This is a genomic window from Streptomyces cellostaticus (assembly GCF_023630175.1).
GTDB classification, from domain to species: Bacteria; Actinomycetota; Actinomycetes; order Streptomycetales; family Streptomycetaceae; genus Streptomyces; species Streptomyces cellostaticus_A.
The window spans coordinates 1-57,671 of the sequence record NZ_JALLIN010000006.1 but is presented as its reverse complement, the minus strand read 5'-3'; the positions used below and the strand labels follow the sequence as shown (position 1 = coordinate 57,671).

General features: G+C 71.2%; 49 protein-coding genes and 2 pseudogenes (1 of these 51 running past the window's edge). 34 read left to right on the top strand and 17 right to left on the bottom strand.

Annotation, left to right across the window (positions count from 1 at the left end; genetic code table 11):
* From MXD57_RS05400 to MXD57_RS05375, 6 genes are all read right to left on the bottom strand, one after another.
* Positions 1 to 547: the beginning of a flavin monoamine oxidase family protein gene (locus MXD57_RS05400; RefSeq protein WP_250400125.1), read on the bottom strand. The gene continues 767 nt to the left of window position 1, outside the view; 547 of the gene's 1,314 nt are visible here — the first part of the coding sequence; it begins with the start codon at positions 545 to 547; its stop codon lies off the left edge, out of view.
* Between the two features lie 52 nt (positions 548 to 599).
* Positions 600 to 1,670, bottom strand: a complete 1,071-nt coding sequence (locus MXD57_RS05395; RefSeq protein ID WP_250400124.1) for an ABC transporter ATP-binding protein — start codon at positions 1,668 to 1,670, stop codon at positions 600 to 602.
* Between the two features lie 4 nt (positions 1,671 to 1,674).
* Entirely contained in the window at positions 1,675 to 2,565 is an 891-nt protein-coding gene (locus tag MXD57_RS05390) for an ABC transporter permease (RefSeq protein WP_250400123.1), read from the bottom strand.
* Complete coding sequence (locus MXD57_RS05385) at positions 2,562 to 3,470, bottom strand: ABC transporter permease (RefSeq protein WP_250400122.1); 909 nt, start codon at positions 3,468 to 3,470, stop codon at positions 2,562 to 2,564. The genes MXD57_RS05390 and MXD57_RS05385 overlap by 4 nt, the downstream gene beginning before the upstream one ends.
* 1 nt (position 3,471) lies before the next feature.
* Positions 3,472 to 4,596 carry a polyamine ABC transporter substrate-binding protein gene (locus MXD57_RS05380; RefSeq protein WP_250400121.1) on the bottom strand — a complete coding sequence of 375 codons (1,125 nt, stop codon included), beginning with the start codon at positions 4,594 to 4,596 and terminating at the stop codon, positions 3,472 to 3,474.
* Positions 4,597 to 4,797: 201 nt separating this feature from the next.
* A complete protein-coding gene (locus MXD57_RS05375; RefSeq protein ID WP_250400120.1) occupies positions 4,798 to 5,997 on the bottom strand; it encodes an aromatic ring-hydroxylating oxygenase subunit alpha in 1,200 nt (399 codons plus the stop codon).
* Positions 5,998 to 6,372: 375 nt separating this feature from the next.
* Between MXD57_RS05375 and MXD57_RS05370 the strand changes: the two genes are divergently transcribed.
* The 8 genes from MXD57_RS05370 (at position 6,373) to MXD57_RS05335 (ending at position 14,410) form a co-directional block, all read left to right on the top strand.
* Entirely contained in the window at positions 6,373 to 6,777 is a 405-nt protein-coding gene (locus MXD57_RS05370; protein WP_250400119.1) for a hypothetical protein, read from the top strand.
* Positions 6,774 to 8,009, top strand: a complete 1,236-nt coding sequence (locus MXD57_RS05365; protein WP_250400118.1) for an NADH-ubiquinone oxidoreductase-F iron-sulfur binding region domain-containing protein — start codon at positions 6,774 to 6,776, stop codon at positions 8,007 to 8,009. Before MXD57_RS05370 ends, MXD57_RS05365 begins: the two co-directional genes overlap by 4 nt.
* 61 nt (positions 8,010 to 8,070) lie before the next feature.
* Positions 8,071 to 8,262: a ferredoxin gene (locus MXD57_RS05360; RefSeq protein ID WP_250400117.1), complete on the top strand. Its 192-nt coding sequence runs from the start codon at positions 8,071 to 8,073 to the stop codon at positions 8,260 to 8,262.
* Position 8,263: 1 nt separating this feature from the next.
* Positions 8,264 to 10,324 carry an acetate--CoA ligase family protein gene (locus MXD57_RS05355; protein WP_250400116.1) on the top strand — a complete coding sequence of 687 codons (2,061 nt, stop codon included), beginning with the start codon at positions 8,264 to 8,266 and terminating at the stop codon, positions 10,322 to 10,324.
* Between the two features lie 54 nt (positions 10,325 to 10,378).
* Positions 10,379 to 11,551 (top strand): acyl-CoA dehydrogenase family protein, encoded by a 1,173-nt coding sequence (locus tag MXD57_RS05350; RefSeq protein ID WP_250400115.1) that lies wholly within the window; start codon positions 10,379 to 10,381, stop codon positions 11,549 to 11,551.
* Between the two features lie 42 nt (positions 11,552 to 11,593).
* Positions 11,594 to 12,766, top strand: coding sequence for an acyl-CoA dehydrogenase family protein (locus tag MXD57_RS05345; protein ID WP_250400114.1), 1,173 nt, complete (start codon positions 11,594 to 11,596; stop codon positions 12,764 to 12,766).
* 81 nt (positions 12,767 to 12,847) lie between these two features.
* A complete protein-coding gene (locus MXD57_RS05340) occupies positions 12,848 to 13,750 on the top strand; it encodes a 3-hydroxybutyryl-CoA dehydrogenase (protein WP_250400113.1) in 903 nt (300 codons plus the stop codon).
* Between the two features lie 48 nt (positions 13,751 to 13,798).
* Positions 13,799 to 14,410 (top strand): TetR/AcrR family transcriptional regulator, encoded by a 612-nt coding sequence (locus MXD57_RS05335; protein ID WP_250400112.1) that lies wholly within the window; start codon positions 13,799 to 13,801, stop codon positions 14,408 to 14,410.
* Between the two features lie 333 nt (positions 14,411 to 14,743).
* On the opposite strand, the gene MXD57_RS05330 is transcribed toward MXD57_RS05335, so the two are convergent.
* Together MXD57_RS05330 and MXD57_RS31745 are read right to left on the bottom strand one after the other, a co-directional pair.
* A complete protein-coding gene (locus tag MXD57_RS05330) occupies positions 14,744 to 16,294 on the bottom strand; it encodes a hypothetical protein (RefSeq protein WP_250400111.1) in 1,551 nt (516 codons plus the stop codon).
* A 641-nt stretch (positions 16,295 to 16,935) separates the two neighbouring features.
* A complete protein-coding gene (locus MXD57_RS31745; protein ID WP_250400110.1) occupies positions 16,936 to 18,531 on the bottom strand; it encodes a ricin-type beta-trefoil lectin domain protein in 1,596 nt (531 codons plus the stop codon).
* A 722-nt stretch (positions 18,532 to 19,253) separates the two neighbouring features.
* Between MXD57_RS31745 and MXD57_RS05320 the strand changes: the two genes are divergently transcribed.
* The 7 genes from MXD57_RS05320 (at position 19,254) to MXD57_RS05290 (ending at position 29,828) form a co-directional block, all read left to right on the top strand.
* Positions 19,254 to 20,360 (top strand): sugar ABC transporter substrate-binding protein, encoded by a 1,107-nt coding sequence (locus MXD57_RS05320; protein ID WP_250400109.1) that lies wholly within the window; start codon positions 19,254 to 19,256, stop codon positions 20,358 to 20,360.
* 650 nt (positions 20,361 to 21,010) lie between these two features.
* A complete protein-coding gene (locus MXD57_RS05315; RefSeq protein ID WP_250400108.1) occupies positions 21,011 to 22,003 on the top strand; it encodes a LacI family DNA-binding transcriptional regulator in 993 nt (330 codons plus the stop codon).
* A gap of 299 nt (positions 22,004 to 22,302) precedes the next feature.
* A complete protein-coding gene (locus MXD57_RS05310) occupies positions 22,303 to 23,676 on the top strand; it encodes an ABC transporter substrate-binding protein (RefSeq protein ID WP_250400107.1) in 1,374 nt (457 codons plus the stop codon).
* Between the two features lie 77 nt (positions 23,677 to 23,753).
* Entirely contained in the window at positions 23,754 to 24,668 is a 915-nt protein-coding gene (locus MXD57_RS05305; protein WP_250400106.1) for a carbohydrate ABC transporter permease, read from the top strand.
* Positions 24,665 to 25,561, top strand: coding sequence for a carbohydrate ABC transporter permease (locus MXD57_RS05300; protein ID WP_250400105.1), 897 nt, complete (start codon positions 24,665 to 24,667; stop codon positions 25,559 to 25,561). Before MXD57_RS05305 ends, MXD57_RS05300 begins: the two co-directional genes overlap by 4 nt.
* Entirely contained in the window at positions 25,558 to 27,618 is a 2,061-nt protein-coding gene (locus MXD57_RS05295; protein WP_250400104.1) for a beta-galactosidase, read from the top strand. Before MXD57_RS05300 ends, MXD57_RS05295 begins: the two co-directional genes overlap by 4 nt.
* Before the next feature lie 59 nt (positions 27,619 to 27,677).
* Positions 27,678 to 29,828: an alpha-galactosidase gene (locus tag MXD57_RS05290; protein WP_250400103.1), complete on the top strand. Its 2,151-nt coding sequence runs from the start codon at positions 27,678 to 27,680 to the stop codon at positions 29,826 to 29,828.
* 73 nt (positions 29,829 to 29,901) lie between these two features.
* Here MXD57_RS05290 and MXD57_RS05285 read toward each other — a convergent pair whose 3' ends face one another.
* Both MXD57_RS05285 and MXD57_RS05280 read right to left on the bottom strand, forming a co-directional pair.
* Positions 29,902 to 30,768 (bottom strand): alpha/beta fold hydrolase, encoded by an 867-nt coding sequence (locus MXD57_RS05285; protein WP_250400102.1) that lies wholly within the window; start codon positions 30,766 to 30,768, stop codon positions 29,902 to 29,904.
* Between the two features lie 393 nt (positions 30,769 to 31,161).
* Entirely contained in the window at positions 31,162 to 32,610 is a 1,449-nt protein-coding gene (locus MXD57_RS05280) for a pyridoxal phosphate-dependent decarboxylase family protein (protein WP_250400101.1), read from the bottom strand.
* 572 nt (positions 32,611 to 33,182) lie between these two features.
* Between MXD57_RS05280 and MXD57_RS05275 the strand changes: the two genes are divergently transcribed.
* The 3 genes from MXD57_RS05275 to MXD57_RS05265 all read left to right on the top strand — a co-directional run bounded on the left by MXD57_RS05275 (position 33,183) and on the right by MXD57_RS05265 (position 36,297).
* A complete protein-coding gene (locus MXD57_RS05275; RefSeq protein WP_250400100.1) occupies positions 33,183 to 33,824 on the top strand; it encodes a cyclase in 642 nt (213 codons plus the stop codon).
* A 729-nt stretch (positions 33,825 to 34,553) separates the two neighbouring features.
* Entirely contained in the window at positions 34,554 to 35,582 is a 1,029-nt protein-coding gene (locus tag MXD57_RS05270; RefSeq protein WP_250400099.1) for a hypothetical protein, read from the top strand.
* Positions 35,583 to 35,961: 379 nt separating this feature from the next.
* Positions 35,962 to 36,297, top strand: a complete 336-nt coding sequence (locus tag MXD57_RS05265; protein WP_250400098.1) for a hypothetical protein — start codon at positions 35,962 to 35,964, stop codon at positions 36,295 to 36,297.
* Positions 36,298 to 36,597: 300 nt separating this feature from the next.
* Here MXD57_RS05265 and MXD57_RS05260 read toward each other — a convergent pair whose 3' ends face one another.
* From MXD57_RS05260 to MXD57_RS05250, 3 genes are all read right to left on the bottom strand, one after another.
* Positions 36,598 to 38,169 carry an oleate hydratase gene (locus MXD57_RS05260; RefSeq protein WP_250400097.1) on the bottom strand — a complete coding sequence of 524 codons (1,572 nt, stop codon included), beginning with the start codon at positions 38,167 to 38,169 and terminating at the stop codon, positions 36,598 to 36,600.
* A gap of 200 nt (positions 38,170 to 38,369) precedes the next feature.
* On the bottom strand, positions 38,370 to 38,792 hold the full coding sequence (locus MXD57_RS05255) for a hypothetical protein (RefSeq protein ID WP_250400096.1): 423 nt from the start codon (positions 38,790 to 38,792) through the stop codon (positions 38,370 to 38,372).
* 40 nt (positions 38,793 to 38,832) lie between these two features.
* The gene (locus MXD57_RS05250; RefSeq protein WP_250400095.1) at positions 38,833 to 40,047 is read right to left on the bottom strand and encodes a globin domain-containing protein; all 1,215 of its coding nucleotides are present in this window, start codon (positions 40,045 to 40,047) and stop codon (positions 38,833 to 38,835) included.
* Between the two features lie 344 nt (positions 40,048 to 40,391).
* On the opposite strand from MXD57_RS05250, the gene MXD57_RS05245 reads away from it, so the two are divergent.
* The 10 genes from MXD57_RS05245 to MXD57_RS05200 all read left to right on the top strand — a co-directional run bounded on the left by MXD57_RS05245 (position 40,392) and on the right by MXD57_RS05200 (position 48,290).
* Positions 40,392 to 41,303 carry a universal stress protein gene (locus MXD57_RS05245; RefSeq protein ID WP_250400094.1) on the top strand — a complete coding sequence of 304 codons (912 nt, stop codon included), beginning with the start codon at positions 40,392 to 40,394 and terminating at the stop codon, positions 41,301 to 41,303.
* Between the two features lie 27 nt (positions 41,304 to 41,330).
* Positions 41,331 to 42,251: a universal stress protein gene (locus tag MXD57_RS05240; RefSeq protein WP_250400093.1), complete on the top strand. Its 921-nt coding sequence runs from the start codon at positions 41,331 to 41,333 to the stop codon at positions 42,249 to 42,251.
* 73 nt (positions 42,252 to 42,324) lie between these two features.
* Positions 42,325 to 43,356 (top strand): tyrosine-type recombinase/integrase, encoded by a 1,032-nt coding sequence (locus MXD57_RS05235; protein WP_250400092.1) that lies wholly within the window; start codon positions 42,325 to 42,327, stop codon positions 43,354 to 43,356.
* Complete coding sequence (locus tag MXD57_RS05230; protein ID WP_250400091.1) at positions 43,353 to 43,679, top strand: helix-turn-helix domain-containing protein; 327 nt, start codon at positions 43,353 to 43,355, stop codon at positions 43,677 to 43,679. The genes MXD57_RS05235 and MXD57_RS05230 overlap by 4 nt, the downstream gene beginning before the upstream one ends.
* A complete protein-coding gene (locus MXD57_RS05225) occupies positions 43,676 to 44,554 on the top strand; it encodes a hypothetical protein (RefSeq protein ID WP_250400090.1) in 879 nt (292 codons plus the stop codon). The genes MXD57_RS05230 and MXD57_RS05225 overlap by 4 nt, the downstream gene beginning before the upstream one ends.
* An 84-nt stretch (positions 44,555 to 44,638) precedes the next feature.
* A complete protein-coding gene (locus tag MXD57_RS05220) occupies positions 44,639 to 45,613 on the top strand; it encodes a hypothetical protein (protein ID WP_250400089.1) in 975 nt (324 codons plus the stop codon).
* 41 nt (positions 45,614 to 45,654) lie between these two features.
* Positions 45,655 to 46,026, top strand: a complete 372-nt coding sequence (locus MXD57_RS05215; protein WP_250400088.1) for a hypothetical protein — start codon at positions 45,655 to 45,657, stop codon at positions 46,024 to 46,026.
* Complete coding sequence (locus tag MXD57_RS05210) at positions 46,023 to 46,730, top strand: hypothetical protein (RefSeq protein ID WP_250400087.1); 708 nt, start codon at positions 46,023 to 46,025, stop codon at positions 46,728 to 46,730. The genes MXD57_RS05215 and MXD57_RS05210 overlap by 4 nt, the downstream gene beginning before the upstream one ends.
* 58 nt (positions 46,731 to 46,788) lie before the next feature.
* Positions 46,789 to 47,664 carry a hypothetical protein gene (locus MXD57_RS05205; RefSeq protein ID WP_250400086.1) on the top strand — a complete coding sequence of 292 codons (876 nt, stop codon included), beginning with the start codon at positions 46,789 to 46,791 and terminating at the stop codon, positions 47,662 to 47,664.
* A gap of 128 nt (positions 47,665 to 47,792) precedes the next feature.
* A complete protein-coding gene (locus MXD57_RS05200; RefSeq protein ID WP_250400085.1) occupies positions 47,793 to 48,290 on the top strand; it encodes a hypothetical protein in 498 nt (165 codons plus the stop codon).
* A gap of 76 nt (positions 48,291 to 48,366) precedes the next feature.
* Here MXD57_RS05200 and MXD57_RS05195 read toward each other — a convergent pair whose 3' ends face one another.
* A complete protein-coding gene (locus MXD57_RS05195) occupies positions 48,367 to 48,588 on the bottom strand; it encodes a hypothetical protein (RefSeq protein WP_250400084.1) in 222 nt (73 codons plus the stop codon).
* An 8-nt stretch (positions 48,589 to 48,596) separates the two neighbouring features.
* On the opposite strand from MXD57_RS05195, the pseudogene MXD57_RS31965 reads away from it, so the two are divergent.
* From MXD57_RS31965 to MXD57_RS05175, 5 genes and pseudogenes are all read left to right on the top strand, one after another.
* Positions 48,597 to 48,743, top strand: a pseudogene (locus tag MXD57_RS31965) (hypothetical protein); the annotation flags it as partial.
* A 154-nt stretch (positions 48,744 to 48,897) separates the two neighbouring features.
* Positions 48,898 to 49,518: a DoxX family membrane protein gene (locus MXD57_RS05190; protein ID WP_250400083.1), complete on the top strand. Its 621-nt coding sequence runs from the start codon at positions 48,898 to 48,900 to the stop codon at positions 49,516 to 49,518.
* 234 nt (positions 49,519 to 49,752) lie between these two features.
* Positions 49,753 to 52,014, top strand: a complete 2,262-nt coding sequence (pflB, locus tag MXD57_RS05185; protein WP_250400082.1) for a formate C-acetyltransferase — start codon at positions 49,753 to 49,755, stop codon at positions 52,012 to 52,014.
* Positions 52,011 to 52,757 carry a pyruvate formate-lyase-activating protein gene (pflA, locus tag MXD57_RS05180; RefSeq protein ID WP_250400081.1) on the top strand — a complete coding sequence of 249 codons (747 nt, stop codon included), beginning with the start codon at positions 52,011 to 52,013 and terminating at the stop codon, positions 52,755 to 52,757. Before pflB ends, pflA begins: the two co-directional genes overlap by 4 nt.
* Before the next feature lie 273 nt (positions 52,758 to 53,030).
* Positions 53,031 to 53,225: pseudogene (locus MXD57_RS05175) on the top strand (transposase); the annotation flags it as partial.
* Between the two features lie 70 nt (positions 53,226 to 53,295).
* On the opposite strand, the gene MXD57_RS05170 reads toward MXD57_RS05175, so the two are convergent.
* The 3 genes from MXD57_RS05170 to MXD57_RS05160 form a co-directional block, all read right to left on the bottom strand.
* Complete coding sequence (locus MXD57_RS05170) at positions 53,296 to 54,168, bottom strand: class I SAM-dependent methyltransferase (RefSeq protein ID WP_250400080.1); 873 nt, start codon at positions 54,166 to 54,168, stop codon at positions 53,296 to 53,298.
* 177 nt (positions 54,169 to 54,345) lie between these two features.
* The gene (locus MXD57_RS05165; protein ID WP_250400079.1) at positions 54,346 to 54,642 is read right to left on the bottom strand and encodes a hypothetical protein; all 297 of its coding nucleotides are present in this window, start codon (positions 54,640 to 54,642) and stop codon (positions 54,346 to 54,348) included.
* 222 nt (positions 54,643 to 54,864) lie between these two features.
* A complete protein-coding gene (locus MXD57_RS05160; RefSeq protein WP_250400078.1) occupies positions 54,865 to 55,503 on the bottom strand; it encodes a hypothetical protein in 639 nt (212 codons plus the stop codon).
* A 401-nt stretch (positions 55,504 to 55,904) separates the two neighbouring features.
* On the opposite strand from MXD57_RS05160, the gene MXD57_RS05155 reads away from it, so the two are divergent.
* Positions 55,905 to 57,365: an IS1380 family transposase gene (locus MXD57_RS05155; RefSeq protein ID WP_250400077.1), complete on the top strand. Its 1,461-nt coding sequence runs from the start codon at positions 55,905 to 55,907 to the stop codon at positions 57,363 to 57,365.
* Positions 57,366 to 57,671 lie beyond the last annotated feature (306 nt).

The following is a 57,671-nucleotide window of genomic DNA, read 5'->3' as shown; positions in this document are numbered from 1 at the left end:
CCGCGAGCAGGGAGGTCCTCTCGTACGATCCGGAGGCCAGGCCGAGCTGCCCGATCTCCCACAGCCGGACGACCGCCGGCGACGCGTGCCGGGAGCGCAACCACGCGCCGACGGAGAGCCGGTCCAGGGTGTCCGCCTGGTGGTGGGACCAGGGATCGTCGGGGTCGACGGTCGCGGCCATCGCCACGAACTCGGCGGTGAGCCGCTCGTGGAGGGCCGGGTCGCCGGGGCCGAACCAGTGCGGGGTGTCGCCCGCGGAGTCGCCCTCCGGGGTGGAGCGGGTGATCCTGCCGGGCTCGGCCACATAACTGGGGACCAGGTCCAGCCCCAGTTCCCCGGCCAGCCCGAGGTAGGCGGTGTGGGCGCGGCCCACCACCTCGCCGCCCACCTGGACCTTGCGCCCGTCGGGCAGGCGGACCTGCTCGACCCGGCCGCCGACCCGGTCCCGGGCCTCCAGGACCAGGACGTCGGCCCCGCCGGCGGCCAGGTCCCGGGCGGCGGAGAGTCCGGCGAGCCCGGCGCCGAGCACGATCACATCGTGGTGCATGTCGCTGCTTTCTCTGGTGGGAGCGTCTGCGGGAGAGCGGGCCGGTCCTCGGTCAGTCCAGGAGCAGGCAGTGCTCGGGGCGCCATCCGAACTCCACCGTCTCCCCGCCGTTCCAGCGGTCCTCCATGCGGGCCCGCGCGGTGTTCTGCTCCAGCGCCGACAGGGTGACCCCGGGAGCCACCTCGATCAGGTACGTGGTGGTGGCGCCGGAGTAGACGGTCTCCCGGATCACTCCCCGGAGCACGGACATGCCGGGTTCGAAGTCGGAGAGCCAGATCTTCTCGGGCCGCACCGACACGCTGACGGAGCTGCCGTCGCCGACGCCCTCGCGGCGGCCCACGGGCAGCGCGGGGCCCTGCTCCAGGACGACCTTCCCGTCCCGGTAGACCCCGTCCACCAGGTTGGACGTGCCCATGAAGGAGGCGACGAAGCGGCTGGCCGGGTGCTCGTACACGTCCTCGGGGGTGCCGCACTGCTCGACCCGGCCCTCGCTCATCACGGCGAGCCGGTCCGACATGGTCAGCGCCTCGTCCTGGTCGTGGGTGACGAAGACGAAGGTGATGCCGACCTCGCGCTGGATCTGCTTCAGTTCGACCTGCATCTGACGGCGCAGCTTGAGGTCGAGGGCGGCCAGCGGCTCGTCCAGCAGGAGGACGGCGGGACGGTTCACCAGGGCACGGGCCAGGGCCACGCGCTGCCGCTGGCCGCCCGACAGGGTGCCCGGTTTGCGGAGGGCGTGCCCGTCGAGCTGGACCAGCTCCAGCATCTCGCCGACCCGCTCGCCGATCTCGTCCTTGCCGACGCCCTTGCGCCTGAGGCCGAAGGCGACGTTGTCCGCGACGCTGAGGTGGTCGAACAGGGCGTAGCTCTGGAAGACGGTGTTGACGTTGCGCCGGTTCGGGGGCAGGTCGGTGACGTCCTCGCCGGCGAGGAGCACGGAACCCGCGGTCGGGTCGGTGAACCCGCCGATCATCCGCAGCGAGGTGGTCTTGCCGCAGCCGGACGGGCCGAGCAGTGAGAAGAACTCGCCCGCCTCGATGTCGAGGTTCACGTCGCGGACCGCGTAGGAGTCCCCGAACTGCTTGGAGACGCCGTCGAGCCGGACAGCGGGGGTCGCGTCCATGGGATCAGCTCCCTGAGAGGATGTCGAGGCCGCCCTTGCGGCCGAACAGGCGCGGGATGAAGAGGGCGAGGGCGATCAGGGCGACGGAGCCGGCGAGCATCAGGGTGCCCACCGCGTTGACGGTGGGCCGCACCCCGAAGCGGATGGCCGAGTAGATCCGCACCGGCAGCGGCTGGGGGTCCACCCCGGTGGTGAAGTACGCCAGCACGAAGTCGTCGAAGACCAGGGCGAAGATCAGGACCGCGCTGGCGAGCACGGCCGGCAGCAGCGCCGGCAGGGTCACCAGGCGCACTGCCTGCCAGCGGGTGGCCCCGAGGTCCATGGCGGCCTCCTCCACCTCCGGATTGAGCGCGGCCACGCGGGACCGCAGGATCACGGTGACGTACGAGACGGAGAAGGTGATCTCCGCGAGCATCACCGTGCCGGTCGAGAGGGTCACGCCCAGGCCCTTGAAGAGCAGCATGGAGGCCACGCCCGTGACGATCTCGGGGGTGATGAGCGGCACCAGCATGATGAGGCCGGCCAGGGAGCCGAGCCGGCTGCGGCTGCGGACGAGCCCGATCGCGAGCGCGACACCCAGCAGTACGGAGCCGGCCATGGCGGCCAGTGAGATCTTCAGGCTGGTGCCCAGGGACGAGATCAGCACGTCGTCGTGGAGGAACGCCCGGTACCAGCGGAGGCTGAAGCCGCCGAAGACGGTCAGCGACTTCTTGGCGTTGAAGGAGTAGAGCGCCACGACGCCGATCGGCAGGTACAGCAGCGCGAAGAACAGCGCCGTGACGGCGATGAGGATGCGCGGTCTGCGTTCGGCCCGGCCGCGGCGGCGCGGGGCGGGGGAGCGGCCGGGGCGCTCGGCGGGCTCGGCCGGGGCGGGGGTCACGCGGGTCGATGTCATCGGCGGGCCTCCGCCTCGTCCTTGCGGGTGCGGCGCAGGTAGCCGAGCATGCCGGTCAGCAGTGCCAGCATGAGCAGCATGGTCAGGGCGGAGCCGAGCGGCCAGTTCTGTCCCTGGAAGAACTTGTCCTGGATGAGGTTGCCGATCATGATCTGGTCCGGTCCTCCCATGAGCTGTGCGCTGACGAAGTCGCCCATGCAGGGCAGGAAGACGAGGACCAGTCCCGCTGCCGCGCCCTGGCGGGTGGCGGGCAGGGTGACGAAGAGGAAGGTCCTGACCGGTCCGCCGTACAGGTCGCGGCCCGCCTCGATGAGCGAGACGTCCAGCCGTTCCAGGGCGGCATAGAGCGGGATGATCATGAAGACGACGAATCCGTAGACGAGGCCGGCGATCACGCCGAAGCCCGTGTTGAGGATCTTGGTTCCGCCGTCGGCGAGCCCCATCCCGCGCAGGGCGGCGAGGACCGGCCCGTCGTCGGAGAGCACCACCGACCAGCCGTACATCCGCACCAGGTAGTTGGCGAAGAAGGGGACGACCACGGCGGCGATCAGGGCGTGCTTGAAGCGGCCGCCGTGCAGGGCGATCGTGTAGGCCACCGGATACGCGACCAGGAGGCAGATCAGGCAGGTGGCCAGGGCGTAGCCGAGCGAGCGGAGCAGTACCTCGCCATAGGCGGGGTCGGCCATGGCCCGGATGCTGCTGAGGTCGAATCCGAAGCGGGGGTTGCCCAGTTCGTCGGTGGTGCCGACGGCGAGGACGGCGACCAGGGCGAGGGAGGCGAGGAGGAACGTGGTCATCCACAGGGTGCCGGGGAGCATGAACCATGTCCACATCCGGGTGCCGGAGGCGCTCGGTCCGCGGCGGTCGCGGCCGGTGCGCCGGGTGGAACGGTTGAGCACAGTCATGTCAGCCCGCCTTCACATGGGTCCAGGCGGTGTCCCGGGCGTCTTCCTCGGTCCGGGTGCCGTTGCGGAAGAACAGGTCGGCCTTCAGGTCGGCCGCGGTGACCACGCACGCCGGGAAGGGCTCGACCAGCGCGGCGTAGGTGGACTCGGTGCCGGCCACGGGCATGGGGTAGCCGATGTACTCGATGTTCTTCTTCACGTTCTCCGGGCGGAGCATGTAGTCGATGAAGAGCATCGCCGTGCCGGGGTGGCGCGCGTTCCAGGGGATGGCGTAGCAGTCGGAGTTGATCGGTGTGCCCTCCCTGGGTGCCTCGAAGCCGAACACCGAGGGGTCCTTGGCCTGGTTGAGCATCGCGGCCATGTCCCCGCTCCACGCCTGGGTCATCAGCGCGTTGCCGTTGAGCAGGTTGTTGTAACTGTCACTGGAGAAGCCGCGCAGGTGGGGGCGCAGGTCCTTCAGCAGCGAGGTGATGCGGTCCAGGTCGTCCCGGTCACCGGTGCCGACGTCCAGGCCGAGCGCCAGGGCGGCCATGCCGAGGACCTCGTCACGGTCGTCGAAGAGGAAGACCTTGCCGCTCGCGCGGGCGTTCCACAGGTCCTTCCACGAGCCCGTGAGGTCGCCCAGGACGTCCCTGCGCCAGCCGATGCCGGTCTTGTAGGCGGTGAAGGGCACCGTGTGCGCGGAGTCCGGGTCGTACCAGGGGTCGGTGAAGTAGGAGTGCCTGCCGAAGACCGCGTCGCCGTTGGCGAGCCGGGAGTGGTCGATGCGGCGCAGCATGTTGCCGCGCACCAGGCGCTGGGCCCATTTCGCCGACGGGAAGACGACGTCGTAGCGGTTGCCGGCGTTGAGCTTCGCGACCATGCCCTCCATCGAGTCGAAGTTCGACTGGATGACCTTGACGCCGTATTCCTTCTCGAAACCCTTGAAGACGGACGGGTCGACGAAGTCGGCCCAGTTGAAGTAGACCAGGTCGCCGTCGATCTTCACGTCGATCGGGGCCCGTTCCCGGTCGTCGGGTATGCGCGCGGGGGCGAACCCGCAGCCGCTCAGTGACGCGCCGAGCGCGCCGAAGGCGGCTGCGCGCAGCAGCGTTCGTCTCGCGGGCGGGGATGTCTCGGGGGGCAAAGGAACGTCCTCTCCATTGAGGATGGCAGTGCGTTCCAGGGCGGGGGACCGGGGTCGGCTTCACGGAGGCCCTGGCTCCGTGGTGATGACCGGTCTGTGCGAGGTGTGGGGCGAGATGTCAGCGAACGGGCGCTAAGGGGCACGGGCGCAGCGCGCGGTGGGCGACCCGCCGCGACGCGCCGGGGCCGGCGGGGGAGCCGCTCATCGCACCTCCTCGGCGGAATCCAGGTCCTGCCTGATCTTCCGGGCGAACCAGCCTACTGCCGCCTCGCGGCGGGACAGCGGACCGGGCTCGTAGCCGGGGCTGGTCAGACCCGCCTGCACGCGCTCGACCAGCTCGGCGTCCTCGTCGGTGGTGACCCAGCCGATGTGGATGTTCAGCCGCCTGGCCAGCCTGGTGCGCAGGCTCGCGCCCTTGCGGGTGTAGAAGGCGCCGGGAATCGCCGTCCGGTCCTGGGCGGTGGGCAGGGCGGTCCACGGGAGCACATGGTCGGGGTAGAAGTCGATGAGGGTGTTGGGGTAGATCACGGCGTAGCGCCACACCCGCCGGTCGGCGGCCGTGAGCCCCGGAAGGGGCCGGGCGAGCCGCTGGTAGAGGCGCTCCGTCCAGTTCGAGGACGGCTTGTCGCGCAGGGGCGCCTCGAAGAGCACGTACGCGTCCTGGACGTCGACCGTGTACGCCTGGTAGTCGAGCAGCCGCATCAGCGACGGGTGGGCCACGGGGACGTGGTAGCCCTCCAGGTAGTTGTCGACGACGACCTTCCAGTTGGCGTTCTGCTCCTCGTCCGGGGGGATGTCGTGGATGCGGTACTTGCCGACCGGGACGAGGTCGGCGCCGGCGTAGTGCCCGACCGCCTCCGCCAGGCCGGCGCAGCTCTCGGCGAGCGGGACGGCGTCCAGGTCGAGGTTGACGAAGACGAACCCGAGGAAGGACTCCACCTTGACCCGGCGCAGTCCGAGGCGGGGCTTGTCCAGGCAGGGGATCTGCCGGGCCTCCGGGGCTCCCACCAGTGTCCCGTCAAGCCTGTACGTCCAGCCGTGGTACGGGCAGCGGATCGCCTTGCCGGACGGCTCCGGCGCGGTGACCAGGCGGGTGCCGCGGTGGCGGCAGGCGTTGAGGTGGGCGGCGAGGCCGCCGTCCTCGGTGCGGACGACCAGGATGTCGCGGCCGGCCGCGACGGCGGAGAGCCGGGCGCCGGGGCCGGGGAGGTCGGACTCGTGGCAGACGAGCTGCCAGGACTTCTCGAAGATGCGGGTGGTCTCGGCCCGCGCGATGTCCGGGTCGGTGTAGTAGCGCGCCGGGAGTGCCTCCAGGGCCTCGCCGGGGGAGGGGGAGGAGCTCTGGCGGCTTTCGGGCGGCCCCGCTTCGCGGGCGGGCGCCGGGGTGGTCTGGGGCTGCATCGGATCCTCCTCCACGCCGCGGGGCGGCGATGGGCGGTGAGGCTGCTGCGCGGGGTCGGCAGTGGCCGGAATCAGGCTTGACTGCCGACTCGGGCTGACTAATTGGTTAGTTAGATTGGGGTCGGATCCCGGCCATGTCAAGGCTTGTGGGCTGACTAATCAGTTAGTTAGTCTCCGTGGTGTCGGACCGCACCGGACCGCGCCGGTCCGGTGCGTGACCACCGGGTCCCGGGTGGGCGGAACGCGTGTCCGGACCGAGGGCCCGTAGCCGCTTCCGCCACCGCGGGAGCGGCCCGCCCCGCCCGTCCCCTCTTGCTGCGTCACCCCGTCCCGGGACCGCCGGGACGGACGTCCCCGTCCAGTCGGAGGCACCCCATGAGCACGCGTCGGAGCCTTGTCTGGCTCGGTCTGACCCCCGAACCCGAACGTGAGCTGCCCGCCGCGGTGGCGGCCCTGCGATCCCGCGCTCCCGGAGAGCCGCCGCCGTCCGTCACGGAGGCGGAACGGCGCCGGGTCGAGCGGCTGATCCTGCACGGCACCCAGCGCAGATGGCTCGGCTACCTGACCGAGGTCACCGCCCTGGTGGTCGACGCCGCCCGCACGCCCGGCGGCGCCGGCTCCGCCGCCGCCCTGGTGGCCGGGGAGGTGGTCCTCGACCACCACCGCATGCTCATCGGACTGCCCGGCGCCGGATACGAGCGGGCCGCCCCCCAGCGGCGCGCGCTGGAACAGGCCGTGCGACGGCTCAGGAACCGTCCGGCGAACGGAGACACGGCATGACCGAGATCCTCTCCCTGACCCCACCGGACCGGCCGCGCCTGCTCGACCCCGGGCGGCCCGGCCGGGAGGACCTCGCGTCCTACCTCGCCACGGGCGGATACCCGGCCGCACCGGCCCCGGAACGGCTCGTCGAGTCGGTCGCCGCCGCCGGGCTGCGCGGGCGCGGCGGCGCCGGCTTCCCCACCGCCGTCAAACTGCGCACCCTGCGCGACGCACCCGGCGACACCGTCGTCGTCGCCAACGGTGAGGAGGGCGAGCCGGGCTCGGTCAAGGACCGCTGGCTGCTGCGCCACCGGCCGCACACCGTCCTGGACGGCGTCCGCCTCGCGGCGCGGACGACCGGCGCCGTCCGGGGCTACGTCTACCTGTCCGACCCGCAGGCCGCCGACGCCGTGCGCCGCGCCCTGCTGGAGCGCCCCCCGACGGTGCCCGTCGACATCGTGCTGACCGAGCACACCTACGTCGCCGGTGAGGAGAGCGCCGTGGTCCGGCGCATCGACGGCGGCCCCGCCCTGCCCACCACCAAGCCCCCGCGCCCCTTCGAACGCGGGGTGGGCGGCGCCCCGACGCTGATCGCCAACGTGGAGACCCTGGCCCGGCTCGCGCTGCTCACCGCCCACCCGGACGCCGCCGTCGCCGTCGCCTCCAGCCACCTCCTCACCCTCTCCGGCGGCCCGGCCCCGTCCGTGCTCGCCGAGGCACCCGCGGGCACCCACCTAGGGACGCTCGCCGGCCACGCCGGCCGCGGCGGCTCCGCGGCGGTGCTCCTCGGCGGCCTCTTCGGCGGTCTGTACGGGGACGGCTGGGCCGGCCTGCGGCTGGACCACGACGAGCTCGTCGCCGCCGGCGGCGCCCTCGGCTGCGGCGCGATCCACTTCCTGCCACCCGGCGGCTGCCCGGTGGGCGCCGCCGCCGACGCCGCCGGGTACCTCGCCGCGCAGAGCGCCCGGCAGTGCGGGGTGTGCGTCTCGGGCACCCAGGCGCTCGCCGGCACCCTCGCCGCGCTCGCCCGCGGCGAAGGCCGCCACGAGGACACCGGGAAACTGCACCGCTGGTCGCAGGGCCTGACCGGACGCGGCGCCTGCGGACTCCTCGACGCCTCCGCACACATCGCCGCCACCCTCCTGCGGCACTTCCCGGACCGGGTCCGCGCCCACGAGGACGGCCCGTGCCCGTCCTGTGCCGACGCCCCGCCCCCGGACGGAAGCCGCCTCGGCGTGACTGTCCCCTGACCGGCACGCACCCACCACACCGCGCCCGGCCCGCCGCCGGCCCCCCCGAAGGGAACACCCCGTGAAACTGCTGCTGGACGCCACCCTCTGCCAGGGCTACGGCCTCTGCCAGGAATCCGCCCCCGAACTGATCGACCTCGACGAATGGGGCTACGCGCGGCTGCGCGCGACGGAGGTGCCCGACGACCGGGAGGAACAGGCACAGGAGGCCGTCGCCGCCTGCCCGCAAGCCGCGCTCCGACTGGTGAAGTGACATGGGACGCGACCTCTCGGCACTCTTCGACCCCTTCTCCGTCGCCGTCGTCGGCGCCAGTGACGACCCCGCCAAGTACGGACACGCCATCGCCGCCCAGGCGCTGCGCTCCGGCCACGGCCGCCCCCTCCACTTCGTCAACCGCCGTGGCGGTACCGTGCTGGGCCGCACGGCCGCCACCAGCCTCGGCGCCATCGGCGAACCCGTCGACCTGGCCGTGATCTCCGTGCCCGCCGCCGGGTTCGAGGACGCCGTGGACGAGGCCCTGTCCTGCCAGGCCCGCGCCATCGTCGCCATCACCGCGGGTTTCGCCGAGACCGGCGCCGCCGGGCGCGAGCGCCAGCGGGCGGTCGCCGAACGCGTCCGCGCCGCCGGGGCCGTCATGGTCGGGCCCAACTGCCTCGGCATCACCGACAACACCACCGGGCTGTACCTCGCCTCCGACCACTTCACCCCCGGCCGGGTCGCCCTGCTCAGCCAGAGCGGCAACCTCGCCCTCGAACTCCAGCTCCGCTTCGGGCCGCACGGCCTGGGGTTCTCGCGGTTCGTCTCCCTCGGCAACCAGGCCGACGTCACCCTCGTCGACCTGCTCACCGACTGCGCCCGCCACGAGGGCACCGACGCCATCGCCGTCTACGCGGAGGACTTCGGCGACGGACGTGCCTTCGCCGAGGCCGCCGCCGCCGCGGACAAGCCCGTCGTCCTGCTCACCGCGGGGCGCGGCGCCGCCTCCGCCCGCAGTGCCCAGTCCCACACCGGCGCGCTGACCACCTCGAACGACGTCGTCACCGCCGCCTGCCGGGACGCGGGCGTCGAACTGGTCGCCACGCCCCGGGAACTCACCACCGTCCTCACCGCCCTCGCCGGCGGTCGCAGGGCCCGCGGCCGCGAGGTCGCCGTCCTCACCGACGGCGGCGGCCACGGTGTGATCGCAGCCGACGCCGTGGAGGCCGCCGGACTCGGCGTACCGGAGCTGACCCCGGCCACCCGGGCGCGCGTCGGCGAGGCGCTGTGGGAGCAGTCCGCCGTCGGCAATCCCGTCGACCTCGCCGGCATGGGCGAACAGGACCCCTCCTCGTACGCCGCCACCGTCGCCGCCCTGCTGGACGCCGAGGAGACCGACGCCGTTCTCCTGACCGGCTACTTCGGCGGCTACGCGGCCGAAGTGGGCGGCCTCGGAGGAGGGGGGACGGCCCTGGCCGAGGGCGAGCGGGCGGCCGCCCGGGCCATCGCCGCCCGCATGGCCGGCGAGGGCAAGCCGCTGGTCGTCCAGTCGATGTACCCCGCGTCGCCGAGCTGCCGCACCCTGGTCGCCGCCGGAATCCCCGTCTTCGCCGCCACCGAGGACGCCGCCCGCGCCCTGGCCGCGCTCGCCGCCGGCGCCCGGGGCAACCGCACCGGCGTCGCCCCGTTGCCGCCCGCGGCCGAACCCCCGGCGCCGACCGGCTACCTGGAGACCCGCCGCGCCCTGGAGGCCGCCGGAGTGCCCTTTCCCCTCGCGCGGGAGATCCGGGACGAGGCCGGACTGCTCGCGGCCACCGAGGACATCACGGGCCCGTACGTCCTCAAGGCCCTGCACCTGCTGCACAAGTCGGACGCCGGGGGAGTGGCCCTGGGCCTGGCCGACCGGGACGAGCTGGTCGCCGCCTTCCGCGACATGCACGACCGGCTGCGCGCGCCCTCGTACTCGGTGGAGGCCATGGCCGACCTCCGCGACGGCGTCGAGCTCATCGTCGGCGTCAACCGCGATCCACGCTTCGGCCCGGTCGCCATGGTGGGGCTGGGCGGCGTCCTCGCCGAGGCCCTGAAGGACATCGCCTTCGGTCTCGCCCCGCTCCCCGCGGACCGTGCGCTGCGGCTGCTGCGGAGCCTGCGCACCGCCTCCCTCCTCGACGGAGTGCGCGGCCGCCCGGCCGTCGACGTCGAGGCCGCCGCCCGGGCCGTCGAACGGATCACCGCGTTCGCCGCCGCCCATCCCGAGATCGCCGAACTGGAGGTCAACCCCCTCCTCGTCCGCCCGGACGGAGTCGTCGCCCTCGACTCCCGCGCCGTGCTCGGCTGAACCGCACCCGTCCCGCCCCACCTGTCCCGCCCACCCGTACCGAAGAGGCCACCCATGGACATGCGCCACACCCCCGAGCAGGCCGACCTGAAGAGGCGCGCCGCCGCGTACGCCAGGCTCCTGATGCAGTACGAGGACCAGTCCGAGCAGGCGGGCGGCCCGCTGCCGCGCGACCTGGTCGCCGAACTGACCCGTGCCGCCATGGACGCCGGGGTCTACGCCATCAACATGCCCGCCGAGTGGGGCGGCGCCGGACTCAGCCTGCTCGACCAGGTCATCGTCGAGGAGGAGTTCGGCAAGGCCACCAACTGCCTGTGGGACATCCCCTGGCGGCCCGCCAACGTCCTGGCCTACGGCGACGAACGGCAGCGCGAGAAGTACCTGCTCCCGGTCATCCGCGCCGAGAAGTTCGACGCCTTCGCCGTCACCGAGCCCGGCGCCGGCTCCGACCCCTCCTCCGGGACGTCCACCGCCACCCGTGCCGAGGGCGGCTGGCTGCTCAACGGCGAGAAGTGGTTCGTGACCTGCGGCGACATCGCCGACTTCCTGCTGGTCCAGGCGGACGCCGGCCCCGAGCGGCTGCCGACCCTCTTCTTCGTGGACAAGTCCGCCCCCGGAGTGGAGATGACCCGGGTCCCGCACTTCATGCACTCCGCGGTCAACGGCCACCCCGAGTTCACCTTCACCGACGTCTTCGTGCCCGACGAGGACGTCCTCGGCGGGGTCGGAAAGGGCTACGAGCTGACCAAGGAGTGGTTCACCGACGAGCGGCTGATGATCGCCGCCCGTACGGTCGGCGCCGCCGAGCGGGCACTCCAACTGGCCCGGGACTGGGCACTGGACCGCGAGCAGTTCGGCGCCCCCATCGCCGGCTACCAGCTGATCCAGGGGATGCTGGCCGACTGCGCGGTGGACATCGCCGTGAACCGGGCCTACACCCACCAGGTCGCCTGGGAGGCCGACCAGCCGGGCACCGACCGCAAGACGCTGCACGCCAAGGCGTCCACGGCCAAGCTGGCCGCGAGCGAGGCGGCCGGCCGGGTCGTCGACCGGTGCCTGCAGATCTTCGGCGGGCGTGGCTACGACCGCTCCTACCCCGTCGAGCGCATGTACCGCGAGCTGCGCGTGGACCGGATCTGGGAGGGCACCTCCGAGATCCAGCGCCTGATCATCGCCAACGAGCTCATCAAACGCGGCACCAGGGTCCTGGCCCTGCCCACCCACTGAACCCGCCCCGCCCCGACCCCCGACCCCAGCAGCGAGGACCCCATGGACTTCCGTCTCACCCCGCGTCAGGAGCGCCTCAAGGCCGACGCGCGCGCCCTCACCGAGTTCATCATGAAGTACGAACTGGACTGCGAGGAGAACAACGGCCTGCCGGCGAAGGCACACACCGAGATCCGCGACGCGGTGCTCGAATCCGGGCTCCAGGCCGTCAACATGCCCGCCGAGTGGGGCGGTGCCGGTCTCACCATCGCGGAGCAGGCCACCGTGCAGGAGGAGCTGGGCAGGCTCACCGGCGCGCTGTGGGACATGGTGTGGCGCCCCGCCAACGCGCTGCGCTTCTGCACGCCCGGGCAACGCGAGCGCTATCTCGTCCCGGTCATCGAGGGACGGCGCCGTGACTGCTACGCGGTCACCGAGCCGGGCGCGGGCTCCGACCCGCAGAACCTGTCGACCACGGCGACCAGGAACGACGCCGGCTGGATCATCAACGGGGAGAAGTGGTTCGTCACGGTCGGCGACCACGCCGACTTCATGATCGTCCTCGCCGCGGCCGGCCCGGAGCGTGCCCCCACCCTCTTCCTCGTCGACAAGGACACGCCGGGCATCGAGATGACCCGCGTGCCGCGCTTCATGCACACGTTCGTCTACGAGCACCCCGAGTTCACCTTCACCGACGTCCAGGTCGGCGACGACGCCGTGCTGGGCGGCGTCGGTGACGGCTACGACATCACCCGCTCCTGGTTCACCGAGGAGCGGCTGATGATCGCCGCCCGCACCATCGGCGCTGCGGAGCGCGGCCTGGAGCTGGCCCGCGACTGGGCCGTGGAGCGCGAGCAGTTCGGCGCCCCCATCGCCAACTACCAGTTGATCCAGGGGATGCTGGCCGACAGCGCGGTGGACATCGCCGTGAACCGGGCCTACACCCACCAGGTCGCCTGGGAGGTGGACCAGCCGGGTACCGACCGCAAGACGCTGCACGCCAAGGCGTCCATCGCCAAGCTCGCGGCCAGCGAGGCCTCGGGCCGGGTCATCGACCGGTGCCTGCAGATCTTCGGCGGGCGCGGCTACGACCGGTCGTACCCGGTGGAGCGGCTCTACCGCGAGCTGCGGGTGGACCGGATCTGGGAGGGCACCTCCGAGATCCAGCGCTTGATCATCGCCAACGAGCTCCTCAAGCGCGGCACCGGCGTCCTGGAGCTTCCCGTCACCAAGTAGGGCCCGGCCGGGGGCGGCGCCGCGGACTCGTGGCGGCGCCCCCGGCCCTTTCCGCAACGACAACGTCATGAAGGAGATCCGATGACCGGTACAGAGCGGGTCGGAGTCGTGGGATGCGGGCTCATGGGGGCGGGCATCGCCGAGGTCTGCGCACGCGCTGGCCTGCGCGTGACGGTCGCGGAACGGGACGGGGCGGCGGCCCGGGCCGGCGGTGAACGCGTCGCCCGCTCCCTGGAACGCGCCGTCGCCCGCGGCGCACTGACCCCCGATCAGCGCGACGCCGCTCTGGCGAGCGTCACGGTCGTCGACGACCTCGGGGCGCTGCACGACAGCGACCTGGTCGTCGAGGCCGTCGCGGAGGACGAGAGCGTCAAGCTCGACGTGTTCACCCGCCTCGACGCGGTGATCACCGACCCCGGCACCATCCTGGCCAGCAACACCTCCTCCATCCCCGTCGTCCGGCTGGCCGCCGCGACCTCACGTCCGGACAAGGTCATCGGAGTCCACTTCTTCAACCCGGTACCGGTGCTGCGGCTGGTCGAGCTGGTGCCCTCGTTCCTCACCTCGGAGGAGACCACCCGACGGGCCGAGGCCTTCGTCGTGGGGACGCTCGGCAAGGAGGCCGTCCGTGTCCGGGACCGGGCCGGCTTCGTGGTCAACGCCCTGCTCGTCCCGTACCTGCTCGCCGCCGTCCGCATGGTCGATTCCGGTACGGCCACCGCCCAGGACGTCGACCGCGCCATGGTCATGGGCTGCGCCCACCCGCTCGGCCCGCTCGCGCTCGGCGACCTGATCGGACTGGACACCGTGCGGGCCATCGCCGACTCGCTCTACGCCGAGTTCAAGGAGCCCCTGTACGCGCCCCCGCCCCTGCTGTGCCGCATGGTCGAGGCGGGACTCCTCGGCCGCAAGTCGGGGCGTGGCTTCCACAGCTACGCCGAGGGGTCCGCGCGGGGCGTGCCTGCGGCGGTCGAGCGAAGGTGAGGGAAGATGTTACCGACGTACCGGCCGGCGAGCACGGAGGCAGACAGGGTGGCGACCAACGGGCGCACGGCGGAGACCCGCGAGCGCATCCTTTCCGCCGCGTGCGAGGTGATCGCGGAGACCGGTTTCGAGAAGATCCGGATGCGGATGGTGGCGGAGCGGGCCGGGGTGTCCACGGCGCTGCTCCACTACCACTTCGACACCCGGGAGAAGCTCTTCACCGAGGCGATGATCCATTCCTTCGCCAGCACCACCTTCGAGGTGGAGAACGACGCGGACGTCGTGCCCGCGGCGGTGATCCTCGCCCGGATCGTCCGCAACCTGCTGCCGATGGACGCGGACCTCTACCAGGACTGGCGGCTGTGGCAGGAACTGTGGGTCCGTTCGCTGCGTGACGAGACCACCCGGAGTTTCGCGGTCGACCTCTACGCGCAGTTGCACCAGTGGGTCGCGTCCGCGGTGACCCGGGGCATCGAGTCGGGCGAGTTCGAGGCCACGGACGTCGACGAACTGAGCACACTGGTGCTCGCCCTCTCCGACGGCTACGGCATCCGCGTCATGCTGGGCGACCCGGCCGTCACCGCCGAGCAGGCGCTGCGTTGCGTCTGGCGGCCGCTGGCCCTCGCCCTCGGCCTGCCGAAGGAGATCCCGGACTCCTGAGCCGGGCGGCGCCTCGCGGACCCGCGCGTGACCGGGGACCGCGTCAGGGCCGTCGCCCGCCGTCGCGTACCCGACGCCCCACCGGCCCGCACGGCGGCCGGTGCCGTGGTGATCCGGCCGGTCACCGGCGTCTCCCGCGTCGCCGGCCCGCCGCGACCGAGGGGCGCGCCCGGACACCGCGCCCGGACACCGCGCCCGGGCGCTCCGCCACGAGCGCCCGGGCGTCGGCGATGCGGTGGTGAGGGGCGGGTGGCCGGGGCCGTGCGGCCACGCCCCCCGGTCACCCGCCCGGACCCGTGCCGGGGGGGCGTGGTCCCGCCGCCCCGGCGGCGTTCAGGCGGCGGGAGTCCCGCAGTCGCGGCGGCCGGACGGACATCCCGGGCCACCGCTCGCGGCGGGTGACGGGCCGCGCGGCGACTCCGGCGGGGACGCGCTGCCGGTGGGGGCGGCGGTGGGGGACTCCTGCCCGAGTGGTGCCAGCGTCCCGCCGGTGACCAGGCCGGCGTCGTCCGTCGTCAGAGTGACGGGGTTGGGGGCGTCGAGCAGGTGGTCGCAGCCCAGGTTGGTGAAGGTCTGGTGGGCGCGTGCGGCGAGGAACGCGAAGAGGTTCGGTGCGGCGCCCGGGTCCGGTGACGGCGCCTTCTCGAAGAGGGCCTTGTCGTCGAAGACGCGCCGGACGCCGGCCGGGTCCCGGAAGAGGGTGGCGCAGAACGCCGCTCCGTCGCCGTCCGCACCGAGCGCGGGCATGCCGACGCCCGCGCGGTACGCGTTGGTCTTCTCGGCGCTGCTGCGGCCGTCCACGAGGGTCATCGGGTCGTTCTGCGGGATCAGCGCGACCGGGTCCTTCTGGTTGGCCGCGGCGGACAGCTCGTCCAGCGCGAGGGCGGAGGTGGCCTGCCCGTCGCTGGACTGGTTGCGCGCGGTGAACGGCTTGCACCCGAGGGCCGGGTCCATGAACTGGGTCAGCAGCAGGTTGTCACTGCCGTTGGCCAGGTCCGTGGGGGTGCTGGTGGTCCCCGACCTCCTCCTGCCGTCATGACGGTGATGGCGGTCGCCGCGGTTGGCCAGTTGCCCGGCCCGGCTCATACGAGCCCTGCTCGCGGCGTTGTTCTGGGCGATCCGGCCGCGGCCGTCGGCGAGGTAGTGGGTGACGACGTTGTCGCTTCCGTCCTGGTCCACGACGGAGAAGTCCCGCGTGGTCGGGCACGGCAGGCCGTCCCGCGCGGTTCCGACCGCCGGGATCGTGAGGCGTCCCTTGGCGATCTGGTCGTCGGCGGCCCGGAAGAAGGCCGGTGCGTTGCAGTACGCGAACTGGCCGAAGACGGATCCCGTCACACCGTTGACGCATTTGCCCTGCGCGAGGGTGTTGGAGCGGTGGCTCCTGCGCAGGGTCAGGTTGGCGTTGTTGAAGCCGAACCATATTCCGACCGTCGAGCCCTTCGGCACGGAGGGCGTGGCGGGGCGCGCGGCCGGTCTCGTCCCCTTGTCGACCACCAGGGGGTTGTAGATGGATATCTCGCCGTCCTTGGTGAGGATCGCGGCCTCGACGAACGCGGCCTGCTCCGGATCGGCCTCGTGGCACGGGCCCTTCCCCGGCTCCGTCGCGACGAGTTCGTAGGGTGTGGCCAGACCCCGGGCGGTCAGAGGATGGTCGGGGACCACCAGCGTGCAGTCGGGATTGGGCGTGGCGCCCGGGGTCGGGGGCGGGGAGGCCTCGTGGGCCCGGCGACGGTGGTGGCTCCCCGCCGCGAACACCGACCCGGCGACGACGGCGAGGATCACCGGGCCGCCGACGAGGGCGAGCGACAACTTCGACCGCTTCCAGCGTCGGGCACGATCCCGCCGCACGGTGCGTGGTGACTGGACGAACTTCTTCCGGGGCACTGACTTGCTCCTTACTGTGCTTCCCTCCGGCGGTGCCACCCACTGTCACGCGGGGCGCACCGCGGTGCTGACGTCGCCGGCCACGCGGACGGGGTGGAGGGACAACCCCTATGCCAGGCACGACGGTTCAACGCGCCCTGAGTGCCGGGGCCGGCGCCAGTGACGGTAACAGCGCCTCCTTACGGTGCGCATGGTGAATCGCCAAATAGATGGACTGTCAATGAGCGCGCGTATTCGGTGTCTGCCAGGCATCAAGGACAGCGGTGCCCGGGAGTGGAACTCTGCTGCCAATGTCGGAAACCGCCGGAATGCCCGGGGCGAGTGGTCTTCCTCGGTTCAAAGTGGTCTTCCCATGTTCAAAAGCGGTCCTCCCGGAGGCGGCAGGTGATGCCCCGGAAGGTCCTTTGCGAATTCATCCGGCGGTCTGGTGAGTGGAAAAGCGGCGACGGGCACGGGCGGTATTCCCCGCGCTCCGTGCCGTCATGTGAACCGCGCGTGAGCGCCGTCGTCCGGCGGTCGCCCGCCACCACGCGGACCTCCCGGGCCGAGCCCCGGTGACGCCGCGGAGGCCTGCGGCCCGCCGGCCCCGCCGCGGGGGCCTGCGGCCCGCCGGCACCTGGGGCGCGACGGGTTCGGTCCCGTCAGCCGGCCGCCACCGGCCGCGCCGCCCACGCCTGGTCGCGCGCCGAGGCGCGACCCTTGAGGGCCAGGAGAAGAGGTTCGCCGGTGGAGGTGCCCAGGGGCACGACCGCCTCGTCGGGCCGGCCCCGGGGCCGGATCACGCCGTCTCGCTCGATCATGAAGATCAGCCGCGACCGCTTCTCCGGGTTGTCGGTGTCGCACGGCCGGATACCGATGCCCGCGGCGTTGCCGTCGGCCTTGAGGCAGAAGTCGGGCGCGGCCATGTTGTGCAGCCGTCCCTCACGGTCCAGGGACCACTGCTGCGTCGGAGCCGAGACGCAGGTCGTGGCCACGGCGTTGGTGCGCTTCTGGACCTTCCCGTTCATCACGTCGAGGCACAGCCCGGTGCTCGTGTGCACCAACTGCGCGGTGACACCGACCCGGATCCGGGTGGACGGCGGCGGGCTTGCGGACGTCGACGGTCCGGCGGGGGGCCGATGCGGCGCGCTCCCGCCGGTGGCCCGGCCGTGGTCCAGCAGCGCGTTCGCGGCCACCACGGCGACCACGGCCACGGCGCCCGTGGCGAGTGCGGCGGCGAGAGCCCGGTGCCTCGGGGCGGAGCGATGGGCCGGGCGGGAGCGGCGCGCCGTGCCGGCCGGTGGGGCGGTCCGCGGCGCGCCGGCCGGTGTCGTGGCGGCTCCGTCCAGGTCGCCCGGAGCGTGGGGGCCGTCGTGCCGCGAACCCGGCTCGGGGATCCCGCGGACCGGGCGGCCGGCGGCGTACGCGGCTCCGCCCCACATCAGCAGACCTGTGGCCAGGAAGGTCCGTGGCTCGTCCGACAGCCCGGTCAGCTCGGCCAGGAGTTGCGCGCACCGCGCGCAGGAGGACAGATGGGAGAGCAGGGCCTGGGGACGTCTTTCGCCCTCCGCGGGCGACGCCTTCTCGATGATGCGGCAGAACGCCCGGCACTCCGCGGTGCCCCGGTACTCCAGGTGCTCCTGGACGAAGGCACTGCGCAGGGTGAGCTGTGCCTTGTCCCTGAGCCTGGGGACGGTGGCCGGCGGGACGCCCAGGTACCGGCCGACGCTGTCGTCCGGCTCCTCGTCGACGACCGAGTACCAGAGAACGCCCCGCGACCGCTCGGGCAACTGGTAGAAGGCCCTGAGCAGGACGTCCTGGGTGTCGTACGGGGCGCCGCCGATCGCGAACGCCCTTGAAGCGGGGGGTGGTTCGGGGTCCCGCACCCACACCAGGAACTCGGCCTGCAACCGCTCCTGCCGGCTGTCGGCCGCCCACACCCAGGCCGTCCTGCCGACCTGGGTGAGTGCATGGTGGCGCCAGGTCCCTAACGGGTCGACACCGTCGCGCAGTTCCTCCACGGCACGGGCGAAGGCCTCCGCGGCGAGTTGGTTCCCCGCCATCTGGTGAGTGGTGAACGCACGCGCATGGAACAGGACCGCGGCCAGATGCCGCCGGCGGAGTTCCAGCGCCGCCTGTTCGGCCTCCTCGCCCTGGGCGCACAGGATTCGGGTGAGTTCCGCGTCGGACAGCGGTTCGAGCGTGGGTGCGGCGGAGCCGACGAGCCGATCTGCGCTTCCGGTATCCCAGTGGGTCACTTTGGGGCCTCGCTTCCTCGTATCGCCGGAGTCGGGGGTTGCGGCACAGCGGCGCGCCGAGCGATGGCGGCACATGGAACAGCGCGGCTGCGGCCCGCCCGAAGTGAGGCGGCGATCTCACAGGGGTCACATAGTGGGTGGTGAGGGGCTGCGGCGTAAAGAGGTACCTGACGGTACGTGCCCGGACCCGGAGGATGCCCCGGGGCGCCGCGGGAAGGCGCCGGAGCGCTCCGGGCCGGGGCGCGGAGGTCATGGTGGGAGTCCGCGGATCCCCGGCCCGGAGGCGGGTGAACGACGCATCCCGACGGGCTGGACACGGGGGCTGACCAGGTGTCATGTGACTCACCGGCGGGGGCGTGCGGCGGGGTGGCCGGCTCGGCCGTGCCGGGTGCGGAAGCGCCGTCGCCGTCGTCGGAGGGGCGCCTCCGGATCTTCTCGCGCCGACGTGATCAGAAAGTCATCTGATCACTTTGCGCTCGCGAGCCGTACTACTCACCAAGCACGAGGGGGGCGGGTCGCCGGCCGGGCGGTCGCCCGCCCGGTCGGCGCGCCCCGGCTCACAACGGGGCGGGAGCGGAGGGTGTCCATGTGATCCGGTTCGGTAGTTCCGCTTGACTGCGAATGCCGTGCCCGCGTTTTCTGTTCAGTCGTCAAGACCGCGACACAGGTGGTCGGGACCGCAATACAGCCCTGTCCGGAATGAAATGGGAGCGAGCCCTCGAATGCGTACCGTCGCCATGTCCTCGGCAGCCTCCGTGATGGTCCTCTCGCTCACCGGATGCGGAATGGTGGGCCGGATCGGGAACTCCGGTGACGCGGATCGCGCCAAGGGAAACGACCTCACGGTCGGACTGCTGATGCCGGAAACGACGAACACGCGATACGTGAACTTCGATTTCCCCATCATCAAGCGCACGGTGGCCGAGCTGACCGATGGCCGGGGCAGGGTCGAGTACGCCAATGCGGATGCGAGCATGGCGAGACAGGCCCAGCAGATGCGGAAGATGATCGACGAGAGAGTCGATGTCATCCTGCTCGACGCAGTCGACTCGCACGCCACGTCCGGCCTGGTGCGGAAGGCCAGGAGCGCGGGCATTCCGGTCATCGCCTACGACCGGCTCGCCGAGGGCCCGGTCGACGCGTACGTCTCCTTCGACAACGAACTGGTCGGTGAGGTGCAGGGGCGCGCCCTGCTGGCCGCCCTGGGGCCGAGGGCCGGCACCTCCGCGAAGATCGTGATGCTGAACGGCTCACCCACCGACCCGAACGCCAAGCAGTTCAAGGAAGGTGCCCTGTCCCAGTTGGACGGCGCGGTGACGATCGCACAGTCCTACGACGTCAAGGACTGGAGCCCGGACCTGGCCCGGAGCGACATGACCAAGGCGCTCGCCGCGATCGGCAGGGACGGCATCGCCGCCGTCTACTCCGCCAACGACTCCATGGCGGGCGGGGTCGTCAAGGCCATGAAGGACGCCGGGGTCACCCCCGTGCCCCCGCTCACCGGTCAGGACGCCGACCTCGACGCCGTGCAGCGCATCGTGACGGGGGAGCAGTACATGACCGCCTACAAGCCCTACCCGGGCGAGGCCGAGGCCGCCGCCAAGATGGCCGTCACCAGGGTCCAGGGCAAGGGCATCCAGTTCGACGCCCTCACCCCGGACCGCGTGGACAGCCCGACCGACCGGGACATCCCGGCCCGGCTGATCAGCGTGACCGCCATGACACGGGAGAACATCAAGGACACCGTCGTCGCGGACGGCATCTACAAGATCTCCGACATCTGCATCGCCAAGTACCGGGCGGCCTGTGCCGAGATCGGCCTCCAGTAGCGCCGCGTCGGGCAAGGGCTGCCCGTCGAGGAGCGGTGTCCGGTGGGTGCTTTCGGCGTGCCGGCCTGGAAGCCGTCGTACCGGGCGTACCCGGGCTTCGGCCGGTTCGGCGGGAGCGTCCGCCGGGCATCGCGACGGGGCGAACCCTGGCTGACGTGGCACTGGGAGCCGCTTCCGGCGCCCCGGCCCGGACACGGGGCTCCGCGCGCTCCGCCGTTTCCCGGGCCAGGCCGGCCGGCTCGGCCGCCATCCGGCCGCGGTGGCGGTCCCGGAGTGGCGGGCCGGCGGCCGCGGTTCGCTGGCGGCCGCCGCTCGCGGGTCCGCGAGTGCGACGTCCACGCCCCCTCGCCGCCCGGCGCGCCGGCGCCGCCGACGGGCCGGCCGGGCGGATCGCACCGGCCTCGCCGCGGTCGACCGGTGTCGGCCGGCGGAGACGGCGCTCGCGGCACCGTCCGGCGGCACGGCGTCCACACGGCCGAGACCGGTGCGGACGCACGGTGAAGGGGCACGCGCGGACAGCGGCGCGCCCGGTACTCCGGTGTCGTCCCGCGTGTCCCGGAGGCTCCGCACCGTGGGCCGCGCCGGAAGAGAGCGCTTCCATGCCGTTGTCGCCCGTGAAGTAGGGTGACGGCGCGAAAGGAGCGTGAGCAGTGCGAGAGCAGGTCACCATGGCGGACGTCGCGCGGGTCGCCGGCGTCTCGACCGCCACGGTCTCCTACGTTCTGTCCGGCAAGCGGCCCGTCTCCCCGGCGACGCGTGCGGCGGTGGAGGCCGCCATCGCCGACCTGGGGTTCGCCGTGAACACGGCGGCGCGCAGCCTGAGGACCGGACGCTCGAGCCTGGTGGCGCTGATCGTGCCCGACATCGCCAACCCCTTCTTCGCGCAGCTCGCGGCCACGCTCCAGGAGGAACTCCGCTGCCTGGGCATGCACGTCGTCGTCTGCAACACCCGGGCCGACCGCGAGGAGGAGCGGGCGCTGCTCGCGGAGGCCGTGCAGCAGCGCTTCGCCGGAGTGGTGATCACTCCGTTCCGGCTGCTGCCCAAGGATCTGGACACCCTGTCGAGGGCCGGAATCCCGACCGTGGTGAGCGCGGACGTGCCCTTCGGGGCGGTCGACCTGGTGACGCCCGACGCGCGGGCCGCGACCCGGCAGGCGCTGGAGGGGGTGACCGCCGCCAAACGCCGCCGCATAGCGGTGATCGCCGGACCTCGGGACGCCACCGGGGGCGACCCCCGTCTGGAGCTGCTGCGGGCGCTCGCCCGCCAGTTCGGCACCTCCTTGCCGGGGGCGCTGGTGGTGCGCGGCGAGCACACCCGGGAGGCGGGGGCCGCCGGCTTCGCCGAGCTGATGAGCCGGCGTTACCGCCCGGACGCGGTGTTCTGCTCCAACGACGTGATCGCGGTCGGTGCCCTGGACAAGGCGCACGAGCTCGGCATCGACGTACCCGGCGACGTGGCGCTCGTGGGTCACGACGACGCCTCCTTCGCCTCGTTGGTGCGGCCGCAACTGACGACGATCCGGTATCCCGCGGAGGACGTGGGCCGAGCGGCCGCCCGGTTGCTCAGGGAGCGTTTCGAGGGGCGGCGCGTGCCCAGGACCATCCGCGTGAAGGCCGAGTTCGTCGCGAGGGCCTCGGTCTGAGCGGTGTGCGCCGGTCGAGGCGTCCCACCCACCCCGACACCACACCACCGTGGCCCGGCGAACACCGTAGCGTAATCGATTGCGTGTGACGAGAGTGATACGCGACGCATGCTGCTGGGCGCGACTAACCCCCAGGTCAGAGCGTATTTGAAGGTTCGCTGAGCACTCTGCCGCGCGCGTCACGAAGTGGACTCGGAGCGGGAAAATTCCATCCGACCTGTTGACTTCTGTTGATTCTCGTTGTGAAGGTTGCCGCCATTGCTTGTCGGAGCGGGACACCCGGTGCAAGGAGCAACCTCATGGCGACACGCGAGCGCACTTCATCCCTGATCAGACGATCGCTGGTCAGGCGCTGCACGATCGGTGCGGTGGTCGTGGCACTCGCCGCGGCGACCGGCTGCGGCGGCGGTGGCGGCAAGGACGACGCCGCGGACGGCTCGTCCTGCAAGCCGTCCTCCGGCAAGGTGACACTGCAGTACTGGTCGTGGGTCCCCGGCATGCAGAAGGCGGTGGACCGCTGGAACGGCGAGCACCCCGACGTGCAGGTCAAGCTGAAGAGCACCCCGGCCGGCAACGCGGGCACCTACCAGAACATGTCCAACGCCCTGAAGGCCGGCAAGGCCCCCGACCTCGGCCAGATCGAGTACGACTCCCTCGCGAGCTTCCGTCTCAAGGACGGGTTGCGCGACATCGCCGAGTGCCCCGGAGTGGACGGCGCCCAGCAGAAGTTCGTCGACTGGACCTGGTCGCAGGTCGGCTTCGGAGCCGGCGGCAAGGACGGCATCTGGGCCGTCCCCCAGGACACCGGCCCGATGGCGCTGTTCTACCGCAAGGACATCTTCGACAAGCTCGGCCTCAAGGCCCCCAGGACCTGGGACGAGTACGCGGCCGACGCGGTCAGGCTCAAGAAGGCCGGGAAGTACATCACGCACTACTCCCAGACCGACCCCAACTGGTTCACCGGCCTGCTGTGGCAGAACAAGGCCACCATGTTCCAACGCGACGGGGACTCCTGGAAGGTCACGGTGGACCGGCCCGAGAGCCGGCAGGTCGCCGACTACTGGCAGAAGCTGATCGACGACAAGCTCGTCGCCACCGACCTGCAGGGCTTCTCACCCGCGCTGTACAAGTCCTGGAACGACGGCGAGGTCGTCACCTGGATCAGCGCGGCCTGGGGCTACAGCACCATCCGCGACAACGCCAAGTCCACGGCGGGCAAGTGGGCGGTGGCCCCGATGCCGCAGTGGCACCCGGGCGACCAGCGGGCCGGCAACTGGGGCGGCTCGACCACCGCCGTGCTCTCCGGCAGCAAGCACCCCGCGGAGGCGGCCCGGTTCGCACTGTGGCTCAACACCGACCCCGAGGCACTGGCCATCCTCAACCGCGAGGGCGGCCTCTACCCGGCGGCCAAGGCGGGCCTGGACCTCCCGGCGCTGAAGCAGCCGGTCGACTTCTACGGCAAGCAGCGGATCTTCGACGTCTTCGCCCGGGCATCGGCCAACGTGGACGACGGCTTCACCTGGGGACCGACGATGACCGACACCTACCGCTTCATCAGCGACGGCACGGCGGGCGCCGTCGGCGGCAAGGGCACGCTCGCCGACGTACTCGAGCAGACCCAGTCGCAGAGCGTGGAGTCGCTGCGCAAGCAGTCCCTCGACGTGACCGGCTGACCCGGAGCCGTCCCCACCCAGAGCGTCCCCGCCGCCCCCGCGGCGGGGACGGCACCCTCCCTGCCGAAGGCCCTCTCGTGACCACCACAACCGCCCCGCCCCGGGCGCGCCGCAGACCCGCGCGCCAGGCCCTCGCCCCGTACGCCTTCCTCCTGCCCTTCCTCGTCCCGTTCGTGCTGTTCACCCTGCTGCCGGTCGGCTACGCCTTCTGGCAGAGCCTGCACCGGACCGAGCGCACCGGCGGCACCTTCGGGCACACCCACTCGGTGTTCGCCGGCTTCCAGCAGTACGCCGACGTCGTGCACGAGCCGTTCTTCGGCGACAGCGTGGTGCGCGTCGGGGTGTTCGCCCTGGTGCAGATACCCGTCATGCTGCTGCTCGCGCTGGTCCTGGCCCTGCTGCTGGACTCCACCGTGGCCCGGCTCAAGCGCTTCTTCCGCCTGGTGTACTTCGTCCCGTACGGAATCCCGGGCGTCGTCGCGGCAGTGATGTGGGCCTTCCTCTACGACCCCCGGCTCTCACCGATCGTGGACCTGCTGAGGTCGGCCGGCACCCGGGTCGACCTGCTCGGCTCCCACCTCATCCTGTTCTCCATCGGCAACGTGGTCACCTGGACCTACACCGGCTACAACATGCTGATCCTCTACTCGGCCCTCCAGGCGCTCCCCGCCGACATCGGCGAGGCGGCCCGCGTCGACGGAGCGGGCGGCTGGACGATCGCCACCCGGATCAAGATCCCGCTGATCCGGCCGGCACTCGTGCTCACCGGAGTGTTCTCCATCATCGGCACCTTCCAGCTCTTCACCGAGCCGCAGGTCTTCCGGACCATCTCCACCAGCGTGACCAGCACCTACACACCCAACCTCGCGGCCTACTCGCTGGCGTCGGGCGACAACTACAGCGAGGCGGCCGCACTGTCGGTCCTGCTCGCCGCCGTGACCTTCCTGCTGTCGTTCGCGTTCCTCCGCCTGACCTCCAGGAGGCAGCGATGAGCATCCTCACCCGCGTCGAAGGAGCCCACGCGGCCACCAAGCCGGGCCGGGGCGCGCCCGGGCGGCTCTCCGTCGTGGCCGCGACGGGCTTCCTGGTCCTCGCCGCCTGCTACATGCTGCTCCCCGTCTACTGGCTGCTCGTCTCCTCGACCAAGAGCCAGGGCGACCTGGTGTCCACCCCTGGACTGCTGCCCGCCCACTGGCACCTCGGTGACAACCTCGCCGCGCTGTTCGCGCAGCAGGACGGTGTCTTCGCCCGCTGGCTGCTCAACAGCCTGCTCTACGCCGGTGCGGGTGCGGCGGTCGCCACCGCACTGGCCGCCGCGGCCGGATACGCCCTGGCCAAGTACGAGTTCCGCGGGCGCGAGGCGGTGTTCTCCGTCGTCCTCGGCGGGGTCCTGGTGCCCGCGTCCGCCCTCGCCCTGCCGTTGTTCCTGCTGTTCGCCCAGGTGAACGCGACCAACACCTTCTGGTCGGTGTTCCTGCCCAGCATCGTCAGCCCCTTCGGCGTCTACCTCTCCCGGATCTTCGCCACCGCCTCGGTCCCCGACGAGGTGCTCGAGGCGGCCCGCATGGACGGAGCCGGGGAACTGCGCATCTTCCGCACCATCGTCCTGCGCCTGATGTCGCCGGCACTGGTGACCGTCTTCCTCTTCCAGTTCGTCGTCATCTGGAACAACTTCCTGCTGCCCCTCGTCATGCTCCAGGACGACGACCTCTACCCCGTCACCCTCGGACTGTTCACCTGGCAGTCGCAGACCAGCCGGCTGCCCCAACTGCAGACCCTGACCATCGTGGGAGCCCTGATCTCGGTCGTGCCCATCGTGCTCACCTTCCTGCTCCTGCAGCGCTACTGGCGCGCCGGACTCTCCGCGGGGGCGGTGAAGTCGTGACCCGCGCCCCGGCCCACACCCCGGCCCCCCACCCGCTCACCACGCTCAACCACAAGCTGGGCTCCGTCGCCTACGGTGGGGACTACAACCCCGAACAGTGGCCGAGGCACGTGTGGCAGGAGGACGTCCGCCTCATGCGGGAAGCGGGCGTCAACCTCGTCACCGTCGGGGTGTTCGCCTGGTCGCGCATCCAGCCGCGGCCCGGCACCTACGACTTCGGCCTGCTGGACGAGGTCCTCGACCTGCTCCACGCAGGCGGCGTCGCCGTGGACCTTGCCACCGCGACCGCGGCCCCGCCCCCGTGGTTCACCCGCCTTCACCCGGACGCCCGGCCGGTCACCGCCTCCGGCACCCGGCTCGCCCACGGCAGCCGGCAGGTCTTCTGCCCGAGCCACCCCGCCTACGCCGACGCGGCCGACGCCCTGGTCACCGCGCTCGCCGAGCGGTACGCGGACCATCCCGCGGTCGTCCTGTGGCACGTGCACAACGAGTTCGGCAACCACAACGCCCTGTGCTACTGCGACGTCAGCGCCGCGGCGTTCCGCACCTGGCTGAGGGAGCGCTACACGACCCTCGACACCCTCAACGAGATGTGGGGCACCGACTTCTGGGGCCAGCGCTACGGCGACTGGGAGGAGATAGACCCGCCGCGGGACACCACCGCCTTCCGCAACCCCGGACAGGATCTGGACTACCGCCGCTTCTCCTCCGACGCGCTCCTGGCCCGCCACCAGGCCGAGGCGGCCCTGCTGCGGCGCCTCGCGCCCGGCATCCCCCTGACCACCAACCACCTGGGCACCCTGGAGAAGAAGGTGGACGCCCACTCCCTCGCCGCGGAGTGCGACCTCGTCTCCCTGGACCACTACCTGCCCGCGGCCGACCCGGACGGCCACATCGACCTGGCGCTGAACGCCGACCTCGCGCGGGGCATGGCCGCCGGACGCCCCTGGCTGCTCATGGAGCACTCCACCTCCGCCGTCAACTGGCAGCCCGTCAACATCGCCAAGCAGCCCGGGCAGATGCGCCGCAACAGCCTCACGCACCTCGCCCGCGGCGCCGACGGCATCATGTTCTTCCAGTGGCGGCAGTCCCGGGCGGGTGCCGAGAAATGGCACTCCGCGATGCTTCCGCACGGCGGCACGGACACCCGGATCTGGAAGGAGGTGCGCGGCCTCGGCGCCGACCTGGCCGCCCTCGGCGAGGTGACGGGGACACGGGTGGCGGCGGACGTCGCGCTGCTCTTCGACTGGCACAACTGGTGGGCGCTGGAACTGGAGGCCCGCCCCTGCGGCCCCATGCGCTACCTCGACGCCGTCCGGGACTGGTACGAGGCCCTGTGGCGGCTGAACATCACCTGCGACGTGGTCGCGCCCGGTGCCGACCTCACCTCCTACAAGGCCGTCGTCGCGCCCAACCTCTACCTGCTGTCCGACGAGCACGCCGATGCCCTCACCCGGTACGTGCGCGACGGCGGGCACCTCGCCGTCGGCTGCTTCAGCGGTGTCGTCGACACCGGCGACCGGGTCCGCCCGGGCGGCTACCCGGGCGCGCTGAGCGAGGTGCTCGGACTCCGGATCGACGAGTACCTGCCGCTGCGCCCCGGTGACACCGTCTCCCTCAGCGACGGCTCGACGGCCCGGCAGTGGGCCGAACGCGTGGAACCGCGCGGCTGCACACCGGTGCTGCGCTTCGCGAACGGCCCCGGCGGCGGCCCGGCCGCCGGCGGCCCCGCGCTCACCCGGCACCTCTACGGCGCGGGCACGAGCTGGTACGCGGCCACCCGTGCGTCGGGGGCGACGCTGCGGGAACTCGTCCTGAGACTCGGCGAGGAGGCCGGGCTCAGGCCCGTCGCCGACGTGCCCGACGGCATCGAGGCGGTCCGCCGGTCCGGCCCGGACGGCTCCTATCTCTTCCTCGTCAACCACGGCGAGGACCCCGCCAAGGTCCTGGTCGAGGGGACGGGTCTGCTCGACGCCACACAGGACGGCTCCTTCGCGGAGATCCCCGCGGGAGGCGTGGCCGTCGTCCGCGAGAGGTCCGCCGGGCCGCGTTCCTGAACCACGCGCCGGCGTCCCGGGCGCCGGCCGCGTTCCCACCGTCACCGAGGAAGGTCCTCATGCCCGCCCCCGTGTCCGCACCACCGCCGCCCGGAAGCGTCGAGTTCGACGAACCCAGCGGCACGGTGGTGCTGAGAACCGCCGCCTCCTGCTACGTCCTGCGCGTGGACCGTGCGGAGGGCACCGTGCGTCACGTCCACTGGGGGGCTCCCGTCCCGCCGGCCGACGCGGCGGCGCTGCCGGCGTGGGCCGGCCACGACGACAGTTTCGAGGGACGCCTCGACGGAGTGGAGGAGTACCCCGTTGAAGGCGGCGCCCGGTTCGGCGTCCCGGCCCTGCAGGTCCGGTTCGCCGACGGCAGCGGATCTCTCGAACCCCGCGTCGAGGACGTCCGGATCACCGACGGCGACCACCTGGTGGTCGCACTGCGGGACCGGTACCGGCCCCTGGCCTGGGAGCTGCACTACCGGGTGCCGCCCGGCGGGGACGTGCTCGAACGCTGGACGGAATTCACCCACACCGCCGGACCGGACGCGGAGCCGGTGCACCTGACGCGGTGTTCCTCCGCCCACTGGCCGCTGCCCCAGCGGCCCGGCTGGCGGCTCTCCTGCGTCCACGGCGGATGGTCCGCCGAGAACCGCCTGGAGCGGACGGCACTGGCGGTCGGGGAGACCACCCTGACCAGCCGGCGCGGCCACACCGGCCACCACGCCGGGCCGTGGGTCGTCCTCGACGCCGGTCACGCCGACGAGGAACGGGGCGAGGTGTGGGCCACGGCCCTCGCCGCCGGCGGCAGCTGGCGCCTGACGGTCCAACGCACCGCGGCCCAGCGCGCCGGGGTCGTCGCCTCGGAGGGACACGAGGGCGCCGAGATCCCCCTGGCACCCGGCCACCGGCACGTCACCCCGGTCAGTGTGGCGGTGTACACCCCGGGTGGCTTCGGCGGCGTCAGCCGGGCCTTCCACGGCCACGTGCGCCGGCACGTCCTGCCGCACCCGGAAGAGCTCCGGCCGGTGCTCTACAACTCGTGGGAGGCCACCTCCTTCGAGGTCTGCGAGGAGAACCAGCTCGCGCTGGCCCGTCGCGCCGCGTCCCTGGGCGTGGAACTGTTCGTGGTCGACGACGGCTGGTTCGGCGCCCGGGACGACGACCGCGCGGGACTCGGCGACTGGACCCCGCACCGGCGGCGCTTCCCGCGCGGACTGCGTCCGCTGGCCGACGAGGTGCACCGCCTGGGCATGTCGTTCGGCCTGTGGGTGGAGCCGGAGATGGTCAACGCCGACAGCGACCTGTTCCGCGCGCACCCCGACTGGGTGCTGCACCTGCCCGACCGCACCGCCACCGAGCTGCGCCACCAGCTCGTCCTGGACTTCTCCCGACCGGAGGTGACCGACTGGGCGTACGGGTGGCTCCACGCCCTGGTCGCCGACAACGGCGTGGACTTCCTCAAGTGGGACTTCAACCGGTCGTTCACGGAAGCCGGCGGGCACGGCGGCGGGCCCGTCCGGCAGGTGTACATCGAGCACGCCCGGGGCGTCCACCGTCTGCTCGACCGGCTGCGAGCCGCCTTCCCCGCGCTGCGCGTCGAGGCGTGCGCGGGCGGTGGCGGCCGGACCGACCTGGCCGTTCTCGGCCGCACCGACCAGGTGTGGACCTCGGACAACACCGACGCGGTGGACCGACTGGGCATCCAGCACGGCTTCAGCCAGGTGTACCCGGCGGGAGTCATGTCCGCCTGGGTGACCGACAGCCCCAACCCGCTGACCGGGCGCTCGGTCCCGCTGGCCTTCCGGTTCCACTCGGCCATGGCGGGCGTCCTCGGTATCGGGGGCGACCTGACGCGGTGGACCGAGGCGGAGATCGAGGAGGCAGCCCGGCTGGTCCAGCGGTACAAGGACATCCGTCCGCTGGTGCAGCACGGCCGCCAGGACCGGCTGCTGGCCCCGGGCGAGGGGCTGTTGACGGCCGTCCAGTACACCGGCGCCGGGGCCGGCCGTACCGCGGTGCTCGTCTGGCGATCCAGCACCTCCTTCGGGCCCGCCCACCCGCCGCTGCGGCTGCGCGGCCTGGACCCCGCCGCCCGGTACCGGGACGAGGACACCGGCGCCGAATGGTCCGGGGCCACACTGATGGGCTACGGGCTGCCGGTGCCGGCGCTCGCGGACGGTGACTGCGCGAGCGCCCTGGCCGTGCTCCAGCGGACGGCGTGAACGGGTCCGGGCAGCCGCCCTGCCCGCCCGCCGCGTTCGCGGGGGAGGCCTCCCCGGAACTCCTGGCCCACCGTCAGGTGGCGGGCCGAGCGGCCGGTGTGTCGAGGAAGTCCCGGACCTCCCGGTTGAACGCGTCGGGGTTCTCCCAGAAAGCGAAGTGACTGCTGCGCTCACGGAGGATCCGCACGACGGCCCCCGGAATGGCCGAAGCGACCGAGTGCGCGGCGGTGGAGGGGATCACGCTGTCGCTCCCCCCGATGACCAGGGTCGGAACGGAGATCCTGGGCAGGACGTCACGCCAGTCGTGCATGACGTTGTCCAGCAGCAGCCTGCCGGCGTACTCCCGGGGCAGGAGCAGATTCTGGGCGAGGACCCAGCGACGTTCCTCCTCGACGGCGGCCGGGGACCACATGGCGTCCAGGAATTCGGCGCTGAGGGCCTCGGCGTCCGAGCCGGGGTCGCGCAGTCCCGCGACGACCTCACCGATCTGTCCCAGCCCGTACAGCGCGCCAAGGCGCTCGGCCAGGCCGTCCGGCCAGTAGGGCTGCCGGATCAGGACCGCCGGTTCGTCGAACAGCACCAGGCGCGCCAGCCGGTCCCCGCCGAACATGTCCCAGTAGGACCATGCCAGCGCGCATCCCATCGAGTGGGCCACCCAGACGACCGCGGTGAGGTCCAAGTGGTGGATGAGCTGATGGATGTCCGTCGACAGGCGGGCGACCCGGTATCCGTGGTCCGGCTTGTCGGACGCGCCGTGGCCGCGGTGGTCGACCGCGATCACATGGTGGGTGCGGGCGAAGTCGTCGATCTGGTGCCGCCATTGCGCGGCGGTCTGGGACCAGCCGGGAACGAGCAGCATGTCCGGCCCGCTGCCGGCCTCCAGGTAGTGCAGCCGCACGCCGTCGTTCGTCATGGCGAATCCGCTGCGCACGTCACGCATCCGTTCACCTCCGGCACAGTCGCGACGTCCTGCCGCACTCCCCGCCTCGGGAGCGACGGCGACGGACGCCGATGCATCGCTTCCGCGACTCGGGAACGATCATGTCGGGACATGTCGTGCCGGGCAACCTCCCACGCCGGGTCACGTCCGCTGTGATGGTGCGACGACGGCCACTCGGTGATCTCGTCCTTGAGGCTGTGCGGTGAGTTCGACCGGATCTGCCGCCAGATCTCGCGGGGGGAAGACGGTGAGGGCGAGCAGGCCGTGCTGAGCTGCGTCCAAGTGGGCTGCGGCCTTGGGGAAGTGCGGGGTGACATCCGGCGTGCCGACGGCTCCCGGACCGGGTCCTCATCCGGACGGGTGATCGGTACGGACGGCGGCGGCGACGCCCTCTCAGCGTCCGTCGTGGGCTCTGTACAGTCGGCCGATCGCCTCGGGCAGGAGGCGTTCGCTCAGTGCCGGGGGCAGGGCCTGCAGGACGGTCAGTACCGGTGCCCTTCGCTCGGGGAGTTCGTCACCGTCTTCGAGGCCCGCAAGCGAGAGCAGCGATGAGACCTCCTCCTGCGTCAGCGCCGCCGGGTCCAAGAGGGACGCCAGGGAGCCGAGTTCGGGGTCCACGTGTGGCGGACCCAGTGCTCTGGCACGAACGACTGCCTGTGCCAGCTCGAGGAGCAGCAGACGTACGGTCTCCTCCTCCGCGGTCGCGGCGGTCACGGTCAGGTGGAGGTTCGCGGGGGAGGGCCCGAAGGCCGGCTGAGGTTGGAGGAACCAGCCGCGCAAGCGCATCTCGTCGGCCACTACGAAGGGATCGACGGTGGGATCGTCGGACGCCACGGCGATCAGGGAAGCCTCTGGGCGCCCGAGTACGCGTAGTCCGTCGATCGCGGATATGCCCTTCGTCAGGGCGGTCGTCGCCCGATGCACTCGTCGGGACAACTCGATGTAGCCCTGTGTGCCGATCCGCTCCAGCACCGCCCATGCTCCGGCGAGCGGCGCCGCCGACTTCGTGCCCTGGAGCGTGGCGCTGACAACCGGGTAGCCCGGCCAGCCGGTGTGCGCGAACCATCCGTGTCGCCTCAGTTCGGCGTCCCGGAACAGGAGCACCGAGGCGCCCTTCGGGGTGTAGCCGTACTTGTGCAGGTCGACGGAGAGCGAGGTGACGCCGGTCAGCGAGAGGTCGAAGGCGGGCAGTGCGGGAGCGTCCTCGGCCATCCTGAGATGTCCGAGGTACCAGCCGCCTATGCAGGCGTCCACGTGGCAGAGGACGCCCCGGCGGGCAGCCGCATGTGCCACCTCCTCCACCGGGTCGATCACACCGTGCGCGTACGACGGCGCGGACACGACGACGAGTGCGGTCCGGTTCGTGATCGCGGCTGCCAGGTCACGAGCGTTCACCTGGTACGTCGCCGGGTTCACGGGGACCACGACCACGTCCATGCCGAACAGGGCGGCTGCCTTGTGGAAGGCGGCGTGTGCCGTGCTGGGCAGCACCACCTGGAGGCTGCCGTCGGTGGATCGAGGGCGACGTGCGTGCTCCCGGGCGGTGACCATCGCGAGCAGGCAGCTCTCGGTGCCACCGCTCGTGAACGTCCCCGCTGTCCGCTCGTCACCGCCGAGCAACTGAGCCGTCCGGGCGACGATGTCGTTCTCCAGGGCCACGACACTGGGGAATGCCGTCATGTCCAGCCCGTTGACGCCCGCGAAACGGGCCTGTGCGGCCGCCGCCAGCTCCTCGACGCCTTCGAGGCCCGAGTCGTAGACGTACGCCATGGTCCGGCCGCCGTGCACCGGCAGGTCCCGTGAACGCAGTTGGTCGAGTCTGGTGAGGATGTCCTCGTTCATAGCTCTCCGGGAAAGGGGCGCCGCACAGAAGAAGCCAGGGATCGATCGGTGCCGGGCAACAACCTGATCAGAACTTGGGACACAGATCGGACGCCGCACCAGATCCGGTGGTGGGACAGCGTCCGGTGCCTCGCGGACGGGGACGACGGGCGTCGTCACCGCGCGGAGCGTGAGCCATATGCAGCGTAACGGCAGGGACGGGGTTCACCGATCAGATCCGGAAGATCCACGCGGACGCCCGCGGTCTCGGGCCGCCGCGCGCCCACGGGGACTGCATGGCTCACTTCGCCGTCGCGGGACAGGGTGGACACCGCGACCGACCAGGGGAACGACCGAGAACCGGGTCGTATCTCTGTACACCGCAACCTTGTTGTGCTGACATGCACATGTAATGCGCGCTCGTGGTGCGCGCCCCGGGCTGTGGACGGCGCTCACCGCTTGGCCCGGACGGACCGGCACCGGACGTTCCATGGCCCCCGAGTGGCCTTTTGCGCAAGGTGGCGGTGGCCGGACCGACCGGTGTGGTCCCCAGACGGTTCCGCACAGCTTCGCCAACTCCGAGGAGGTTGGACATGAGAGCCACATCCACGCTGGTGCGCCTGCCTGTCGCTGCGGTCGGCTGCCTGGCGTTCGTCGGGCTCACGATGACGCCTGCGTCGGCCGCCGGCACCCCGATCGCCTTCGACTGCCAGGCCAGGCCTCCGATCGTCCCGGCGCAGACCTTCGACCTCAGCGCCGGGGTCGACGCCACCGCACCCGACTCCGTCCCGTCGGGCAGTGACTTCGCTGTCACCCTCACCCCGGCGCCGCTCACCGTGCCCGGCTCGGTGAACGGATACGCGGTCAAATCGATCAAGGACATCAGGCTCAGGGCCGTGGTCCCGGCCAACGCCACAGTGACCGGTGAGAGGCTCTCCGGGGGGTCGGGGATCGGCTCGGGCACCCCGCACGTCGCCATCAGCGGTGGCGACATCGTCATGACGGTACCTGGTCCGATCAACGGCGGCAGCACGTTCACACTCCCCGTCCTCACACTGGACCTGGTCGCCGGCGCACCCGGCGGCGCGATCGACACCCGGCTGGCGGGCACCTCGTACGGCGACCCCGGTCTTTCGTTCACCGCCAGAGTGCCGATCCTCTTCTTCACCGCAGACGTGCCCACGTCGTGCTACTCCTCACCCAACCCCGTACTCAGCTCCACGACCGTCACCTGACGGCGGGCCGAGGCCGACGTGCGGCGGTCGCCGGCCGGGCTCACCCGGCGCCTGGCCGAGCGCCGTCGAGGCGCGGAAGGAGCCGCACCTCGCGGAGGAGGCCGGTCGGACCGGTGGAGGCGGTTCTCGTCCCGGCGGAGATGTCCACGACGGCTGTCGGCCGTGGAGGGTGACAACTGAGGTCGGCACCTCGACGGTACGTGTCCCGGGCGGCGGGCCGGAAGCGTTCACTTCCGGCCCGCCGCACGGAAGTGAACGCTCAGGGCCGGTGGCCTGGCTGAGAGGGCCCTCCGGCTCACCGGCTCACCGCGAGGAGGGCTCGCGGCAGGGTGAACAGGCTCTGTGCCCAGCCCGCGCCGTGTCCCGGCCCGAACAGGACGCGGCCGGCATGACCATGGGCAGTGCCACGGCATGGGCCGCGGTGTCTCCGCCGACGGACACCAGCGTCCCGGCGGCGGCCGGTGCGCCCGGCAGGGGACCGACGAGAGTCCGGGCCACGATCGAACCGGTCTGCGCGGCTGTGGTTCGCATCAGGGTGAGAACGGCCGGCACGGCCCGGAACCGTGAGGGAGGGAGTCGGGTCCGGCCGCGGCACGAGCAGCTGACACATTCACCGCCAGGCCAGTGAACTTCCGGCGGAGCATGAAAGGAACCGTACGTCCCCTGCCGTACCGTCCTGGTCGGGCCGGAATCAGTGGCGGTGTCCGCCGCGCTACGGAAGGACGAAGGATGAGACGTCGGTTCCTGACACGCAGTCTGTTGTCGGCTGTCGTCGCATTTGACCTCCTCGTGCTTGCCGCGTGCGGGGTGGAGAAGTCCACGGGCGTCTCGTCCCCCGGTGGGGGCCAGGTCAGGGCGCCACGCGAGTTCAGCGGCATCGCCTGGCTCGCCACCAGACGGAGGTTCACCGGTCCAGGGCGCGAAGAGGAGCCACAGGAGGTCTTCCTGATCTGCCACGACGCGAGGGACAACGAAGCCGAGCGCGACCTGCCGCGTCTCGCGATCGTGCGGACCCCCGTCGATACCGACGGGATCGTCGTCCAGGAGCTTCACGTCGACTTCCCCAGCGTGCCGAACGACCTTGAGAGCATCGCCCGGCTGCCCGGCCGTGACGAAGCCCTGCTGGCGGAGAGCAATGCCGACGGCGATGACCCCGACCCCACCATCTACCTGGCGAGGTGGGACAAGAACCTCAACGTCGAGATCGCGGGCTCGGTGCCGTGGCCGAGGACGCCCGAGCCACTCGTCAACGTCGAGGCCACGGCCGTCGCGACCGTCCGGGGGCAGGACTACTTCGTGTACGCCGAGCGGGCACAGGGAAGTGACACCACCGACATCAACATGACCCGCCTGACGGTCAGCAGGAGCGGTCGGATCACGTTCGGCAGGAAGTGGACGTCGGTCTCCTTCACCGCGTCCGAGCCACCGGGTGCGCGCCCTGCCTCGGGCCTCGACATCGACGCGAAGGGCAATCTCTACATCTCGTCCGCATACGACCCCGGTGACCTCGGCCCCTTCGACAGCGCCGTGTACCGCGCGGCCACGGTTCGCGAGGGTGGAGCCCTCGGTGCGAAGCTGGTTCCGGTCAAACCGCCGCAGATGCTCGCCCGCAGCTCAGGGCTCAAGGTCGAAGGTGTCGGGCTGGTCGCCGGCTCCTTCCCGATCTTCATCAGCGACGACGACGAGGACTACGGCGGCCTGCTTCGTCAGCTGCGCGTGACGGCGCCGGATGGCCGACGACGGCATCGGCCGCTATGAGCGGTGACGCCGACCCGGGACGTGGGTAGGACATCGTCGATGCGGGCCGGGTGCTTCACCGCGGTGGCGCGTCCTGGGCACCGTACTCGTCGCCGGCCGCACCCGGCTCCCCCGGCGACACCCGCCCTGGGGCTTCGCCCCGTGGGAGCCGGTCCGGTATCCCACCTGAGGCTCTGGCCTCGATCTTGCATGAGGGTCCGTCAGCTTGCTGACGGACCCTTTCGCTCGTTCGGGGCGAAGAGTCGTGCAGGCGGGCAGGCTGATGGCCGAGCGCGGGCTCACCACAAGATCGGGCTGACTCAGTGCCGTGGGGCTGCGAGGATGCGCTGTGTGGTTACGGATGCGGAGTGGGGGCGGATTCGTCTTGAGGGGCACGGTCGTGAAGGTGCCCACACCTGGGGCGATCGGGATCTTCGTAGATATCGGCTTGGGCTTCGGAGGCTTCGTCGACGTCCTGCTGTTGCCGGAGCAGGCAGAGCAGCGGCCCGCTGAAGGCACCATCACTGATCTTGAGGCTTGGTGGGCGGACAGCCGTCAGCAGGTCCGGCTGAAGCCGTCCGATCCGGAATACTTGCGGAACGACTTCGCGGACTTCACTGCCCGTGTCAGACCCGGTTGGTCAGCCGACATCGGCCAGCCCGTTCGCGACAGCGGGCCGGTCACTGCGCAGGAGCTTGCTTCGCTACTTGCTCGGCAGGAGCGCCGCGAAGTGTGAGACGCGGGTCGTGAAGGCCGACGTCACGTTGCGCCCTGAATTCGCCAACAGCGTCACTTACTACGGCGGGGCGCGGCCCTCGTCGGCCACCAGCCGCTGCCACGACCGGTCGGGTGCGGCTGGCCAACTCGTGCAGCCCGTCGGTGTCGGCGATGACGATCTCGGGGGCGTCAAGAGGGGTGTGTGCCGCAGTCTGTTCGCCGCCCTGCGGGTCTTCAACCTGATCAGAACGGTACCCGGCACCGATTCGGAGCCCGGTGCCGGCTGGGTCGGGAGGGCGACCGCTGATCACGTTCCTGGTCAACGGCGGTGCACGGTTTCCAGGGCGGCGGCCAGGACGTGGGGGTCGTGGTGGCCCTTGTAGACGGCGGGTGGGTGCTTGTCGAGCTCCAGGAGCTGGGCCACGGCTGTCCAGGCGGTGCGTATCGAGTACTCGACGGTGAACACGACGTCGTCCGGTACCTCGGTGAACTGGCCGATGAAGGCGAGGTTGATCGACCCCTCAGGCACGACTTTGGGGCGGTCTTCGCGGCGGCGGGCGAGGAACTGGCTGGTGATGTAAGGCATCAGGCAGGGCACGACGGTGGAGGTCTGCCGGACCCGGGCCGCCACAGCCTCGTCGAACGGCAGGTGGTGCAGGATCTCGTCGAGGATCTCCCGGCCGGAGCACATCGTCATGGGTTTCGGTGTGTGGTTGCCGGCGCGGCCGGGGTGCAGGGCGTAGCCCCACCAGACGAAGACGCCTTCGGGCTGGTCGCGGTAGACGGGCTGGCGCGGGGCGACGAGGGTGAGCAGCCAGGCGGAGCCGGTGAAGGTCATCAGGCCGCCGTGGCCGGTCGCCCGGCCGCTGAACTCCTCCAGGGCGTCGAGGAAAGCTGGATCGCTCGCGGTGACCGTGAACGACTCCCAGCGGGACTCCTTGACGTGCTTGTCGAAGACGGCCGGGTCGCCGAAGTCGTCGCGTCCTCGGGACAGTCGGTGCCACAGCAGCCAGGCGTCGGAGCGGTGGGGGCGCGGGGACGGTGCGGAGGTGTGCGAGCCGAGGCTGGAGGCGTCGGTCATGGAGCCGTTAGTGACCAGGACCAGGTCCTCGGGGGCCACCTCGATCTGTTCGCCGTGGCCGCCGTGGGAGATGTAGATGGTCTCGACTCGAGTACTGCGGCGGCCCGGTGCGAGGCCGAGGTCGGTGACGTGGCAGTCGGTGTGGAGGGTGACGCCGCGTTCGCGCAGCCAGGCGGTCAGGGGTCGCACGAGGGAGTCGTACTGGTTGTAGCGGGTGTGGTGGATGCCGGACAGTTGGGAGAACTCGGGGAGGAGGTGGATGAAGCGCCTGAGGTAGCGGCGGAATTCGATGGCGCTGTGCCAGGGCTGGAAGGCGAACGTGGTGCACCACAGGTACCAGAAGTTCGTGGTGAAGAAGTGCTTGCCGAAACAGTCCGTGATCCGCTTGCCGTCCAGGCGCACCTCGGGAGTTGCCAGGCAGCGGGCCAGCTCCAGGCGGTCACGTTCGGAGAAGCCCATCGAGTGCGTGTCGACGATCTTCCCGTCGCCGTCGACGAGGCGTGCGGTGTCGTCCCAGGCGAAGTCCTCGTGTCCGGCCAGGATCTCGTCGGTCACCGATACAGAGGGGTCGTCGAGAGTCGGAATGCCGGACAGCAGGTCGTAGGTGCAGCGGTACTCGGCCTCGAACATCCGCCCGCCGCGCATGGTGTAGCCGGTATGGGCCGTGCCGCCCGCGTCCAGACTGCCGCCGATTTCCCGCTGCTCCTCGAAGAGGTGGATGTCCGTTCCGTCGAACCCGCCGTCGCGGATCAGGAACGTGGCCGCGGCGAGCGCCGCGATTCCGCTGCCCACCAGATAAGCCTTTGCCATCACACAACTCCTCGTTCTCGCCCGTTGATCGGGAACCGCGCAGCATCAGCGTTTCCTTGGCCGATGAGCGCCGTCTGTGGGCCGTTGGGCACCTGTGTGGGCCGAAGGGCCCGCGAGGTGGGCGCCGTGGACGAGTGCGGGCTACCGTGCAGGCCCGGTCGATGGCCCCTCTCCGACCGGGCCCGGTACGTGCCGGGGTCTTACTCAGGGTGGTTGTCCGCCGTTCTGTCGTCGCTCTTCGAGGGATGCGGGGTATCGGGGCCGCCGCGCCACGGCGGGGTCGCCGCCCGGTGGCTGTTGTGTCCGGAGTGGGCCGCCTCGTCGGTCTGGCGGCGCAGCCGGTCCTGGAGCTGGTCGACGAGTTCGTGGCCGGTGGCTTCCTTGGCGTGCACGACGACGTCACGCCGCCCGACGTGCAGGGTGGCTGTGGCCGACCAGGGGCGGTCCGCGTGGTGAGCGGCCGCCTTTGTGATGCGCACCTCGCCGGTGACGGCGGGCAGTCCCGGCCGGGACACGATGGCGTCGACCTTCGTGCGGGCGTACGCCAGGGTCTCCTCGTCCACCTCGCCGGCCGAACGCAGCAGCACGCCGGGAGCGGTGGTCTGAGTGTCGTTGCTGGTCATGTCAGGTCCTCTTCTGGAGTGCGATGGGGGCGTGGGGTGTTCAGTCCGCTTGGCCCGGCAGCCACAGGTCGGGGCCGAAGACCTCGTAGCGGATGTGTGTGGCGCGGACTCCGGCGGCCAGCAGTTGGGCGCGGACGTCGCGCATGAAGGGGAGCGGGCCGCACAAGAACACCGTCGCGTTCTCGGGCAGTTCGATGCCGCGGAGGTTCATCAGGCCCTCGCGGGCGGCGGGTTCCTGCGGGCCGGGGTGCTCGTACCAGAAGGCCGCGCGGGCGTTCGGCAGTTGCTCGACCAGTTCGGTGGTCTCGGTGCGCAGGGCGTGGTCGGCGGGGGAGCGGTCGGCGTGCAGAACCAGCACCGGTCGGGTCGAGGCGAGGGCGGCGAGGTGGACCAGGATGCCGGTCATGGGGGTGCTGCCGATTCCGGCCGAGACCAGGACGACCGGGGTGGTGGCGTCGGCCGGGTCGTCGAGGACGACATCGCCGAACGGGGCGGAGAGTGTCAGTTCGTCTCCGGCGCGGACGTGGCGGTGCAGCAGGGTGGAGACCTCGCCGTCCGGGGCGCCGGCCGTGGCGGCGATCCGCTTGACGGTGATGCGGCGCAGTTCTCCGCCTGGGTCGGAGGAGAGGCTGTACTGGCGCAGCTGGTGTACTCCGTCGGGCACGCGCAGGCGGACGCTGACGTACTGGCCCGCCCGGGCCCGGGGCGCGGGTGCGCCGTCGGCGGGCCTGAGGAGGAAGGACACCACGTCGTCGGTCTCGGTGCGGCGCTCGACGACCGTCCATTGCCGCCAGATCCGGCCGGGCTCGACGCCCGCGTCCTGGTAGAGGCGGGCCTCCCGGCCGATGAGGGCGCCGGCCATCAGCCAGTACACCTCGTCCCAGGCGGCCGCCACCTGAGGGGTGACCGCGTCGCCGAGGACCTCGGCTATCGCGTCGAACAGGTACTTGTGCACGATCGTGTACTGGTCGTCGGTGACCCCAACCGCGGCGTGCCTGTGTGCGATCCGGTCCAGCAGGACATCCGGGCCCGTGTCCGGGTGGTCGAGCAGAGTGGTCGCGAACGCGGCGATCGAGCCGGCCAGGGCGCGGCGCTGGGCCCCGCTGGCCTGGTTGCCGCGATTGAACATCCCGTCGAGCAGCTCCGGCCGGTCGCGGAACAGTGCGCCGTAGAAGCTGGTCGTGATTTCGTCTAGCGCTCCGGCCACGGCAGGCAGCGTGGAACGGACCATGGCGGCGGACTCTGCGGACAGCATGAAGCCTCCCTGACAGGGCTGATGAGGGGTGCAAGGACCTCTGAGGGGGAGAGAGCCGCACCCGATGCCGGGCGGCCGTCTCCTGTGTATCAGTCACCAGGCCGCGTCCCGGGGGCGTTTCGCGGCGCTGGGCGTAGAGGGGCCCATCGGCCCCACAGACTCAGGCGCACCAGCCCAACGGGGTGCCGGAAAACCAGGGCCGAACGACGCCGCAGCGTGGTGCGGGGACGCGGCTGAGACCGATGGGGCCGATCGGACCCGTACGGGGGACCTGCGGTACCTGCACCCGCGGCCTCCCTCGCCACCACTCTGACATCGCAACCCCGACACAGGAGGTGGACAGCATGTCCCGCAACATCACCGTGGGCCTCGACGGCTCAGCAGAGAGCCGCGCGGCTGCCGAGTGGGCGGCCCGGGAGGCGGAGTTGCGCGGCCTGCCGCTGCGGCTGGTGCACGTCTGGGAGCCCGTTCCGGAGCCCATGGCGCAGGCGCAGGCACCGCTGCTCGGGGCGGGGAAGCTGCGGCACTGGAGCGAACGGATTCCGCGCGAGGCGGCCGAGGGCCTGCGCCGGCGTCACCCCGGCCTTCGGGTGGAGACCGAACCGATTTCAGGCAGGCCGATGGACGCGTTGGCCGAGGCGGCGAAGGACACCGAACTGCTGGTCCTCGGCTCGCGTGGGCTGAGCGGGATCGGAGGGTTCCTCGTCGGGTCCGTGGGCGCGGCCGTGATCGCGCACACCGACACCCCCGTCGTCATGGTGCGGGCCGGGGAACAGGCCGCCGACGAGCACGAGATGGACCCGGCCGGCATTCCGTCCGCCGCCACCGCGTACCGGCCCGTCGTACTCGGCCTCGACACCGCCTGCCCCGACGACACGGTGATCGCCTTCGCCTTCGAGGAGGCCGCCCTCCGCGACACCCCCCTGCGGGTCGTGCACGGCTGGAACCTCCCGCCCTACTTCGCCTACGGCCTGCCCGCCGACGCCGAACTCAACGCCGCACTCGGACGGCAGGAAGCCACCGCCCTCGCCGCGGTGCTGCGGCCCTGGCGGCAGAAGTACCCGGACGTCGAGGTCGTCGAGGGGACCCCGTCGGGCAGCCCCGCCAACCACGTCATCGACGCCTCCCGCGATGCGTCCCTGGTCGTCGTCGGACGCCGGGTCCGCCGAAGCCCGTTCGGCGTCCACATCGGCCCCGTCACACACGCGGTACTGCACCACGCAGCCGCCCCCGTCGCCGTCGTCGCGTACGACTGACCGCGCCGTCGGAAAGGAGTGGAGACCATGAACACGGCAGACGAGAACGCAGCGGTCGAGCGAGCCCTCGGCGGGCCCCTGGTCGTGGGCGTCGACGGTTCCGAACCGAGCCTGCGGGCCGCTGACTGGGCGGCCGACGAGGCCGCCCTGCGCGGCGTGCCACTATGCGTGGTGTACGCCTGCCTCTGGGACCGGTACGAGGGCGCCGCGCTCGCCCGGGACATCGGCGAAGCGACCGGACTTCCCCTGCCTCAGGACGTGGTGGGCGTCGCCGCCGAGCGGGCACGCGCCCGGCACCCCGGCCTGCGGGTCACCGTCGACGTGGTGTTCGAGGAGCCGGAGAACGCCCTGGTCCGCGCGGCCCGGAACGCCTCCGTGCTGGTCGTGGGCACCCGCGGCCGCAGCGGTCTTGCCGAGAGGCTGCTCGGCTCCGTCAGCCTGACCGTCGCCGCACACGCCGACTGCCCGGTGATCGTGTTGCGCGGCAGCCACGACAACCAGGCGACGCCGCCGGTGCGCGGACGGCTCGTCGTGGGCGTCGGCGAGGACACGAAGGAGTCGGAGGCTGTTCGCTTCGCGGCCGAGGAGGCACGGCGGCGCGGGGTGCCTCTGGAGGCCGTACGAGCATGGCGCTGCCCCGCGCACGAGCCCGGCGGATATCCCCTGATGGTCGGCGAACCCACCCGTCAGCACGAGGAGCTGGCCGTCGAGGAGCTCGAAGCGGCGCTGCGGGACCTCCCGGCGGATGCCGACGTGCGCCGGCACACCGTCGAGGGCCACGCCCGCCGGGCGCTGCTGGACGCCTCGCACAGCGCCGACCTCCTGGTCGTCGGCGCCAGCCGGCGCGAGGGGCGACTCGGGCTCCAACTCGGCCGCACCGCCCACGCGGTGCTCCACCACTCCGCCTGCCCGGTCGCGATCGTGCCGCACCGGAGGCACGACGCCTGACCGGCACCTCAGAGAACTCAGAGGCTCGCCGCGTGACTCGTACCCGGACCCCGAGCCGGCAGTGTTCGAGGCGATGCTGGAGGGGTGGACCAAGCAGCAGCGGAGCCGCCTCCTGAACTGGGACTCGACCATCAAGCCGAGGCTGTCGCTGGTCCGCCGGTTCGCCGAGTTCACCAACCAGTACCCGTGGCAGCGGCAGCCGGCCGAGGTCGAGGCGTTCATCGACCACCTGCGGGCGAAGACGCCGACGTTCACGGTGTCGAGCGGCCGCGGCTACCAGAACCACCTGCGGCTGTTCTGCGAGTACATCACGGACGCGCGCTACGGCTGGATGAACGTCTGCCAGGAGCGCTTCGGCCGGGTGCCGATGCAGATCCTGCACGAGTGGAACACCGTCACCCACGTCAGCGAGTATGAGGGCGCCCCGAGCCGTCGGCCGCTGACCTACGACGAGATCCAGGCCCTGTTCGACGCCGCCGACGGCCGGGTCGAGGAGATCCGAAAGCGCGGCCGCAAGGGCGCGTTGGCCGCGATGCGGGACTCCGCCCTGCTCAAGAGCTACTACGCCTACGGCATGCGCCGCCGAGAGAGCGTTCAGCTCGATGTCGCCGACCTGCGGCGGAACCCGAAGGCACCGCAGTACGGGCGCCACGGGGCGATCTTCGTCCGGTACGGGAAGTCCTCGAAGGGCAGCCCGCCCAAGCGCCGCACCATCTTCACGGTCCCGGAGATGGACTGGATCGTCGACGTCCTGGACCACTACCTGACCGAGGTCCGCCCCCGGTTCGGCGCCGGGAAGCACCCGGCGATCTGGGTCACCGAACGCAGGGGGTGCCTGTCCCGCCGGTCGGCGAACGAAGCCTTCGACGCCGGACGGAAGGCCGCTGACCTGCCAGAAGAGCTGAAATTGCACTACCTGAGGCACTCGTACATCACGCATCTCGTCGAGTTCGACTACCCGGAACGGTTCGTCCAGGACCAGGCCGGGCACGGCTACGCCAGCACCACGGCCATCTACACCGGCGTCTCGGACGAGTACCGCAACCGGCTGCTGCAGCGGAAGTTGACCCATCGCTACCCCGGCATCTGGGAGGACTCCAAGTGATCAAGAAAATGGGCTACCGCTGGAACCTGCGCAAGCTCATGGCCGACCGGGAGATGTTCCAGACCACCGACCTGGTGCCGCTGCTGGCCGAGCGGGGCATCACCCTCTCCCGTGAGCAGGTCTTCCGGCTGGTCACCCAGCCCCCGCAGCGGCTGTCGATGGACGTCCTGGCGGCCCTGTGTGACATCCTCGCCTGCCAGCCGAACGATCTGATCGAGGTCCAGGTCGTCAACGAAGAAGTCCGCAAGACCGCCGGCGGCGAGACGCCCGGACCGCTTCCGGCCGTGCGCCGGACCTCCATCCGGCGCACGGAGGGCCTGTGACCGCGCCCTCGCCGACCGCGCCATCGGTCGTCGCCCGCCTCGCCGTCCAGGCCGCGCGGCTGGAGGCCGCCACCGCCGCCGTCACCACCAGGCTCACCGCCGCTCTGCCCGGCCTCGATGCCGAGGAGGCCGCAGCCGCACTGGTGGTCGCGGTGCCGATCCCCGTCCGCGGGGCGGCCCGCTACCTGGAAGAGCTCGCCGAGCACCTGGCCGGCCATCCCGAGGCCCTGACCTCCGGGACTTCGCTCTGCCCGCCGGTCCTGCTGCGGCTGACCCAGGTGCTGCACGAGGGCGGCCATCCGGTGGTCCGCCCAAGCTGCGCGCACTGCGGCACGGTGCGGACCGACCTTCGCCAGCTCCGGCCCGAGGGACGGCTCTGCGCGACCTGCGACGCCAACAGTCGCCGCGCCACCTGCGCGCGCTGCCACCGCGAGGGCATGCGGATCTCCGCCCGCCGCCCCGAAGGCGGCATCTGCACGGCCTGCTACCACAAGGACCCCGCCCGCCTGGAGGAGTGCGCCGGGTGCGGCGAACTCCAGAACCCGGTCGTTCGCCGAGAAGACGGCCGGGGCCTGTGCGTCAGGTGTTGGAAGCGCCCCACCCACACCTGCGTGACCTGCGGCAGGACTGCGGTCGCGGCACTGGTCGACGCCGACGGCGCGGTCTGCCACCTCTGCTACAACCGCCACCGTCGCCCACGACGGCCCTGCGGCCGGTGCGGGCAGCTCAAGCGCATCGCATGCAACGCGCACGACGGTGAGCCCGACCTGTGTGACGGCTGCTACCGCGGCCCCGAGGTGACCTGCTCCGCTTGCGGTCGCATCCGGCCCTGCAGCAGCAAGCTCCAGGGCCAGCCCGTCTGCGGCAACTGCTAGCGGCGCAACCGACAGGGCGAGCCATGCGCCCGCTGCGGTCGGACCAAGCCGGTCAACACGCGCTGGCCGATCGGGCCGGTCTGCATGACCTGCTACAACACCGTCCTCCGGTCGCCGGCCAAGTGCTCACGCTGCGGCACGGTCCAGCCGCTCATCGCGCGGGACGCCGACGGCACCGGCGTGTGCGGACCCTGCGTCGGCTTCGCCGCCGACTACACCTGCCGCCAGTGCGGCCGGGCCGGCAACCCCCACAGCCGGGGCCGGTGCGCGTTCTGCGTTCTCGCCGAGCGGGTCAATCTCCTGCTCGCCGGGGCCGACGGCGTGGTCCCCGAGCAGTTGCAGCCGCTCGCGACGGCGCTGGCGGCCGCGCCGGCGCCCTTCCAGGCGATCCAGTGGATCCGCGAGAGCCCGAACAGCAGGCTCCTCGCCCGCCTCGTCACCGAGGACCGTCCGCTCAGCCACGAGCTGCTCGACGAGCTACCGCCCAGCCGGAACCAGCGCTACATTCGCCAACTCCTGGTGCACACAGGAACTTTGGGCGCCTGTAACGAGGGCCTCGAACGGATCCCCGGTTGGCTGGGGCACGAACTGGCCGACAAGCCGGCGGCCCACGCGAACCTCGCCCGCCCGTTCCTGCACTGGTTTCTGCTCCGGCGCGCACGCCAACGCGCAGCCGTCCGCCGTTACCCGGCCTCCGCCGACCGTGATCTCCGACGGCGCGTCAGCGTGGCCCTGGAACTGCTGGCCTGGCTCGACCAGCAGCAACTCGCACTCGCAGACCTCACCCAGGAGCACGTCGACGGCTGGATCACTGGCGGACCGAGCCAACGGCGCTACTTGATCCGCTACTTCCTGAGCTGGACGGCGAGCCGCCGGCTCACCCGCAAGCTCGTCGTCCCCTCGATCCCGCAGCAGGAGCCGCGGCCCTGCTCGACGAGGACGACCGCTGGAGCCTCCTCCAGTGCTGTCTCACCGACGACGCCCTGCCCCTGGACGTCCGAGCAGCCGGCGCGATCACCCTGCTCTTCGGTCCGTCCACAGAGCGGCTCTGCCATCTGACGCCCGACCACCTGCGGCGCGGCGGCAAGCACACCCATCTGATGCTCGGCCGTCACCCCGTGCTACTGCCCCCGCGACTGGCCGGTCTGCTGCACCAGCTGGCGGAAGAGCCCCTGCCCGGCTCACGATCCCTGTTCGCCCAGGCCACCCCGGGCCCCCGGCTGCTGTTCACGGGCCTGGTCCCAGGGAAGCCCATCTCGACCCATGCCATGACGCAGAAGCTCAACCGCCACGGAATCTCGGTCCGCGCGGCCCGCAACTCCGCCCTCGCCGCCGACCTCCCCAGCCCCATCCTCGCCGACCTGACCGGCATGCACCGCCACACCGCGATCCGCTGGGTCACCTACGCCCGACGCGACTGGGCCGAGTACCTCGCAGCACGCGCCGAGGACCAACAGGAAGGCAGACGATGACCGACCCGACCGGATGCAACGATGGGCGCACAGCCCAAGAAGTGCTCGACTACCTGGTCACGCACCTGAACGGCGCCCTGCGTCGCCCGGGAATGTACGGCGGTGAGACCGCGATCAGGCTCTACCTCGACGCGGTGGCGTTCGCGGAGGCCTCCGAGCAGGAGTGGCAGCAGGAACTGAAGGACCTGCAAACCCGCCGAGGATCCTCCTCCACCGGCGTGCGCGGAGCCTTTCAAGATCTTTGGGGTGATGCACACGAGGGCGCCGTGGCCTCGGTCTATGCCGAGATCGCACACCGCCAGGGATGGCTGCAACTCGACCGGACCCTCACCTCGGCCGAGCGCTACGAGATCCGTCGCGTCAGCGAGACCTGGTGCCGCAAGGACCGGTTTCTCAGCGACGTCGTCACGGCGTTCGGGCCCCCCTCGGTCCTCTTCGGGGGGAACAACCCCAACTACCCCAAGACGCTGGCCTACGCGACCGACCAACGTGACGACACCATGCTCTGCTTCCACCTCTGGAACAGCTTCGTCCCGGGGCCAAGCCCGTCGTCGGCCTCCGTCCATGCCGAACCCGTCCTCTGGGCCTTCCGGGACGGCGGCACCCTGTTCACGGACGGCTTCATCTTCACCCCGGAAGGATCCGCCCGTCGCCGTGCGAACTGCAGTGCGGGCCCAGGAGAACCGGGTTGCGAGGCATCCTGAGCTGCGGTCGAATCTGGCGGGCTGCGCACCTGCGGCCCGGGCGGGGAGGAACCGGTTGATGGACGAGACGACGGCGCTGGACAGCGTGCTGCAGCAGGCGCACATGGCCCAGGTGAGCTCGGTGAGCGGATTCGAGGCGGACGGAGAGATCCGGGTGGACCTCTCCGATCCGGCGGAGTCGGACCAGCTCAGGAGAGCTATGGCGGTGGAATCGCTGCCCGGGTTCCACTGCATGTGCGGCGGGGACGTCCGCTTCGAGTTGTTCGACTGGGCCGGTGAGCGACTCGCAGTCGTCGTCCTGCACCACCGGGCGACGCTGAGGTGGGGGCTGTGGGAGAGCGACGCCGTCCTCGCCGACGGCCGCCTGCTCCTGGCGTGGCTGGACGGCCACGGCATGCCCGGCCCCATGCAGCAGTTCGAAGCCGACCGACAGCGAGCGGGGGAAAGATCCGAAGACGAACGCAGCTGGCTGGCCGCGATGCCCGACGGATTGGAGGGGACCGCCGACCGGATCCTCGACCTCTCCCGCACCGGCGGCAGGCCCTCCCCCGAACTGCTTGCGGAACTCACGGGCCGACTGCAGGCGACGTTTCCCGACCCAGTGGAGCGGGCGCTGGCCCTGCTCGAATGGTACGGCTCCGGCAGCGGGCGCTGCTCCGGTTACCCCGTCCACGAGGGTGTGCCTGGCGAACTGCTCGGCAGGGTGCCGATCGCCGAACTGCTCGCAGGGCTGGCCGACCCGCGAGCCGAGGAGCGACACGAAGCCGGGGCCGCGCGGCATCTGGTGGGCTGGAAGACCCGCCCGCACCAGAAGCGGGATGTCGCCGGCCTGCCCGAACCGCTGCGTGCCCGGCTGCTGGCACATGCTCGCCGCTCTGGAGACTCCGACAAGCAGGGCCGCGCAGAACGGTGGTTGGCACCCCCGCGGGCCTGAGACCCGTCGGAGCGTTCAGGGTGATGACGCTGCCTGAATCTGGCTCTGACCGGATCTGTGTGAACGTTCCTAGGTTCTTCCGGACACGCGCGTGGGCGGGTCCCCGGCGAAAGCAAGAGGGAGTGCCCGTGGCTGACGAACGGCTTGATGCCGAGTGGCTTCGCGGCTGGTGTGGGCAGGCGGACGCGGCGCTCGCGAAGCTGATGGAGTCGTTCCAGGCACGGCATGGCTTCGAGCCGGGCAGCAACGTGGTGGTGCACGCTTCGGCGGCGAGCCATCAGGCCACCGACGCGCTTGTGGAGCTGACGCCGATTCCCTCGGACCTGACCACGATGTACTGGGTGATCGCTGAGGTCTCCTTGCCCGATGTGGAGAACGGCTACTTCGTCCATCCGGCCTCGCTGGTCGCGGAGCACTTCCGCGAGTACGGGGCCGTCCAGATCGATGGGGAAGAGCCTGCCCTGGTATTCGCCAGCGACGGGGGAGGCCATCTGTTCGCACTGGCAGGCTCTGGGCGGGTCTGGAGGTCGACCACCGCCTCGTGGTTCGATCAGTTCGACCTTGCTGCGGCCGGTCTTCAGGAGTTCTTTGACGGGCTCTCTCAGCAGATCAGCGGTCAGCTCTGACGGCTGGTCGAAGGGCGAGCCGACTCAAAGCCGGGTGGGGATTCGGATCCTCGTACGGGCATGACTCGTCCCGCTGTTAGCAGTGCTCTTCCAGGTAGAGCATGCGGCGGTCGGCATCCGCACGGAACTCGTGTGCGCGGTAGCGTCCGGCCGTCCGGCTTCCGCCGGGCCCCTTGTAGTCGTCCTTGACCTTGTCCCAGAACATCGGGCGCTCGCCATCGGCGACAAGGCGGGGGCGGGTCCCGCCGCTCTCTCCGAGTACGACGGTCGCGGCATGGTCCTTCAGCAGCCGACGCACAGCGCGAAGATGTCATCGACCGCGTCCCCGGCCTCGCGGTGCGCGCCGCGACCGTACACCGGCGGATGGAGGACGCCCGGCTGTGCCACCGCGAGTGGATCCGCGTCCACTGCGTCGACCTGCCGGAGGTCGCCGACTGGTCCTGGGACGGCTGAACCCGATGCCAACAGGGCCCGGGAAGCGGGACGTTCGGTCCGCTGCCCGGGCCTTGCAGCCCCTCCGACAGGCGTGAGCGACGCGGGACATTGAAGGCGCAACGAGAAGTCGACCCCATCCTGTGTGTCACACCCCTCGAAAGGGATGAGCATCATGGCAGTGCACAACCACCCCCACCGGCCTCTGGGATTCCGCTTCCCGTCCCTGCGCCGGAGCGGGACGGCGCCCGCGTCCGGCGAGGTGACGACCGCGGCGGTGGCCACCCAGGCGTACGCATTCGCCGGTCTGCGCCTGCTGACCGGGTTCGTCTTCCTGTGGGCGTTCCTGGACAAGACCTTCGGCTTCGGCTACGCCACCCAGTCCGGCAACGGCTGGATCGACGGCGGCTCACCCACCAAGGGCTTCCTCGGCGGTGTGGCCGTCGGGCCGATGGAATCCACCTTCCACGACTGGGCCGGGGCCACTTGGGCCGACTGGCTGTTCATGCTCGGCCTGCTCGGCATCGGTCTCGCCCTGATCGCCGGCATCGGCCTGCGGCTCGCGGCGGTCGCCGGCACGCTGATGATGGCGCTGATGTGGATCGCGGAGTGGCCGCCGGCCCAGCACCTGTCCGATGGCTCGGCGAGCATGTCGACCAACCCGTTCGCCGACTACCACCTCATCTACGCCGTCGTCCTCATCGCCCTCGCGGCCGCGGGCGCCGGCGCCACCTGGGGCCTGGGCAAGGCATGGTCACGGCTGCCCTTCGTCAGCCGCAACCGCTGGCTCCTGTGAGGGCCGCGGGTCCGTCCGGCTGCGGCGCCTTCGCTCGCCGGCGGGGGCGCCACAGCTGTTCCTGCCACGAGTTGCCGGGTGAACCGGTGCCCCGCGTCAGGGCCCAACGGCCCAGCCGGGCGAGGGACGGATGGCGGGCACGGGCTAAGTCGAGAGGCCCTCCTCGCGGGCGTCGCGGGCGACGAACATCGAAGGTGCAGAGATCCTGCGTGCAGAGTGAGGGAGAGACCGGCCATGACGGCAACGGTGACAGCTGGACCCCCGGTGACGACCGAGGCATGGCGAGGCTTCGCCGGTTCCCACTGGCGGGACCAGATCGACGTACGCGACTTCATCCAGGCCAGCTACACACCCTACGAAGGCGATTCCGCGTTTCTGGCCGGCCCGACCGAGCGCACGCTCGCCGTCTGGGGCAAGGTCGCCGCTCTGTTCCCCGAGGAGCGGCGCCGGGGCATCCTCGAGGTCGACACGGGCCTGCCGTCCACCATCACCTCGCACCGGCCGGGCTACATCGACCGCGAACGGGAACTGATCGTCGGCCTGCAGACCGACGCCCCGCTCAGGCGGGCGATCATGCCCAACGGCGGCCTGCGGATGGTCGAGAACGGCCTGAAGGCATACGGCTACAAGCCCGACCCGTTCGTGACGCGCGTCTTCGGCTCCTACCGCAAGACCCACAACGACGGTGTCTTCGACGCCTACACCCCCGAGATGCGGGCCGCCCGCAAGGCGGGCGTCATCACCGGGCTCCCGGATGCCTACGGCCGCGGCCGGATCATCGGCGACTACCGGCGCGTCGCGCTCTACGGCACGGATCGGCTGATCGAGGCCAAGCGGGCCGAACGGGCTCGGCTGGACACCCGGCCCTCCAGCCCGGACGTCATCCGCGACCGCGAGGAACTGGCTGAGCAGATAAGGGCGTTGGGCGAACTGGCGCGGATGGCCGCCTCGTACGGCTGCGACGTCTCCCGTCCCGCCGCCACCGCCCGCGAGGCCGTGCAGTGGCTCTACCTCGGCTTTCTGGCGGCGGTGAAGGAGCAGAACGGTGCCGCGATGTCGCTGGGCCGCACTTCCACCTTCCTCGACGTCTACCTCCAGCGGGACCTGGACGAGGGGACCATCGACGAGGTCCGCGCCCAGGAGCTGATCGACGACTTCGTGATCAAACTGCGGATCGTACGGTTCCTGCGCACCCCCGAGTACGACGCCCTGTTCTCCGGCGACCCGACCTGGGTGACGGAGTCCATCGGCGGCATCGGCACCGATGGCCGCCCGCTGGTCACCCGCACCTCCTTCCGCTTCCTGCAGACCCTGTACAACCTGGGCCCGGCCCCCGAGCCGAACCTCACCGTGCTGTGGTCGCCACGCTTGCCCGAGGGCTTCAAGCGGTTCTGCGCCCAGGTCTCCATCGACACCAGCGCCATCCAGTACGAGTCCGACGAGCTGATGCGCCCGCGCACCGGCGATGACACCGCGATCGCCTGCTGCGTCTCCGCGATGGCGGTCGGCAGGCAGATGCAGTTCTTCGGCGCCCGCGTCAACCTCGCCAAGGCCCTGCTGTACGCGATCAACGGCGGCCGGGACGAGATGACCGGCGAGCAGATCGCCCCGGAGGCGCCCGCGCTGACCCGGGAGTACCTGGACTACGAGCAACTGAGGGCGGCGTACGACCACATGCTCGACTGGCTGGCGACCACGTACGTCAACGCGCTGAACGTCATCCACTACATGCACGACAAGTACGCCTACGAGCGCATCGAGATGGCGCTGCACGACCACCCGGTGCACCGCTTCATGGCTTGCGGCATCGCCGGCCTCTCTGTGGCGGCGGACAGTCTCTCGGCCGTCAAGCACGCGCGTGTGAGGGTCGTCCGGGACGCGACCGGCCTGGCTGTCGACTACGAGGTCGAGGGCGAGTACCCGGCGTACGGCAACAACGACGACCGGGCCGACGCCATCGCGGCCGACCTGGTGGAGTCGTTCATGGCGAAAGTGCGCAGGCACCCCACGTACCGGAACGCCGAGCACACCCAGTCCGTCCTGACCATCACCTCCAACGTCGTCTACGGCAAGCACACCGGCAACACCCCCGACGGCCGCCGCGCCGGACAGCCCTTCGCACCCGGAGCCAACCCGATGAACGGCCGGGATCGGCACGGGGTGGCCGCCTCCGCCCTCTCGGTGGCCAAGCTGCCCTACGAGCAGGCTCGCGACGGCATCTCGCTCACGACGACGATCACGCCCGAGGCCCTCGGCCACGACCCGGCCGAGCGCGCCGCGCACCTGGCCGGCATCCTCGACGCCTACATGGCCTCCGGTGGCTTCCACATGAACGTCAACGTCCTGGACCGCGCGACGCTCGAGGACGCCATGGAACACCCGGAGAAGTATCCGGAGCTGACGGTCCGGGTATCCGGATACGCCGTCAACTTCGTCCGCCTGACCCGCGAGCAGCAGCTCGACGTGATCAGCCGTACCTTCCACGGATCGCTGTGAACACGACCGTCGAGCCGGTGACGGGCCGAATCCACTCCTGGGACCTGTCCACGGGAGTGGACGGTCCCGGGACCCGGTTCGTGCTCTTCCTCTCCGGCTGCCCACTGCGCTGCCTGTACTGCGCGAACCCGGACACCTGGCACATGCGCGTCGGCAAGCAGACATGCGTCGACGAGGTGATGACCGAGATCGAGAAGTACCGGATCTTCATCACCACCGCGGGCGGGGGAGTGACCCTCACCGGCGGCGAGGCCCTCCTCCAGCCCGCCTTCACGGCCGCGATCTTCCGCCGCTGCAAGGAACTCGGCCTGCACACCGCCCTGGACACCTCCGGCTTTCTCGGTGCCCGCGCGAGTGACGAACTGCTCGCCGACACCGACCTGGTCCTGCTGGACATCAAGTCCTTCGACGTCCGCACCTATCGGAAGTTGACCGGCGGCGACCTCGCCCCCACACTCAGCTTCGCCACCCGTCTGGACCGGCTCGGCGTGCCTGTGTGGATCCGCTACGTCCTCGTCCCCGGCTGGACCGACGACCCGGCGGCCGTCGACGGCCTCGGCGCCTTCCTCGCCGGGCTGGGCAACGTCGACCGGGTCGATGTCCTGCCGTTCCACAAGCTCGGCGCCCACAAGTACGAAGCGCTGGGCATCCCCTTCCCCCTGCGTGACACACCCACGCCGGACCCAGAGCTGACGGAGAGGGTGCGGGAGCAGTTCCGGGAGCACGGGCTGCGGGCCCTGTGAGCGGTCCCTGTGAACAGGAGGCATGCCACGGCCGGGCGAGTTACCGGAAAGCCGCTCGAAGGCCGGGCGGCGGTGGCACCCTGGAGGTGCGGGGGCCGGAAACGCGCCCAGGGCCCCGGGGGAGCCCGCAGGGGAGTATTCGGTGTCGACGCCATCACTCACCCAGGAGACGGTGACGACCCTGGTCCACGACGCGACGGCCACGCCGTCCCTGCACAACGCGCAGCCGTGGCGGTTCCACCGCCTTCAGGCCGTACGGTCTGCTCTCGGGCCGAGTTCGTGCCCTTCCTCCAGTTCGACGCCGAGATCCGCCGCGTCGCCTGCACCACCAACGCGATCGAGTCGGTCAACGCTCGCATACGGAAAGCCATCCGGGCCCGCGGGCACTTCCCGAACGAGGCCGCAGCCCTCAAATGCGTCTACATGGCCGTCATGAGCCTCGACCCCACCGGTCAGGGACGCAAACGCAGGTGAGTGACTTCCTCCTCCGTTACCTGATCCGATCAACTGGCGGCTCGGCCTGCCGGGCTGGGACCGCCTAGCGGGTGGGTACGCTCGCACGGGCGAGGACGGACAACTCGAACGGGCGGAGCGCGTCGGTACGTTCCCACTCCGCAGGGTTGATCGCCTCGCGTTGCCGGGCGTACTCGATCGGCTGGAGTCGGTGCTCAAGCAGGAGAACGTCCATCTGCTCGATGCTGAGGAACGTTTGCCAGGGCTCGCCCTGCGCGGCCGCCGCCGCCATGACCAAGCCCGCATATGACTGACCCGCCTCGTCTCGGAGTCCGGCCGGGAGGAGGTGCTCCACGATGAGCTCTGTGCCGGGTGCGAAGCCGCTGATGACGGCCAGGGTCTGCCTGATCGCCTCCGAGGTCAGGTACATCGTGACCCCGAGCCAACCGACCAGCGAGGGTCGGCCCGGATCAAAGCCTGCCCGCACGAGGTGATCGGTAAGTGACCGGGCGGACTCCTTCTCGAAGTCGACCGGGACGAAGGAGACGGACGGTGGCACAGTCGTCCCCGTCTCCACCAGCAGCGCCCGCTTCCAGTGCTGGGTCGCCGGTTCGTCCACCTCGAATACCCGTACACGGTCGGTCAGTTCAGATCGGTAGGCGAAGGAGTCCAGCCCCGCACCGAGGATCACGTACTGGTCGACACCCCGGCCGGCCAGCTCGGCCAGTCGGTCCTCGGTGTAGCGGCTGCGGGTAACGGCCGTCGTCCGCGCGCCGGACAGGACGGGGTGCCCACCATAGGACCGGTGGTAGCCGAGGAGTTCTTCAGCACGCTCACCCAGGAAGGTCTGCGCCAGGGTGTCGGCGAAGATCGAGGGAGTCTCGTCGACGAGGAGGTGCGCCGCGCGTGCTGCGGCCGACATGAGAGCTGTCTGGCTGGGCTGTCCCTTGTTCATCATGATGCCGGACACTAATCCAGCAATTTGACAGAATATCACAAAAACAAAACTTTCGGAAGGGATTCCGAGTTCTGTTTCGGTAACGAACGCCCTCGCGCCCCGGAATGCCCCGCAGGTCCGATGAACCTGCGACGCCCCCGAGGCCGCCATGGCGGCCGAGCGGATCGCTGCCAAGCTCTACATCGCCCCGTTCTCGTTGCCCAGGTACATTCGGCGCCTCAAGCAGGCCGTCTCCGCGGCCTTCGGCGGCGCCCCGGCCCGATCACTGTCGGCAAGCGCGGTGGGCGGGGCCGGCGGGTATCGCCTCGCAGGGCGGTGGGCCTCCGACCCGGAGCGCTCCCCGGCCACCGGGTGGTTCAGCAGGGCTGACCGCGCCGGGGAACGGACCTGGTCGAAGGTCTTGAGGGTGTCGAGGTCCTCCAGGTCCCGCGCCACGGCCGTCTGGTCGACGACATGACGATCGGCTCCTGGCACAAGCCGTGGACCCGCGCGGTGAGTCCCGCCTCGACGGAGTCCGCCCGCCGAACCAGGCGGCCCCTGTAGTCGAGCCGTCCGACTTCATCCTCCCTGCCGGCGCTTCCACGACGGTCCTGGACTTCGGCGTCACCAAGAACAACGACGAACGGCACGACGTCACCGCCAGCGGGACCCTGACCGGAACCCCGGCCGCTTGGATCCAGAAGTCCGGCCGGAGAGCTAAGACTGCCAGTAGAAGAGCAGTTGTCCCACGGAGAGCGGCTCACGCCTGCCGAAGGAGTAGACGCTGAGGCCGGACACCTCGATCGAGCCGAGGTCCCGGTCCACCCAGCGGAATCCGGCCGATTCGAACGCCGCGCGCGCCGCCGTGACGTCGTGATCGTTCGACCACCGCCACAGAAACGTGTCGGAGCCGTCGTTGCCGCACACGAACCGGCCGAGCGTGCTCACCTCGACCGCGCCCTGCCGGTGCCTGATGAGGTGGAAGGTACCCCGCCCCGTACCCCGTTCCTCGCCGCAGCTCACGGGCGGCTCCGGAGCGAGGTCCGCGGCGGCGAGCGCTGTCGTCGCCCGGCGCAGTTGCTCGCCCTGATCGGGTGGCGGGGGAAGGGCCGCGCAGATGCGTTCGACGGCCCATCGTGGATCGCTCTCCGCTCCGCCGTGGCTCCCGTACTCGCGCAGGATCGCACTACGGATCTCCTCGTCGAGGCCGTCCACCTCGACCCGGGGACTGCCGAGCGTGCGGTAGGCCGCCCGTATCTCGGAGGCTTCGTAGGTCTGGAGGTACAACGCGAGCAGCGCCCGCAGCGCGTCCTCCTCGTCGGCGGGACCAGAGAACGGGGATACGGCGGAGTTCATCCTCCCAGCGTAGCCAGCTCCTCTGCCGCACGGCACGGGTGCCGAGCACCCGGCCGCGCCCTGAATCACGGTCCCCACGACTCTGCTGCTCAATTCTGCCGGCGGTCACGCGCCGTGTCTCCAGGGGCTCGGCCGGGCCCGTCCTGTCTGCTTCCAGGCAGAACTCCGGGGGCCGTGTCGGCACGGTGTCATCACGCCGGGTAGTTGCGCAGCAGAGTCCCCCACTCCTGCAGAGGACTCGCCGCGCGGGGCCCTATCGGCTCTGTGTCCTGCCCGCTCGGCTTTCGCAGGCTTCGCAGGACCGCTCGGGTGGGTGTGACTGCCGGCATTCGGCTCCTGGGTGCTCGGCGATGATCTGATTGCTGAGATCAAAGCCGTCGCAGAGGAGAGACACCCGACAGGTGCAGGCCACCGAATGGGATCACCGGCTTGCCGTGCGGGCCGACGGCAAGAACCTGATCGGCCATGCGGGCGTGGTGCTGCTGCGGAAGGCCGCCGACCGCGTCGGCCTGGCCACCGCGCTGAGTGCGGCACCGCCGAAGGGCCCCGGGCCCGGCTGGCGGGACCGGGGCATGGCGCTGGTCCCGCTGGCCTGCGCCATCGCGCTCGGCGCGACGAACATCCTGGAAGCCGAGCAACTCCAGTACCACTGGCGGGCCCTGTTCCCCCGCCCGGTCTCGGACAGCACCCTGCGCCGCGCTCTGGAAGCGACCGACGGCTCGGTCGCGGCCCGCATCGAGCGCGCCCGCGCCGTGATACGCCGCGTGGTGTGGACGCTGCTCGCTCTGCGCCCCGGCGGTTTCCCCTGGATCGCGGTGTGCGGCCGCAAGCTGACCGGCTGGTACGTCCTCGACCTCGACGCGACCATCATCACCTGCACCAGCGCCAAGGAAGGTGCGGCGGGCACGTTCAAGGGCAGCTTCGGCCACATGCCGCTGGGGGCCTGGGTGGCCAACACCCGCGAGTGCGTTGCCATGCTTCTGCGGCCCGGCAACGCCCCGCCCAACGATGTGGCCGACCACAAGAGCGTCCTGGCCTCGGCGTTTCGGCAGCTCCCGCTGCCGTTGTGGTCGAAGGTGCTGGTGCGGATCGACGGCGCGGCCTTCAGCCACGAGGTCCTTGACCATCTCCAGAGTCTGTCCACCAGTCGGCGCCGGGTGCGCTGGGTGACCGGCTGGGCGATCAACGCCTCGTACGAGCAGGCCATCGCGCTGCCGCCGGAGAAGGTGTGGACGGCCGCGCTGCGGCAGGAAGGCGAGGTCCACGAGATCAAGGGACCCGACGGCGGCATGGTCTCCTACCAGGTCGCCGAGCTGACCGGCCTGCGCGACCTGACCGGCTGGCCGACCAGGATGCGGCTGATCGCGCGCCGGGTCAAGCCCTCGCGGCGGGATCTGAAGAAGCTGACCGCCTTCGAGGAGCGCACCGGCTGGCGTTACCAGATCGTCGCCACGAACATCCCCGCCCACCAGGGGCTCTCCGGGGTCCCGGGCTCCGGGCAGATGTGGTTCGTCGACGCCCTCTACCGTGATCACGCCGAGGTCGAGGACCGTGTCGAAGCGATCAAGCGGCTCGGCCTCGGGCTGCTGCCCAGCAAGTCCTGGCAGCTCAACGCCGCCTGGGTACTGGCCGCCACGATCGCCGCCGACCTCGACGCCTGGACGCGGCTCCTCCTCCTGCACGACGAGCCCGAACTCGCCGCCGCCGAGCCGGAGACGATCCGCATGAAGCTGTACCACCTGCCCGCCCGCCTCACCTCCCACGCCCGTAGACGCACCCTCCACCTCGACCTGACCTGGCCCTGGGCGACAGCCTTCACCACCGCATGGCAGCGAGCCCATCAGCTTCCGGCCCTCACCTGACGGTCGGCCACCACCCCGACAAGGACCAGGAAGGAGCAGACCAGCAGGATTCCGGCCCCGTGGAAGCCGGCGCACCCGCGGCGCCACGCGAAGGCCCCCCGCACCGACCAGCGGGACAAACAGGGCAAGCCGTCGTCGAACCAGCCAGACCGATCAGGTCACAGGCGAATCGAGGCTGATGAATACGACGATTGGCAGCATGTTCTCGACCAGGGTCTTTGAGAAGTGCCGAGGTGGGTGGTTCGCCTGCCGAGAGCCGGATGTGATGGCTTGTCGGCTTCTGCCGGGGGCGTCCCTGGACGCAGA

Excerpts from the sequence above, each read along its gene's own strand:
- MXD57_RS05160 (WP_250400078.1), bottom strand. The coding sequence starts at position 55,503 with ATGAACTCCGCCGTATCCCCGTTCTCTGGTCCCGCCGACGAGGAGGAC.
- MXD57_RS05365 (WP_250400118.1), top strand. The coding sequence starts at position 6,774 with ATGACCGAGATCCTCTCCCTGACCCCACCGGACCGGCCGCGCCTGCTC.
- MXD57_RS05235 (WP_250400092.1), top strand. The coding sequence starts at position 42,325 with ATGCTGGAGGGGTGGACCAAGCAGCAGCGGAGCCGCCTCCTGAACTGG.
- MXD57_RS05345 (WP_250400114.1), top strand. The coding sequence starts at position 11,594 with ATGGACTTCCGTCTCACCCCGCGTCAGGAGCGCCTCAAGGCCGACGCG.
- pflB (WP_250400082.1), top strand. The coding sequence starts at position 49,753 with ATGACGGCAACGGTGACAGCTGGACCCCCGGTGACGACCGAGGCATGG.
- MXD57_RS05275 (WP_250400100.1), top strand. The coding sequence starts at position 33,183 with ATGAGAGCCACATCCACGCTGGTGCGCCTGCCTGTCGCTGCGGTCGGC.
- MXD57_RS05385 (WP_250400122.1), bottom strand. The coding sequence starts at position 3,470 with ATGACTGTGCTCAACCGTTCCACCCGGCGCACCGGCCGCGACCGCCGC.
- MXD57_RS05290 (WP_250400103.1), top strand. The coding sequence starts at position 27,678 with ATGCCCGCCCCCGTGTCCGCACCACCGCCGCCCGGAAGCGTCGAGTTC.
- MXD57_RS05310 (WP_250400107.1), top strand. The coding sequence starts at position 22,303 with ATGGCGACACGCGAGCGCACTTCATCCCTGATCAGACGATCGCTGGTC.
- MXD57_RS05170 (WP_250400080.1), bottom strand. The coding sequence starts at position 54,168 with ATGATGAACAAGGGACAGCCCAGCCAGACAGCTCTCATGTCGGCCGCA.
- MXD57_RS05375 (WP_250400120.1), bottom strand. The coding sequence starts at position 5,997 with ATGCAGCCCCAGACCACCCCGGCGCCCGCCCGCGAAGCGGGGCCGCCC.
- MXD57_RS05245 (WP_250400094.1), top strand. The coding sequence starts at position 40,392 with ATGTCCCGCAACATCACCGTGGGCCTCGACGGCTCAGCAGAGAGCCGC.
- MXD57_RS05270 (WP_250400099.1), top strand. The coding sequence starts at position 34,554 with ATGAGACGTCGGTTCCTGACACGCAGTCTGTTGTCGGCTGTCGTCGCA.
- MXD57_RS05390 (WP_250400123.1), bottom strand. The coding sequence starts at position 2,565 with ATGACATCGACCCGCGTGACCCCCGCCCCGGCCGAGCCCGCCGAGCGC.
- MXD57_RS05340 (WP_250400113.1), top strand. The coding sequence starts at position 12,848 with ATGACCGGTACAGAGCGGGTCGGAGTCGTGGGATGCGGGCTCATGGGG.
- MXD57_RS05215 (WP_250400088.1), top strand. The coding sequence starts at position 45,655 with ATGCTCGGCCGTCACCCCGTGCTACTGCCCCCGCGACTGGCCGGTCTG.
- MXD57_RS05300 (WP_250400105.1), top strand. The coding sequence starts at position 24,665 with ATGAGCATCCTCACCCGCGTCGAAGGAGCCCACGCGGCCACCAAGCCG.
- MXD57_RS05210 (WP_250400087.1), top strand. The coding sequence starts at position 46,023 with ATGACCGACCCGACCGGATGCAACGATGGGCGCACAGCCCAAGAAGTG.
- MXD57_RS05355 (WP_250400116.1), top strand. The coding sequence starts at position 8,264 with ATGGGACGCGACCTCTCGGCACTCTTCGACCCCTTCTCCGTCGCCGTC.
- MXD57_RS05260 (WP_250400097.1), bottom strand. The coding sequence starts at position 38,169 with ATGGCAAAGGCTTATCTGGTGGGCAGCGGAATCGCGGCGCTCGCCGCG.
- MXD57_RS05370 (WP_250400119.1), top strand. The coding sequence starts at position 6,373 with ATGAGCACGCGTCGGAGCCTTGTCTGGCTCGGTCTGACCCCCGAACCC.
- MXD57_RS05255 (WP_250400096.1), bottom strand. The coding sequence starts at position 38,792 with ATGACCAGCAACGACACTCAGACCACCGCTCCCGGCGTGCTGCTGCGT.
- MXD57_RS05350 (WP_250400115.1), top strand. The coding sequence starts at position 10,379 with ATGGACATGCGCCACACCCCCGAGCAGGCCGACCTGAAGAGGCGCGCC.
- MXD57_RS05240 (WP_250400093.1), top strand. The coding sequence starts at position 41,331 with ATGAACACGGCAGACGAGAACGCAGCGGTCGAGCGAGCCCTCGGCGGG.
- MXD57_RS05280 (WP_250400101.1), bottom strand. The coding sequence starts at position 32,610 with ATGAACGAGGACATCCTCACCAGACTCGACCAACTGCGTTCACGGGAC.
- MXD57_RS05220 (WP_250400089.1), top strand. The coding sequence starts at position 44,639 with ATGACCTGCTACAACACCGTCCTCCGGTCGCCGGCCAAGTGCTCACGC.
- MXD57_RS05190 (WP_250400083.1), top strand. The coding sequence starts at position 48,898 with ATGGCAGTGCACAACCACCCCCACCGGCCTCTGGGATTCCGCTTCCCG.
- MXD57_RS05205 (WP_250400086.1), top strand. The coding sequence starts at position 46,789 with ATGGACGAGACGACGGCGCTGGACAGCGTGCTGCAGCAGGCGCACATG.
- MXD57_RS05285 (WP_250400102.1), bottom strand. The coding sequence starts at position 30,768 with ATGCGTGACGTGCGCAGCGGATTCGCCATGACGAACGACGGCGTGCGG.
- MXD57_RS05250 (WP_250400095.1), bottom strand. The coding sequence starts at position 40,047 with ATGCTGTCCGCAGAGTCCGCCGCCATGGTCCGTTCCACGCTGCCTGCC.
- MXD57_RS05320 (WP_250400109.1), top strand. The coding sequence starts at position 19,254 with ATGCGTACCGTCGCCATGTCCTCGGCAGCCTCCGTGATGGTCCTCTCG.
- MXD57_RS05395 (WP_250400124.1), bottom strand. The coding sequence starts at position 1,670 with ATGGACGCGACCCCCGCTGTCCGGCTCGACGGCGTCTCCAAGCAGTTC.